56 protein-coding genes (2 of these 56 cut by a window edge) are annotated in these 56,089 nt (G+C 68.5%); 19 read left to right on the top strand and 37 right to left on the bottom strand.

Annotated features, from left to right (window positions below; translation table 11 throughout):
• From V3391_RS15775 to V3391_RS15765, 3 genes are all read left to right on the top strand, one after another.
• Positions 1–138: the 3' portion of a cold-shock protein gene (locus V3391_RS15775; protein ID WP_332079381.1), read on the top strand. The gene continues 72 nt to the left of window position 1, outside the view; the window shows 138 of its 210 coding nt (coding positions 73–210); its start codon lies off the left edge, out of view; the stop codon is at positions 136–138.
• A gap of 164 nt (positions 139–302) precedes the next feature.
• Positions 303–1,016 (top strand): pseudouridine synthase, encoded by a 714-nt coding sequence (locus tag V3391_RS15770; RefSeq protein ID WP_332079380.1) that lies wholly within the window; start codon positions 303–305, stop codon positions 1,014–1,016.
• Complete coding sequence (locus tag V3391_RS15765) at positions 1,016–1,267, top strand: hypothetical protein (protein WP_332079379.1); 252 nt, start codon at positions 1,016–1,018, stop codon at positions 1,265–1,267. Before V3391_RS15770 ends, V3391_RS15765 begins: the two co-directional genes overlap by 1 nt.
• Before the next feature lie 21 nt (positions 1,268–1,288).
• On the opposite strand, the gene V3391_RS15760 is transcribed toward V3391_RS15765, so the two are convergent.
• Entirely contained in the window at positions 1,289–2,296 is a 1,008-nt protein-coding gene (locus V3391_RS15760; protein ID WP_332079378.1) for a DUF2268 domain-containing putative Zn-dependent protease, read from the bottom strand.
• A 159-nt stretch (positions 2,297–2,455) separates the two neighbouring features.
• Between V3391_RS15760 and V3391_RS15755 the strand changes: the two genes are divergently transcribed.
• Positions 2,456–3,232, top strand: coding sequence for a DUF4440 domain-containing protein (locus V3391_RS15755; protein WP_332079377.1), 777 nt, complete (start codon positions 2,456–2,458; stop codon positions 3,230–3,232).
• A 20-nt stretch (positions 3,233–3,252) separates the two neighbouring features.
• On the opposite strand, the gene V3391_RS15750 is transcribed toward V3391_RS15755, so the two are convergent.
• The 7 genes from V3391_RS15750 to V3391_RS15720 form a co-directional block, all read right to left on the bottom strand.
• Positions 3,253–3,561, bottom strand: coding sequence for a hypothetical protein (locus V3391_RS15750; protein ID WP_332079376.1), 309 nt, complete (start codon positions 3,559–3,561; stop codon positions 3,253–3,255).
• 179 nt (positions 3,562–3,740) lie between these two features.
• A complete protein-coding gene (locus tag V3391_RS15745; protein ID WP_332079375.1) occupies positions 3,741–4,106 on the bottom strand; it encodes a hypothetical protein in 366 nt (121 codons plus the stop codon).
• Between the two features lie 77 nt (positions 4,107–4,183).
• Positions 4,184–5,188: a hypothetical protein gene (locus V3391_RS15740; protein WP_332079374.1), complete on the bottom strand. Its 1,005-nt coding sequence runs from the start codon at positions 5,186–5,188 to the stop codon at positions 4,184–4,186.
• A gap of 259 nt (positions 5,189–5,447) precedes the next feature.
• Positions 5,448–5,909: a BON domain-containing protein gene (locus V3391_RS15735; protein ID WP_332079373.1), complete on the bottom strand. Its 462-nt coding sequence runs from the start codon at positions 5,907–5,909 to the stop codon at positions 5,448–5,450.
• A 276-nt stretch (positions 5,910–6,185) separates the two neighbouring features.
• A complete protein-coding gene (locus V3391_RS15730) occupies positions 6,186–6,974 on the bottom strand; it encodes an alpha/beta fold hydrolase (protein WP_332079372.1) in 789 nt (262 codons plus the stop codon).
• Between the two features lie 183 nt (positions 6,975–7,157).
• On the bottom strand, positions 7,158–7,940 hold the full coding sequence (locus V3391_RS15725) for an SDR family oxidoreductase (protein WP_332079371.1): 783 nt from the start codon (positions 7,938–7,940) through the stop codon (positions 7,158–7,160).
• Complete coding sequence (locus V3391_RS15720; protein WP_332079370.1) at positions 7,937–8,266, bottom strand: nuclear transport factor 2 family protein; 330 nt, start codon at positions 8,264–8,266, stop codon at positions 7,937–7,939. The genes V3391_RS15725 and V3391_RS15720 overlap by 4 nt, the downstream gene beginning before the upstream one ends.
• A 97-nt stretch (positions 8,267–8,363) precedes the next feature.
• Between V3391_RS15720 and V3391_RS15715 the strand changes: the two genes are divergently transcribed.
• Positions 8,364–9,293, top strand: a complete 930-nt coding sequence (locus V3391_RS15715; protein WP_332079369.1) for a LysR family transcriptional regulator — start codon at positions 8,364–8,366, stop codon at positions 9,291–9,293.
• Positions 9,294–9,368: 75 nt separating this feature from the next.
• On the opposite strand, the gene V3391_RS15710 is transcribed toward V3391_RS15715, so the two are convergent.
• From V3391_RS15710 to V3391_RS15665, 10 genes are all read right to left on the bottom strand, one after another.
• The gene (locus V3391_RS15710; protein ID WP_332079368.1) at positions 9,369–9,803 is read right to left on the bottom strand and encodes a YybH family protein; all 435 of its coding nucleotides are present in this window, start codon (positions 9,801–9,803) and stop codon (positions 9,369–9,371) included.
• Between the two features lie 282 nt (positions 9,804–10,085).
• Positions 10,086–10,439: an FKBP-type peptidyl-prolyl cis-trans isomerase gene (locus tag V3391_RS15705; RefSeq protein ID WP_332079367.1), complete on the bottom strand. Its 354-nt coding sequence runs from the start codon at positions 10,437–10,439 to the stop codon at positions 10,086–10,088.
• 39 nt (positions 10,440–10,478) lie between these two features.
• On the bottom strand, positions 10,479–11,006 hold the full coding sequence (locus tag V3391_RS15700) for a hypothetical protein (protein WP_332079366.1): 528 nt from the start codon (positions 11,004–11,006) through the stop codon (positions 10,479–10,481).
• 162 nt (positions 11,007–11,168) lie between these two features.
• On the bottom strand, positions 11,169–11,843 hold the full coding sequence (locus V3391_RS15695) for a hypothetical protein (RefSeq protein WP_332079365.1): 675 nt from the start codon (positions 11,841–11,843) through the stop codon (positions 11,169–11,171).
• 64 nt (positions 11,844–11,907) lie between these two features.
• The gene (locus V3391_RS15690; protein ID WP_332079364.1) at positions 11,908–12,624 is read right to left on the bottom strand and encodes a hypothetical protein; all 717 of its coding nucleotides are present in this window, start codon (positions 12,622–12,624) and stop codon (positions 11,908–11,910) included.
• 145 nt (positions 12,625–12,769) lie between these two features.
• Entirely contained in the window at positions 12,770–13,063 is a 294-nt protein-coding gene (locus tag V3391_RS15685) for a hypothetical protein (RefSeq protein WP_332079363.1), read from the bottom strand.
• Complete coding sequence (locus tag V3391_RS15680; RefSeq protein ID WP_332079362.1) at positions 13,014–14,216, bottom strand: hypothetical protein; 1,203 nt, start codon at positions 14,214–14,216, stop codon at positions 13,014–13,016. The genes V3391_RS15685 and V3391_RS15680 overlap by 50 nt, the downstream gene beginning before the upstream one ends.
• 259 nt (positions 14,217–14,475) lie before the next feature.
• Positions 14,476–15,258, bottom strand: coding sequence for a TSCPD domain-containing protein (locus tag V3391_RS15675; RefSeq protein ID WP_332079361.1), 783 nt, complete (start codon positions 15,256–15,258; stop codon positions 14,476–14,478).
• 251 nt (positions 15,259–15,509) lie between these two features.
• Positions 15,510–16,205 (bottom strand): hypothetical protein, encoded by a 696-nt coding sequence (locus tag V3391_RS15670; protein WP_332079360.1) that lies wholly within the window; start codon positions 16,203–16,205, stop codon positions 15,510–15,512.
• Positions 16,206–16,372: 167 nt separating this feature from the next.
• Positions 16,373–18,523 carry an adenosylcobalamin-dependent ribonucleoside-diphosphate reductase gene (locus V3391_RS15665; protein WP_332079359.1) on the bottom strand — a complete coding sequence of 717 codons (2,151 nt, stop codon included), beginning with the start codon at positions 18,521–18,523 and terminating at the stop codon, positions 16,373–16,375.
• 535 nt (positions 18,524–19,058) lie between these two features.
• On the opposite strand from V3391_RS15665, the gene V3391_RS15660 reads away from it, so the two are divergent.
• Genes V3391_RS15660 through V3391_RS15640 form a run of 5 tightly spaced genes read left to right on the top strand, consistent with a single transcriptional unit; the run spans position 19,059 to position 23,176 of the window.
• Positions 19,059–20,486 carry a Do family serine endopeptidase gene (locus V3391_RS15660; RefSeq protein WP_332079358.1) on the top strand — a complete coding sequence of 476 codons (1,428 nt, stop codon included), beginning with the start codon at positions 19,059–19,061 and terminating at the stop codon, positions 20,484–20,486.
• Positions 20,487–20,545: 59 nt separating this feature from the next.
• Positions 20,546–20,902: a hypothetical protein gene (locus tag V3391_RS15655; RefSeq protein ID WP_232134162.1), complete on the top strand. Its 357-nt coding sequence runs from the start codon at positions 20,546–20,548 to the stop codon at positions 20,900–20,902.
• A gap of 24 nt (positions 20,903–20,926) precedes the next feature.
• The gene (locus V3391_RS15650; protein WP_425497299.1) at positions 20,927–21,442 is read left to right on the top strand and encodes a phage holin family protein; all 516 of its coding nucleotides are present in this window, start codon (positions 20,927–20,929) and stop codon (positions 21,440–21,442) included.
• Positions 21,439–22,032: a protein sip-5 gene (locus V3391_RS15645; RefSeq protein WP_332079357.1), complete on the top strand. Its 594-nt coding sequence runs from the start codon at positions 21,439–21,441 to the stop codon at positions 22,030–22,032. Before V3391_RS15650 ends, V3391_RS15645 begins: the two co-directional genes overlap by 4 nt.
• Positions 22,033–22,054: 22 nt before the next feature.
• The gene (locus tag V3391_RS15640) at positions 22,055–23,176 is read left to right on the top strand and encodes an AI-2E family transporter (RefSeq protein ID WP_332079356.1); all 1,122 of its coding nucleotides are present in this window, start codon (positions 22,055–22,057) and stop codon (positions 23,174–23,176) included.
• Positions 23,177–23,209: 33 nt separating this feature from the next.
• On the opposite strand, the gene V3391_RS15635 is transcribed toward V3391_RS15640, so the two are convergent.
• Entirely contained in the window at positions 23,210–26,377 is a 3,168-nt protein-coding gene (locus V3391_RS15635; protein ID WP_332079355.1) for a YadA-like family protein, read from the bottom strand.
• A gap of 157 nt (positions 26,378–26,534) precedes the next feature.
• On the bottom strand, positions 26,535–28,871 hold the full coding sequence (locus tag V3391_RS15630) for a winged helix-turn-helix domain-containing protein (RefSeq protein ID WP_332079354.1): 2,337 nt from the start codon (positions 28,869–28,871) through the stop codon (positions 26,535–26,537).
• 157 nt (positions 28,872–29,028) lie between these two features.
• Here V3391_RS15630 and V3391_RS15625 point away from each other — a divergent pair, with 157 nt between their 5' ends.
• Positions 29,029–29,742: an HAD family hydrolase gene (locus V3391_RS15625; RefSeq protein ID WP_332079353.1), complete on the top strand. Its 714-nt coding sequence runs from the start codon at positions 29,029–29,031 to the stop codon at positions 29,740–29,742.
• Positions 29,743–29,755: 13 nt separating this feature from the next.
• Positions 29,756–31,117, top strand: coding sequence for a leucyl aminopeptidase family protein (locus V3391_RS15620; protein WP_332079352.1), 1,362 nt, complete (start codon positions 29,756–29,758; stop codon positions 31,115–31,117).
• A gap of 7 nt (positions 31,118–31,124) precedes the next feature.
• Here the strand turns inward: V3391_RS15620 and V3391_RS15615 are convergent, their stop codons facing one another.
• Positions 31,125–31,550, bottom strand: a complete 426-nt coding sequence (locus tag V3391_RS15615) for a hypothetical protein (protein ID WP_332079350.1) — start codon at positions 31,548–31,550, stop codon at positions 31,125–31,127.
• A gap of 180 nt (positions 31,551–31,730) precedes the next feature.
• Here V3391_RS15615 and hglS point away from each other — a divergent pair, with 180 nt between their 5' ends.
• The gene (gene hglS, locus V3391_RS15610) at positions 31,731–33,098 is read left to right on the top strand and encodes a 2-oxoadipate dioxygenase/decarboxylase HglS (protein ID WP_332079349.1); all 1,368 of its coding nucleotides are present in this window, start codon (positions 31,731–31,733) and stop codon (positions 33,096–33,098) included.
• A gap of 149 nt (positions 33,099–33,247) precedes the next feature.
• On the opposite strand, the gene V3391_RS15605 is transcribed toward hglS, so the two are convergent.
• The 5 genes from V3391_RS15605 to V3391_RS15585 form a co-directional block, all read right to left on the bottom strand.
• Positions 33,248–33,868 (bottom strand): response regulator transcription factor, encoded by a 621-nt coding sequence (locus V3391_RS15605; RefSeq protein WP_232134750.1) that lies wholly within the window; start codon positions 33,866–33,868, stop codon positions 33,248–33,250.
• A 68-nt stretch (positions 33,869–33,936) separates the two neighbouring features.
• Positions 33,937–35,106: a sensor histidine kinase gene (locus V3391_RS15600; RefSeq protein WP_332079348.1), complete on the bottom strand. Its 1,170-nt coding sequence runs from the start codon at positions 35,104–35,106 to the stop codon at positions 33,937–33,939.
• A gap of 74 nt (positions 35,107–35,180) precedes the next feature.
• Positions 35,181–37,034, bottom strand: a complete 1,854-nt coding sequence (locus V3391_RS15595; protein WP_332079346.1) for a CIA30 family protein — start codon at positions 37,032–37,034, stop codon at positions 35,181–35,183.
• A 31-nt stretch (positions 37,035–37,065) separates the two neighbouring features.
• The gene (locus tag V3391_RS15590) at positions 37,066–37,836 is read right to left on the bottom strand and encodes an ABC transporter permease (protein WP_332079345.1); all 771 of its coding nucleotides are present in this window, start codon (positions 37,834–37,836) and stop codon (positions 37,066–37,068) included.
• Entirely contained in the window at positions 37,836–38,783 is a 948-nt protein-coding gene (locus tag V3391_RS15585) for an ABC transporter ATP-binding protein (protein WP_332079344.1), read from the bottom strand. The genes V3391_RS15590 and V3391_RS15585 overlap by 1 nt, the downstream gene beginning before the upstream one ends.
• A gap of 246 nt (positions 38,784–39,029) precedes the next feature.
• Between V3391_RS15585 and V3391_RS15580 the strand changes: the two genes are divergently transcribed.
• Genes V3391_RS15580 through V3391_RS15560 form a run of 5 tightly spaced genes read left to right on the top strand, consistent with a single transcriptional unit; the run spans position 39,030 to position 43,867 of the window.
• On the top strand, positions 39,030–40,277 hold the full coding sequence (locus V3391_RS15580) for an efflux RND transporter periplasmic adaptor subunit (RefSeq protein ID WP_332079343.1): 1,248 nt from the start codon (positions 39,030–39,032) through the stop codon (positions 40,275–40,277).
• Between the two features lie 44 nt (positions 40,278–40,321).
• Positions 40,322–41,014, top strand: a complete 693-nt coding sequence (locus V3391_RS15575; protein WP_332079342.1) for an ABC transporter ATP-binding protein — start codon at positions 40,322–40,324, stop codon at positions 41,012–41,014.
• A 25-nt stretch (positions 41,015–41,039) separates the two neighbouring features.
• Positions 41,040–42,197, top strand: coding sequence for an ABC transporter permease (locus V3391_RS15570; protein ID WP_332079341.1), 1,158 nt, complete (start codon positions 41,040–41,042; stop codon positions 42,195–42,197).
• 54 nt (positions 42,198–42,251) lie between these two features.
• Positions 42,252–43,562, top strand: coding sequence for an ABC transporter permease (locus V3391_RS15565; RefSeq protein WP_332079340.1), 1,311 nt, complete (start codon positions 42,252–42,254; stop codon positions 43,560–43,562).
• Positions 43,559–43,867: a hypothetical protein gene (locus V3391_RS15560; RefSeq protein ID WP_332079339.1), complete on the top strand. Its 309-nt coding sequence runs from the start codon at positions 43,559–43,561 to the stop codon at positions 43,865–43,867. Before V3391_RS15565 ends, V3391_RS15560 begins: the two co-directional genes overlap by 4 nt.
• A gap of 247 nt (positions 43,868–44,114) precedes the next feature.
• Here V3391_RS15560 and V3391_RS15555 read toward each other — a convergent pair whose 3' ends face one another.
• A complete protein-coding gene (locus V3391_RS15555; protein WP_332079338.1) occupies positions 44,115–44,732 on the bottom strand; it encodes a nucleotidyltransferase family protein in 618 nt (205 codons plus the stop codon).
• A gap of 176 nt (positions 44,733–44,908) precedes the next feature.
• On the opposite strand from V3391_RS15555, the gene V3391_RS15550 reads away from it, so the two are divergent.
• Positions 44,909–45,973, top strand: a complete 1,065-nt coding sequence (locus tag V3391_RS15550) for an alpha/beta fold hydrolase (RefSeq protein ID WP_332079337.1) — start codon at positions 44,909–44,911, stop codon at positions 45,971–45,973.
• A gap of 92 nt (positions 45,974–46,065) precedes the next feature.
• On the opposite strand, the gene rarD is transcribed toward V3391_RS15550, so the two are convergent.
• The 10 genes from rarD to mltB all read right to left on the bottom strand — a co-directional run.
• Entirely contained in the window at positions 46,066–46,977 is a 912-nt protein-coding gene (gene rarD / locus V3391_RS15545; protein WP_332079336.1) for an EamA family transporter RarD, read from the bottom strand.
• Positions 46,974–47,912 carry a drug/metabolite exporter YedA gene (gene yedA / locus V3391_RS15540; RefSeq protein ID WP_332079335.1) on the bottom strand — a complete coding sequence of 313 codons (939 nt, stop codon included), beginning with the start codon at positions 47,910–47,912 and terminating at the stop codon, positions 46,974–46,976. Before yedA ends, rarD begins: the two co-directional genes overlap by 4 nt.
• A 330-nt stretch (positions 47,913–48,242) precedes the next feature.
• Entirely contained in the window at positions 48,243–50,435 is a 2,193-nt protein-coding gene (locus V3391_RS15535; RefSeq protein ID WP_332079334.1) for a carboxy terminal-processing peptidase, read from the bottom strand.
• A 181-nt stretch (positions 50,436–50,616) separates the two neighbouring features.
• The gene (gene lipA, locus V3391_RS15530) at positions 50,617–51,624 is read right to left on the bottom strand and encodes a lipoyl synthase (RefSeq protein WP_332079333.1); all 1,008 of its coding nucleotides are present in this window, start codon (positions 51,622–51,624) and stop codon (positions 50,617–50,619) included.
• A gap of 80 nt (positions 51,625–51,704) precedes the next feature.
• Entirely contained in the window at positions 51,705–52,388 is a 684-nt protein-coding gene (lipB, locus tag V3391_RS15525) for a lipoyl(octanoyl) transferase LipB (protein WP_332079708.1), read from the bottom strand.
• Positions 52,358–52,825, bottom strand: coding sequence for a BLUF domain-containing protein (locus V3391_RS15520; protein ID WP_332079331.1), 468 nt, complete (start codon positions 52,823–52,825; stop codon positions 52,358–52,360). Before V3391_RS15520 ends, lipB begins: the two co-directional genes overlap by 31 nt.
• Positions 52,826–52,847: 22 nt before the next feature.
• Positions 52,848–53,126: a DUF493 family protein gene (locus tag V3391_RS15515; protein ID WP_332079330.1), complete on the bottom strand. Its 279-nt coding sequence runs from the start codon at positions 53,124–53,126 to the stop codon at positions 52,848–52,850.
• Between the two features lie 257 nt (positions 53,127–53,383).
• Positions 53,384–54,625 (bottom strand): D-alanyl-D-alanine carboxypeptidase family protein, encoded by a 1,242-nt coding sequence (locus V3391_RS15510; protein WP_425497275.1) that lies wholly within the window; start codon positions 54,623–54,625, stop codon positions 53,384–53,386.
• 55 nt (positions 54,626–54,680) lie between these two features.
• Positions 54,681–56,006, bottom strand: coding sequence for a septal ring lytic transglycosylase RlpA family protein (locus tag V3391_RS15505; RefSeq protein ID WP_332079329.1), 1,326 nt, complete (start codon positions 56,004–56,006; stop codon positions 54,681–54,683).
• On the bottom strand, positions 56,003–56,089 hold the 3' end of the coding sequence (gene mltB / locus V3391_RS15500) for a lytic murein transglycosylase B (RefSeq protein WP_332079328.1). Its footprint extends 1,044 nt past the window's final position; the window shows 87 of its 1,131 coding nt (coding positions 1,045–1,131); the start codon falls outside the window, past its right edge; the stop codon is at positions 56,003–56,005. The genes V3391_RS15505 and mltB overlap by 4 nt, the downstream gene beginning before the upstream one ends.

Raw genomic sequence — 56,089 nt, 5'->3', positions numbered from 1 at the left:
AGCGGCGACGACCTGTTCGTCCACTTCCGTTCGATCCAGGGCAGCGGCTTCAAGTCGCTCCAGGAAGGCCAGAAGGTCTCGTTCAAGGTCGCGCAGGGCCAGAAGGGCCTGCAGGCTGAAGAAGTCCAGGCCGAGTAAGTTCTACTCGACCTGTGCCGCGCAAGCGGCGCTGAAGAACCCGGGCGGAAACGTCCGGGTTTTTTTGTGGCCGCTCTCCGGCGCCGCGCGCCCACTTCGATGACCCCGCGCGCACGATCTGCCAGACTGCGTGCCCTTCGCGATCACCGGCACCGCACGCGTCCATGCGCCTGAACAAGCACATCAGCGATACCGGCGCCTGCTCGCGGCGCGAAGCCGACCGCCTCATCGGCGAAGGCCGGGTCTCGGTCAACGGCATGCGCGCACGCGTCGGCGCGGAAGTGGGCGAAGGCGACACCGTCATGATCGACGGCCAGGCGCTTCTGCAGCGGACCACCGCGCCGGGCAAGCGGCGACACGTGTACATCGCGCTGCACAAGCCGGTCGGCATCACCTGCACCACGGAAGCGTCGGTGAAGGGCAATATCGTCGACTTCGTCGACCATCGCGAACGCATCTTCCCGATCGGCCGGCTCGACAAGGATTCCGAGGGCCTGATCCTGCTGACCAGCAACGGCGACATCGTCAACGCGATCCTGCGCGCCGAGAACAAGCTGGAGAAGGAGTATCTGGTCACCGTGAACCATGCGGTGAGCCAGGAGGTGCTGCGCGGCATGTCGCGCGGGGTGCCGATCCACGGCCAGACCACCCTGCCCTGCCGCACCAGCCCGCTGGGCAAGTTCGGCTTCCGCATCATCTTGGTCCAGGGCCTCAACCGGCAGATCCGCCTGATGGCCGCGCACTTCAAGCTACGCGTGAAACAGCTGATCCGCGTGCGCATCGGCCCGGTCAAGCTGGCGCATCTCAAGCCTGGCCAGTGGCGCAACCTCACCGACGCCGAACTGCGCGGCCTGCTACCCGGCCAGGCGGAATTCTGATGCGCGACGACCTCACCATCGCCGTTGGCGAGCTCTACCAGGCCATCCGCCACGAACACTGGCAGGGCAAGACCTACCGCCAGTTCTGGACCTGGTTCAACGACCGCTGCATCGAGATCGTCGGCATGGCGGAGACGGCGGATCTCGACGCACTCGGCACCGCCCTGCTCGATGTGCGCGATGCGATCGAGGCCGGCGGCTACATGGTGGGTTCGGACCGGCTGGACGAGACGATCGACCCGGAGATGTGAGTCTGCTCGACGCGTCCTGCGTCAATCGCCGACCGGTGCATAGCCACTCGACTGCAGCACGCCATCCAGATCATCCAGACGCAGCATCGCGCGCAGGGCGAGATCGCGATCGGGTGCGCGCGTCACGTATCCGTGCCAGATGCGCTGACCGATCCAGTACCCCAGATCCTGCGGCCGGTCCGGCGTCGCCGCATTCCAGAACCAGCGCGTGCCGGCCGCCACGGCTTCGGCATCGGGCGCATCGCCTTGCCAGTGCGCGCGCATGACGGCGCGATCGTGATGGAAGGCGGCCATCAGGTCGGCCTCGCGCGCCATGGCCCAGGCGTCGTCCGCGCCCGAGGGGTCTTCGCCGCGCACCAGCGCACCGAGATAGTTCGCCGCGCCTTCGCGCAGCGCCCACGCCAGCAGATCGCGACGCAGAGGCGCATCGTCCGGCCATTCGGGCTGCGGTACATGCGCGAATTCGTGGGCGAGCAATGCACGAAAGCCCGGTCGCCAGTCCGGCGTCGCGCAGACCCGCTCCACCGCCACCGCGATCGTCGGTCCGGGCAGACGCATGCCGGACGAGCTGTCGGCGCCCGCCAGGACATGGATCGGTGGCACGACGAAATCGGGAAACACGTGGGCGTACGCAGCCGCGATGGCCTGCGCATCCAGCGCGGCCTCGCGTCGTGCCGCCTCGCTGCCGCAGCGCGCGAGCGCCATGCGCCAGCGTTGCGGCTGCGCGGCGACGGCGTCGGCCAGACGAGACGCGCCGCCGATCGCGTCCCTGTCGAACGCGTGCAAGGCCGGGCTGCCAGGATCCAGATAGCCACGCTGCAGCGCGGCGGCATCGGGCGCCGGATGCGATGCGTGCATCACTGCAGCGAACCGGTCGACGTCATCCATCGACAGCACGGTGTCCGGTGACGCGGGCGCGCTCGCGCAACCTGCGGTGATGAGGCCGCACAGCGCGAGCCACATGACGCGCGCACACCGGGCGCTCCATGTGTCGATGCAGTCGGATGCCGAGCCCATCTGCGTGGTCATGCCTGCGCCGCGCTATGTCGATCGTGCAACGGAGTGTGCGCGCGGGAGACCATCTGCGCGAGCGGACCGCGTTGCCATCCGTCAGGGTGTCTTCCGGACGACGCGGTGCGCGCGACTTCCCACTACCTTGCAATCTTTACGCACTGCAGGCGCATGTCCATGAGAACAGCTCGACGCGTGGCCCTCGCCGCATTGCTGACGGCGTGCGCCGCGGCGAGCGCGCAGACGCCGGATGCAGAGCGCGACGTGCGCGCTGCCGATACCGCGTTCTGGCGCGCGTACAACGCCTGCGACATGACGGCGATCGGCGCGCTGCTCACTGCCGACATCGAGTTCTATCACGACAGAACCGGCCTCACGACCACGCGCGCCGGCGTCGTCGACTCGCTGCGCAACGGTCCCTGCGCGACACCCGACATGCGACTGCGTCGCGAGGTCATCGAGGACAGTCTCGCGTTCCATCCACTGGCTGACGGCTACGCGATCCTGTCGGGGCAACATCGCTTCCACGTGCGCAACGGCGATGCACCCGAGCGTGTGGATGGACAGGCCGGTTTCACCACGCTCTGGCAGAGCCGCGACGGCCATTGGCGGATGCACCGCGTGTTGAGTTATGCGCACGGGCCGGTGGCGTATGAGCCGCCGTCGGCGATCCAGTTGCCGGCGGCGACGCTCGCCCGCTACGCCGGACGCTACAACTCGGCGCGCATCGGCGGGATTGCCGTCGTCGTCGAGGGCGACCACCTGAGGCTGACCGCCGGCGATTTCGTCGTGGCGTTGTATCCGGAGTCGGCGACGCGCTTCTTCGCAATGGAACGCGACCTGCGTTTCGAGTTCGACACCAGCGGGACGTCAACGCCGCGCGCGCTGGCCGTCTACGAGAACGGCGCGCTGACCGAGCGCGCCACGCGCGAGCGCGCCACGCGCGAGCGCTGAGCGCGTCGGACGCGACACGATCACACGATCGGCGGCGGCTCCACCGGCGGTCGCTCGCCCGGCAGCGGACGCAGGTTTTCGGCCTCGCTTTCGCGCTTGTCGATGATCTCGCTGGCCAGCTTGTCCGCGGCCACCCGGTGCTGCAGCGATTTGCACAGCGCGATGCCGGCGTGGGTCAGACGCACACCGTCTTCGTGCTCTTCGACGAGCGCGCCTTCGAGCAGGCGCCGGGTCATCTCGGTCTCGACCGGCGTCGGATCGTTCGCCTCGCTGATCTGCTGCAGGACGTCGAGAAGCGCGAGGTCTTCCAACGGAATCGGGTCGATCATGGACGTGTCCGTCGGCTCAGAGGCCGGCAGTATGCGCCCGCACGCCGGCGAGCGGACGCCCGTTGCCGATCTGCCCGGAACCTATTCAGCGCCTGGCCCGGTCCGGATGTCGCCACGCGCGCACGTCCGCGCACGCCTCCATGACGGCGATCCGATCCTGCAATCGCGCCAACCGCGCGCTACGGCGCCGGGCGTGTCGCGTTCCAGTTGAACAGGAAGTTGCGGTGCTCGGCCCAGGTCTGCCCGCTGGCGGTCGCGCCGGCCAGGCACACCGCCGTGTGGTACGGGCCGGCGCCGTCCGTCGTGCGGAAACTCGCGCACAGCCGGCCACGGTCCTGCTTCCAGCGCCCGGCTTCGATCGCGCTGCCGTAGAAGCTGCCGCTGACCGTGCCGTCGGCCGCGAGCGACAGCTGCATCGGCTGCGTATAGACCTCGCCGGGCTTGCTGGACAGGTCGACGACCCAGGCGCCGTCCAGACCGGTACCGGCGGCGGACGCCGGCACCGCAGTCAGGCTCACGAGTACGCACAACACGAATCGACGCATGACGGTGTCCTCGATGCGGAAGGCCGGCCCGGCTCGACGCGATCCACGCCCGGCGTTTCCGCGGATCCTACGCCTGCCTAGGCCGCGCGGGCGACTGCCCAGGCGTCCGGCTTCGGCGCCCAGTCGCCCTCGCCCAGCACCGCTTCGACTAGGTGTTCGAGCGGATACCCCAACGTGTCGACCGCGGCGGCGCTGCCGGCATCGTCGCTGTCGGCGATCGCGGCGAACGCGCGGAAGGCGGCGTCGTCTTCGCGCGCCGCGAGTGCTGTGATCGCGCGCGCAAGATCGTAGGCCAGCTCGACACCCTCGCCCGCGGTGTGGAATGCGGCGCCGGACCAGAACGCCTGGATCGTCGTCGCGTTCCACCAGTCCGCATGGCGCGCGGCCATTTCGTCGGGGCGATACAGCGCCAGACGCGGATCGGCGAGTCGCGGCAGCAGGGTGCGCTCCACGTTCACCGCGAAGCCCTCGTGCAACCAGTCCGGCATCGGCAGATGCGCCAGCAGCGCATGCGTGAGTTCGTGGACGACCACCGCCTCCAGTTCGTCCAGCCCGTCGTGCCAGCTGGCGAAATGTCCGTAGCCGGCATTGATGAAGACGCCGCTCGACATCGGCACCGTCTCGCCCTCGCCCTGGTATTGCGACAGATAGGCGTAGTAGTCGTCCTGGCTGGCGAACACCACGACGACGTGACGGCCGTAGCCGGTCTCACAGGCCAAAGGCCCGAGGCTGCTGCGGATCGCCCGCAAGGCCTGCGTGCAACTGCGCAGCACCAGCGCGGACGCGCGCGCCGACTGTGCCGACAGCAACAGGAAATCCGTCGTACCCGTCTGCCGATAGCCCGCGGGCAACGCCGTGGCGAGCACGTCGAGCCAGTGCGCCGCCGCGGCATCGTAGTAGCCGTGCAGCAGTGTCTCGTCCGCGTCCTCGGGCAGCGCGGCGTCCATCGCCTGCCAGTCCGGCACGGGCAGCGCCATGTCGGCGCGCCAGTGCATCTGCACCGGCATCCGCGCGTGCGCGTCGCGCGTGTCCGGCGCCTCGTGCGCCTCAGGTGTCTTCTTTCCGAACAGCCAAGCGAGCATCCTGCTCCTCCCCGATTCCGTTGCGCATCGTCGCATGACGCGACGTGCATCTGCATCGCGCCCCGGATCGGACGGACACGCCAGGCACCGCGGCCGATCCGGTCAGCCGGATGCGGCACGCGCCCCGGGCACCGCCGGTGAGAGTTGAGGCCCAAAAAAAAAATGCCGCACACCCGAAGGTGCGCGGCATTTCGATCCAGGCTTGAATCCGCGATGCGCTGCGCGTCGGGCGCGTGGCCCGATCCGCGGCGCTCGGGACTTACTGCGTCGTCACCAGATTGGTGGTCACGACGTCGGTCACGCCTTCGATCTCACGCGCAATGCGCGTCGCTTCGGTGACCTGCGAGGCCTGCTCGACCTGGCCCGTCAGCGTCACGACGCCATTGACGGTTTCCACGTCGATCTTCAGACCGGACACGTCGGAATCGGCCAGCAGCGAGGACTTCACCTTGGTGGTGATCCAGGTGTCGGAGCCCGGCTGGTCGGATTCCATGCCGGTGTTCATGCCGTTCGCCGAACCGTCCATCGGCGCGTCGGTGCGCGCAGCGCCCGTTGCGGCCGTGTCGGGCGTCGTTGCCGGCGGCGTGGTCTGCATCGCAGGATCGGTGGCAGGCGTCATGGCGGCATCGTCCGCAGTGCGGTCGTTCGAACAACCGACGGCGAGTGCAAGGACCGAGGACATCGCAATGGCGAGCGGAATACGGGTGATATTGGAAGTCATCTGAAGCTCCAGCGTCTGGGTGTGCCGGAGAGTGTCAACGGTGGGTGTCATCGGTCGCGTGACGGAATGACCCGGATTTCAGAATCCGGGTTTACGTTTGTGACACGCCCGCGAAGACGAGCCCGCAGCGCTGCGCAAACCAAAGCGCGCCGCATCGATGCGCTGATCGAACGTTAAAGCGAGGAGTTCCGGCGTGGCGTTCACTGCGCCGTGCAAACGGTCACTGGGCTGCGCACCACGATGGACCGGACGCGACCGGTCCATCGCAACGGGCGATCACTCGCCCTGACGCACGCCCTGCGCGGCGCGCTCGATCGCATCGGCGACCACGCCCGGCCGGGTGTAGAACAGCGCGTGGCTGGCCGACACGCGGGTGATGTCGGCGCCGATGCGTTCGGCCATGTGGACGAGCATGGCCTGGTCGAACGCCTTGTCCTCGGTCGCGATCACCGCCCAGCTGGGCTTGCTGCGCCACGCGGACTGCGTCAGCGGCGTGGCGAACGCGGCCATGTGGATCGGCACCTGCGAGTCGCGCAGGAACGCCGCGTCGGCGTCGGTGGTGTCGTGCGCGAAGCCGGCCTTGAACTGCGCGGGCTTCACGATGCCGAAGCCGTCGGCAGCGGTGTCGATGACGAATTCCGGCGTCGGCGCGAAACCGGCGTACTGCTGCGCGGTGGTCTCGCCGGCGTCGGGCGCCAGCGCGGAGACGTACACCAGCGCGGTCACCTTGTCGTGCACGCCGGCCTCGGTGATCACCGTGCCGCCCCAGGAGTGGCCGACGAGCACGGTCGGTCCATCCTGGCGATCGAGGACGCGGCGCGTGGCCGCGACGTCGTCTTCCAGCGAGGTCAGCGGGTTCTGCACGATCGACACGCGGTAGCCGCGTGCGGTGAGCAACTCGTACACCGGGCGCCAGCCCGAACCGTCGGCGAACGCGCCGTGCACCAGCACGACATTCTTCGCATGGGCCGGGGTGGTCGGCGTGGCCGCATCACTCGCGTGCGCGCCGGACACGGCGCTGGCGGTCAGGGCGGCAGCAAGCACGGCGGTCTTGAACATGGACATGGCAGGTCTCCGGTCGGAATGGGATGGCGGTCTGGGTGCGGCGGGATGTGTCGTTCGGCAGGGCTACTTTTCCACAACCGCTGGACTTTGGGGAATTTAAAGTCCACATAATTTGACAATTCGTACCGATCTGCTGGCGATCGCCCGCCGCCGCGGCTGACTGTCCGCGGCATCCGGCGCGGGTCAGGCGGTGGGGACCGTGCCGCCGTCGATCGTGATCTCGCTGCCCGACATCGCCGCCGCGCGTGGCGAGATCAGGAATGCGATCAGATCCGCGACCTCTGCGGGCATCGCCGGCCGCCCCAGCGGAATGCCGCCCAGCGCATCCATGACCATTTGCCGTGCGCCCGCGAGATCGGTGTCCGCGCCGGCGGCGATGGTGCCGAGGAAATCGGTCGCGGCTTCGGTCTCCACCCAGCCCGGCGAGACGCGCAGCACGCGCACGCCTTGCGGTGTCACCTCTTTCGACAGCGCCTTGCTGTAAGTCGACAGCGCGGCCTTCGCCGCGGCGTAGGCGATGGTGGAATCGTGCAGCGGCAAGCGGTGCTGGATCGAGGTCACGTGCACGATCACGCCCGCGCCGCGCTGAAGCATCTCCGGCAGCACCGCACGGTCCGTGCGCACGGCCGCCATCAGATTGAGATCCAGCGCCTTGGCCCATTCCGCATCGTCGAGTTTCGCAAAGCCGCCCGCGGGCGCCGACGATCCGCCGACGACATTGACCAGTGCATCCACACCGCCGAGATGGTCGCGCGCCCCGGCCACCGCGCGCGCGGCGCCTTCGGGCGTGGCGAGATCGACCGCGAGGTAGTGCACGCCGTCCACGGCCGTGTCGGGGATGGACCGGGCCGTCGCCACGACGCGGGCGCCCAGGCTGGCCAGCAATGCGGAGACCGCGGCGCCCACGCCCCGCGTGCCGCCCGTGATCAGCACGCGTGTGCCAGAGAGTCGGAGATCGAAGCTCATGACGCGATCTCCAGCGAGGCGATCCGGCCGCGGGCCAGGGTGAAGGTGTAGCGCAGGTCGATCGGGCTGCCCGGGAACGCGCCGGACACGTTGCAGGTCACGATGTACGCGCGACCGTCCTGGGCCACGGTGTGCGGCCGCGCGGTGAAGTCGTACTTCGCCTGCGTCGCCGACTTCCAGTCCGCGATCTGCGCGGGACCGCGATGGGTATGGCCTTCGTCGAGCACCACGCCGTCGTCGTCGAAGCAGCGTCCGACCGCCTGCGCGTTCTGGCGGTCGGCTTCGAAATAGGCGGCGATCGGTTCGGGGAGATCGAGGGTATGCATGACGCGCTCCTGTCGGGTGGAGGGGTCATGCTGCGCCGCGTGGATCGTGCCGTGAATCGCCTATTATCGAATCGGCTTATGTCCAAAACGGTGCACAGTGCGCGGATCCGAATTCGCTGAACTCCGGGCCTTCGCGGCCGTCGTCGACCGGTCCAGCTTCGCGCGGGCCGCCGATCATCTGGGCCTGTCCCGCTCGGTCCTGAGCCAGATCATCCGGCAGCTCGAGGAACGCCTCGGCGTGCGCCTGCTCAACCGCACCACGCGCAGCGTGTCGCCGACGGAAGCCGGCAGGCGCCTGCACACGCGCATCGCGCCGATGCTCCGCGACGTGGACGAGGCGGTGGCCGAGGCCATGGGGTCGAACGCACGCGCCGCCGGCACGCTGCGCATCAACACCTTCAGCATGGCGGCCGAGACCCTCATCGCGCCGCGTCTCGGGCGGTTCGGCCGGGCGCATCCGGACGTGGTGCTCGACATCGTCATCAGCGACGGGCTCAGCGACATCGCCGCCGAGGGCTTCGACGCCGGCATCCGCGTGGGCGGTCGACTGGAGAAGGATGTCGTCGCGGTGCGGCTGACGCCGGATGTGCAGCTGATGGCCGTCGCCAGCCCCGATTACCTGGCGCGTCACGGCACACCCGCCACCCCGTCGGACCTGCAGCGTCACGCATGCATCAGGTTCCGGTTTCCCGGCAGCGGCAGGATCGCCGGCTGGGAGTTCGCGAAGGCCGGAAAGCGGGTCGAGTTCCACGGCGACGGGCCGGTGATCGCGAACCACCAGAGCATCATTTCCGCCGCAGCCGTGGCGGGCCTCGGCATCCTCTACACCTACCACGACGACTGCGTCGCCCAGGCATTGCAGGACGGCCGGCTGACACGCGTACTCGCCGACTGGTCGCCGACGGTGCCGGGGCTGTATCTGTATTACGCCAACCGGCGGCACATGCGCCCCGCGCTGCGCGCCTTCATCGACTGTCTGCTGGATCGGGATCTCGAGCCCGCTGCGTCCCCGGCTGCTGTCGACTGACGATGCCGGATGCAGGACGCCAACCGACCTCTCGCGCGCTCCCGCACAGCGCATCGAACGGTGCTGGCACAGTCCTCAGGGCGTTGCCGGCGCCATCAGCAGCGACTCGTGCGCGAGTACGATCCGCCAGCCCTCGGGGAGCCGCTTCCAGATCGACGTGGCGAACACGCGCGCATCCGCTTTCGCGCCAGCCGGCGTCGTGCTGGTGACCTCCAGCGTCTGCAGCGTCGCCACCACGTCCGCATTGATCGGCGTGATCTGAGGCGGTGACGGCGCGCGGTACACCGCATCGGATTTGCCGTGGTCCCACCAGTCCAGCTGTGCGTCGCGAATGGCCTGCCAGCCGCGCAGCGTGATGTCGTCGAACACCAGCACGGTGTCCGGCTGTCTGGCGTACATCCGCATGAAGCGGTCCGTGTCGTGGGCATTGGCGGCCGCCAGCATCTCGTCGAGCAAGGGCAGAAGTTCAACCTGCACAGTCGTCGTGGACGGCGCCGACGGCGCGGCCACCGCCAGACTCGACCACGCACACAGGACGACGAGACACGTTGCCCCGGCCACCCGGCGCAAGGTCGACCGCAGGCCGTGCCGCGGCGCACCCGCCCGGCGCGATTCGCCCGCTTGGCTCACTCCGGACCCGACACCCATTTCCGACTCCTCACGCGCTGCGCGTCCTGAAAGACTTCAAGCGCTGCAAACATCGAAACGCTCTCGACTCCATACGTCAGCAGCGGCCTGATCCGGCCGCTACTGACGCGAAGGGCGCTCGACGCCGCACGTGCGCCGTCGGACTCAGGCGCCCAGCAGTTCCACGTCGAACTTCAGAGTGGCATTAGGCGGAATGACGCCACCGGCCCCGCGTGCGCCGTAGCCGAGGCTGGCCGGAATGATCAGCGTGCGCTGGCCGCCTTCCTTCATGCCCTGCACGCCTTCGTCCCAGCCCTTGATGACCATGCCGCCACCCAGCGGAAAGATGAAAGGCTCATCGCGATCCTTGCTCGAATCGAACTTCGCGCCCTGCACGCCGTTCTCGAACAGCCAGCCCGTGTAGTGCACGGTCACGTTGCGGCCGGGCTGCGCTTCTGCGCCCGTGCCGACGACGGTGTCTTCGTACTGCAGGCCGGACGGCGTGGTGATGGAGGTCATGGGGGGATCCTTGTCGAATGCGGAAACGGGGCGCGCAGTTTAGCGGGCGGGTCGGCGTCCGACACTCGGAGATGGATTCTCACCCGCATTCCGATCAGAACCTGACACCGGCACCTCCACTGCAGTAGCACCCATCAAACGCTCGATTTCCTCGCGTTCCGAAAGGGGACGCTGAAAGCCTGCCGGATACACAGGCTCAAAGCTGCCGCACTTCAGCAAGAAGATGCCCGTGGATCCTTGAGCAGCATTCGTGATAGCCCCCAGCTCGTAGTGCCACATCGTCCAAAGTGGCACGACAATGCGCGACGGAAGCGCCGCCCCCTTCGAGCGCAGCACGTCCTCGACCTCCAGATGGAACCGGATCTGGTTCTTCAAGCCCGGCCCGGTCCTGGCATTGCGATCCGCGACCGGTCGCCCCCGCGCGTTGACCATGCTCACTTGCTTCACCGTGGCCGCAACAATGCAGTCCGCTTCCTCCACCATCTCCGCCAGTGGCTTAGGTGGAACGGACGTGCCCGCAGCAGGGCCTGAGAGAATCAGGCAGATCAGAATGAGTAGATGTTTCACGAGCAGATTTCCATGGCAAAGCACTTCTGGCCTGAGTCGCGGTGGGAATAGCCAAAGTCAGATCGCCGCGAACCCAAAGAAAGTGAACTTGACACCGTTATCCCCGCCTGCGTCCACCGCTCTACCTCAGAAGTGAACTGCCCTCCTGATTCGAACTCGCGCTCAGGGCGGAGCAGCCGCTCCGGGCCACTCAGGTAGCGGCACCTCGCGGGCGCGCATCACGCCGTCGCGCACCATCCGATACACGTCCTCGATCAGGATGCCCTCGGAACACCAGACCTGACCGCGCGCGATGCGCAGATGTGGCAGCGTTCCGGCCTCGTACGAAACGCGCATGCTCGTCGGCAGGTCCGACTCACGCGCGATGGGCTGGAGAAATCGCAGCGCCTTGAGTTCCGGCGACGGCGGACCGTCCGGGTCGAATCGGATATCGCCACATGACGCCCACTGTTTGTCGGCAGTCCGATGCATCGGGATTGCCTGGTACTTGTGCAACCAGGGCGTGTCGCCCATCGCGACGAACAGCAGCGCGTAATGGAACCGGCCGAACGGCGGAAATCCGTAATGGTCGGCCACGGCGAACTCGAGCGTCGTGCCCGCTTGCGCGCCGACAACGTTCTGCACCACGCGATATCGGGCCTTGAACAGCTCATCCATCGTGATGCAGGTGAGTTCCCCGGTCTCGGATGCGGCCGCCCGGCATGGATCCGGCATCGGACGAATCGAAATGCGCTCTCCGACGAATACGGCGGTGTCGACGTCCCGCGCCGACACGTCGGGCGTGGCGGTGGAGCAGACGAAGGCGGTGAACAGCGTCAGAAGACACTTGGTTCGCACGGCGGAATCCCTCCTGATGTGCAGCGACGACCTTACCGTTTACCTGCACGCGCCCACACGCGCATCAGTTTTCAGGCACGCCGCTCGCGCGGTGTGCCGGCAGGCCCGCTGCCGCGCTTGGCTGCTCGCTCTGAACGATCAACGCTTCGTCGAGCAGGTAACCGTAAAACTGCAACCGCCTGCGGAACTCGGCGCCGGCCCAACCGATCACCCAAAGGATCGCGGCCATGATCGCGAAGAACGACATCCAGCCGGGCAAGGCCAGCAGGTCGCGCCAGTTGCGCAGCACGACGAACAGCGACAACAGCAGTGGCAGCAGCCCGAGCCGCTCGACACCACCGATCAGCATGATCAGCCGCGACCCCAGGCGTTCGTACGCCATCCGCGCAGCACGCGCCTGCGCGTCCAACTCGCCTTTGGGATAGGCGGCAAGCCGTGTCGCCAACGCACGGAACTCGCCGACATCGTGGTCGACTTGTGCGATCAGCCCCTGCCGATGCTTGCGGAACTCGCGCCACAGCACGAAGACGTTGCGCACGAAGCCGGGGGCGAATCCGATCACCATGACGATCAGCCCGGCCTTCGACATCCAGACCATCCATTGCGCCGGTGCGAACCACTCGATCAACAGCGAGGGCAGCAAGCCCAGCACGGCTCCCACAACGCCAATCAGCGTCCAAGGGCGAATCCACTGCGGCGTGTTGAGCGTCGCGACCGGCCCCTCGGGCATAGCCTCGATCTGGGCGTCCAGCAATGCGAATGTCAGGGGCGCCTGCTCCATGGCCTCGTCTCGCTCTTCAGTTAAAACAACCAAACTAAGGGAACTTTACCCCGTTATCCACGGTTATCTGCGCGCTACGGCCCAGATAACTCGAGGTAAGTGAACCTGACCCCACTGCCCGGTGGGCTCAGGGAGTGGCTGCCACCTAAGAAATGAGTGCCTTAAACTGCTGATACAGCAACGTCTCGCCGTATCCGTACATGAGCGCCGATCGCTGCTTGATCAACTCGGCAAGATCGGCGTCGTCTAGCACAAGAATGAAGCCACGCTGGTCGTTGGCAGTGTCCTTACAGCGCTTCAGCAGCAACGCTTTGTTCTCGACCGACCTGACTACAAGGATGCCGAGCTTTCCCCTGGAGGGTGAGAATCGACCAGCCAGTTGGTCAACTTCAGGATTCCCGATCTCCTTGCCGTAATTTTTTGCATTCAACAAAGACATGTGAGGCAGGATGACTTCTAGCAACCCAGCTGAAGAACCCATCCTTGGCATCGTTCACATACGTAATATCGATGCGCTTTCTGCCTTCATGGATCTTGTCCTGCTTTACCGGGAAGGCTAGTGCCGGATAGAGCAGCGCAGAGAGCAGCTTTTCGATGGCATTCTCGTAATTTGTCGCATCCTTCGCACCAGTGGCAAGTGAGGTAACGTCCTTCAGCAGGCCGTCGAGGTTAGGTGCTGGAACATTCTCAATCTCCGCGAGCGCGCTATGGTCAAGAGGCCGCGATGGCGTTGCGATTTTTGTCTCTCGGTAGTTCGTCAAAGCTTGGGGATGTTCGCCTGTTAGCTTGGCGGAAACCAACTTATCCGCTCCGTACAGGTCATAGAGATCGGTCTTGTATACCTTCTTGACGCCCTTGTTCTTTTTGCTTTGGAGAACGTGCACCAAAGACGAATTGATATCTTTGTGGTGCTGCTGAAGAACAGGCATCAAGAAGTGTCGGTAATACTCTTGGTGCCCGTAGGTCTGCCTCACACGCGCAATGATCTTCGGGATCAAGATAAGCGATCCATGCTTTGTAATTGGCAGATCAATTAGATGGCTTTCCCACTTCTCGTCGCGCGTGTTCCACACTGGGCCTGAATCAGCCCCCGAAGTAAGCGGAATCCCGTAATAAACGCAAGCTTGCTGCGTGTACTGAATCAATGGTCCACGAATGATATTGCAAACGGCATCTGACAACATGTCGGGACCTACGCCGTCCACGAACAAGATCGTGTCTTCGAGGTCGTGGAGCACGCCCGTCTCTGCTGCTCTGCTCTTGACTAGAGACTCCCAAATTTTCTCGGCGGATACCGCGCCTAATGCGCTTCCGCGAGACCTACCTTTTGAGTAGCCTATGTGGAACTCGTTCCTCTCGTTGAGACAAGCGAGTAGCTGTTTTGCCCGATCGTGATCACCCCTCCGGATTGCTGTCAGGACGGACTCAAAATAGCTTTGCAGAAGAGACACGCAGTGGTGTCCCCAGTCTGTCTGCAATGAACGCAATGCAGCCGGGTCAACAAAGACCGGAATATCCTTATCGATGTGGACATCGAGAAAATCGAGCGTTCCCTGATTTCGACCCAACTTGAAATATCGAGATACGAGCATTCCTTGTCCCCTAGTCGGCTCTAAATCTAATTAATTTAGTGGTAACAGTCTCGGCCCGTGCGGCTATTTATCGCGACGCTGCAAGTCATCCACACAGACTTCGACACATGCCACGCTGTCGAACAATCGCCCGTGACAACTTCGGATACCTGCAACTGAAACGCGACATCAGATGCGATGCGTGCGGTAAAAAAAGTGGGGCCAGGTTCACTTCTGAACGACTGACCCCATTGCTGATTCCACGTTGCTACGGGCTAACTCACCCGCACTTGCTGTACCCGCAGTTCAAACAAGTCGCACACCCATCCATCAGCACCAGCGCCTTCGTACTGCACTTGTGGCACATGGTTGCGGATGGCGGGAAGCTCGCGCCGTCGCCGGTGATTTCGATGTCTTCGGGGTGATCGTCGGAGCTGCTAGGCGCGCGCGGCGCGCCGCTCACGTCACTGTTTTTTTTTGAGCCTTCGCGCTGGGCGATCTGCTTGCGCTTCTCGGCGATCAGGGCTTTCTGCGCCTCACTCATTTCCGGGTCGTGCATCATCCCGATGGACTTCAGATGGTCCTCGACGATCATGCCGAGCTCGGCGACCAGCGACGGCATGTACACGCCACCGGCCTTGAAGTAGCCGCCCTTGGGATCGAACACGGCGCGCATTTCCTCGACCAGGAAGGTCACGTCGCCGCCCTTGCGGAACACGGCGGACATGATGCGCGTCAGCGCGACGATCCACTGGAAGTGGTCCATCGACTTGGAGTTGATGAAGATCTCGAACGGACGTCGCTGTTCGTGCTCGGAGCCGGCGTTGAGCACGATGTCGTTGATGGTCACGTACATGGCGTGTTCGACCAACGGCGACTTGATCTTGTAGGTGCTGCCGATCAGGACGTCCGGGCGCTCGATGCGCTCGTGCATGTGGATGACGTCAGCCTTGGGCAGTTCCGCCTCGACGATCTCGCGCGGGACGGACGTGCCTTCGACGGGTTTGTCTTCCGGTTTGACGACGGCGTATCCGGTGATCTTGCGGTCGATCTTGACGGCCATGGCGGGTGTCCTGGGTGGGGCGGTTGTCGGTGCGGCTTGGGACGCGTTTGGCGGCGATGGGTATCGGTCGCGACGGATGTTCTGGAGGATGGGTGGCGCCTGGTTCGGGATTGGGACGTCGTCGTTCCCTCACCCCAACCCCTATCCCTGGGGGAGAGGGGCTCTGAAACTGGGCGGGTGGAGATTGGGACGTCGTTCTTCCCTCACCCCAACCCCTCTCCCGGAGGGAGAGGGGCTTTGAAGCGGATGGATCAGGCCTTCTTCGACGCGCGCTTGGTGGCGCCCTTCTTGGCGGCGACCGAACGCTTGGCGGTCTTGACCGTCTTCTTCGCGACGCCCTTGCGGGCGGCGACGCTGCGCTTGGCGGTCGCGGTCTTGGCGGCGGCCTTCTTGGCGACCTTCTTCACCGCTTTCTTGACGGTCTTCTTGGTCGCGTTGACCTTGCGGGTGGTCGCGGCCTTCTTGGCGGCGGTCTTGCGGGTCGCCGACTTCTGGGTGGCGGCCTTCTTCGCCGGTGCCTTCTTGGCGACCGACTTCTTGGCGACTGCCTTCTTGGCCGGCGCCTTCTTCGCGGTGGCCTTCTTCGCCGTCGTCTTCTTGGCGGTCTTCTTGGTCGCCTTCTTCGCGGCGGTCTTGCCGGCGCCCTTGCGCTTGAGCGCGGCGATCTCGGACGAGGCGGCGCTCTTGGCGGCGGCGAGCTTCTTCTTCACCGCGGTCACGCGCTTGCTGACGGCCTTGCTCGCGGTTTCGGCGCGCTTGGTCGCGGCCTTGCGCACCTTGGTGACGCGCTTGGTGACGGTCTTCTCTGCATCCTGCGCGCTCTTCTTCGCGGATTTCGCGACGGCGTTCGCGCGTTTTTTGACCTCTGCGACGATTTCCTTCGCCTTCTCGGCGACGTCTTCGGCGGCGTGCGTCAGGGTATCGGCAACCCCGTTTCCGTTACTCATTATCGGTGTCCTCGTCAGTGAACTTTACGGAGCACTTCGTCCGCGGCGGAAATGTAGCGCGAAGCCGGTGCACAGGGGAGCAGCAATTGCGGAGACGACGGTGATGCCACTGCACAGCGTGTTGCCGTTTCCGCGCCGGCGTTGCCGCCGACGCGTCGGGGCAACACTCAGAACTTGCCGTAATACCCTTCTTTCAACGCGTCGAACAGATTGGCGGCGGTGTGCATTTCGCCGTCGTATTCGATCTGCTCGTTACCCGCGACTTCCAGCACCTCGCCGCCTTCCAGCTCGAAGCGGTAGGTGGTGTTGGCCAGATCCGCTTCCTTCACCAGCACGCCCTGGAACGCGGCGGGGTTGAAGCGGAACGTGGTGCAGCCCTTGAGGCCGCGCTGGTGCGCGTAGCGGTAGATGTCCTTGAAGTCCTCGTACGGGTAGTCCGTCGGGACGTTCGCGGTCTTGGAGATCGAGCTGTCCACCCAGATCTGCGCGGCGGCCTGCACGTCGACGTGCGCCTTGGGGGTGATGTCGTCGGCGGCGATGAAGTAGTCCGGCAGCTGCGCGTCGGCATCGTCCGAGTACGGCATGGCCTTCGGATTGACGAGTTCGCGATAGGCCAGCAGCTCGAACGAGAAGACGTCCACCTTTTCCTTGGACTTCTTGCCTTCGCGGATCACGTTGCGGCTGTAGTGATGCGCGAACGACGGCTCGATGCCGTTGGAGGCGTTGTTGGCCAGCGACAGCGAGATGGTGCCGGTGGGCGCGATCGAGCTGTGGTGGGTGAAGCGCGCGCCGGCTTCGGCCAGCTGCTCGACGAGATCGGGCGCCACCTCGGCGATCTTCTGCATGTAGCGCGAGTATTTCGCGTGCAGCACCTTGCCGGGAATCTCCTGGCCGAGCTTCCAGCCGTCCTGCGCCATTTCCGGGCGCTTGCGCAGCATGGCGGCGGTGACTTCGAAGCGCTCTTCCATGATCGGCGCGGGGCCTTTTTCCTGCGCCAGGGTCAGACCCGTTTCCCAGCCGGCGACGGCCATCTCGCGTGCGATGCGCTCGGTGAACTCGCAGGAATCAGGCTCGCCGTACTTCATCTGCAGCATGGTCAGCGTGCTGCCGAGACCGAGGAAGCCCATGCCGTGGCGGCGCTTGCGCAGGATCTCGTCGCGCTGCTTCTGCAGCGGCAGGCCGTTGACCTCGACCACGTTGTCGAGCATGCGGGTGAACACACGCACGACTTCCTTGTATTCCTCCCAGTCGAAACGCGCGCGCTCGGTGAAGGGCTCGCGCACGAACTTGGTGAGGTTGACCGAGCCGAGCAGGCAGGCGCCGTAGGGTGGCAGCGGCTGTTCGCCGCAGGGATTGGTCGCGCGGATCGTCTCGCACCACCAGTTGTTGTTCATCTCGTTGACGCGGTCGATGAGGATGAACCCCGGCTCGGCGTAGTCGTACGTCGAGACCATGATCATGTCCCACAGGTGCCGCGCGCGGACCTTGCCGTAGACCTTGCAGGCGACGAGGCCGTCGTCGCGGGACACGTAGCCCCTGGTCTGCGGCCATTCGCGCCAGATCACCTGCTCGGCGTCGGCGAGATCGAAGTCGCCGGTTTCCTTCTCGTTGATCGGAAACACCAGCGGCCAGTCGGCGTCGGTGTCGACGGCGTCCATGAACCCGTCGGTGATCAGCAGCGAGAGATTGAACTGGCGCAGGCGGCCGTCTTCGCGCTTGGCGCGGATGAAGTCGCGCACGTCGGGATGGCTGACGTCGAAGGTGCCCATCTGCGCGCCGCGGCGACCACCGGCGGACGAGACGGTGAAACACATCTTGTCGTAGATATCCATGAAGGACATCGGGCCGGAGGTGTACGCGCCGGCGCCGGCGACGAACGCGCCCTTGGGCCGCAGCGTCGAGAACTCGTAGCCGATGCCGCAACCGGCCTTCAGCGTGAGGCCGGCCTCATGGACCTTCTCGAGGATGCCGTCCATCGAATCGACGATCGTGCCCGACACGGTGCAGTTGATCGTGCTGGTCGCGGGCTTGTGTTCGAGTGCGCCGGCGTTGGAGGTGATGCGGCCGGCGGGAATCGCGCCGCGGCGCAGTGCCCACAGGAAGCGCTCGTGCCAGTGGCGCTGCTTCTCGACGGTGGTCTCGGCTTCGGCGAGCGCCTTCGCCACGCGCTGGTAGGTGCCGTCGATGTCGGCATCCACGGCCACGCCCTGCTTGGTCTTGAGGCGGTACTTCTTGTCCCAGATGTCGTCCGACGCGGGCTGCATCGGAATTTCCGGACCGGGATCGGACTTCACCGCCGCGAGGCGAACCGTGCTCATGCTGCTGTGCGCTCCTGGAATCGCGCCGGTGTGGACCGGTCGCCTGTCGTGTACGTGTTGCGGACGCGAGCGGACCGTCGGCGCATCAGGCGCCGTCGATCCGTGCGGAATTCAAAACAGTGGTGCGGGTGCAGGCGCAGTGCCGGTTGCGGCCGGGCGCCGTCGTCTCCCTGGCGTTCGAACCCATCGCGTGCATCCCCTTTGCTGCGAAGTGTCGCTGACCGTTGAAAGCCCCATGTGTTGGGAATTTCCAACGCCGACACCCAATATGTAGTGGCGGCAACGGGGGTCCACGCTACGCCCGGACTCCGATCGGTGTCAACCGGAAATCCGGGCGACCGGCGATTGTCGGCAGGACCTATGACAGATGTCGCCGCGGGTATTGCGGCGCATCATCTGAATGCGGCTTTCAACACCGATTCAAACGCTGCGGGCCACACTGCTGGCCCCGCAGACGGTGCTTCGAGACCGTCTTCGACCCGTTTTCCACGCTCCGGCGTCGATCATCCGACGCACTGCCGACAGGGGACGCTCCATGCGCGCCAAGACCACACTTCTCGCCCTGACCTGCGCCGCCGCGTTCGGCGGATTCGCCGCGACCGCGATCCGCGACGTGGTGCAGCAACCCGCGGGCGCCACACCGGCGACGGTTGCCGCAGTGCCGACGATGGCCGCCCTGCCGGCCGCGGTCGACGGCGCGCCGCTGCCGTCGCTGGCACCGATGCTCAAGACGGTGACGCCGTCGGTGGTGTCGGTGCATGCCAAGCAGCGCGTGCGCGTGAGTCCGTTCGGGAACGATCCCTTCTTCCGCCGCATGTTTCCCGAGCTCGACCAGGAGCGGATGAACGAGTCGCTGGGCTCGGGCGTGATCGTCGATGCGCAGCAGGGTTACGTGCTGACCAACCACCACGTGATCGAAGGCGCGGACGACGTGTCGGTGACGCTGTCCGACGGCCGCACGGTGGAAGCAGAATTCATCGGCTCCGACGTCGACACCGACGTGGCGCTGATGCGGATCAAGGCCGACAACCTCACCGCGATTCCGCTGGCGCAGGACGCGAACCTGCAGGTCGGCGATTTCGTCGTCGCGGTGGGCAATCCGTTCGGCTTCGGGCAGACGGTGACCTCGGGCATCATTTCGGCGGTGGGCCGCAGCAACGTGCCGGGCGTGGGGTTCCAGAACTTCATCCAGACCGATGCGTCGATCAATCCAGGCAATTCCGGCGGCGCGCTGGTGAACCTGCGCGGCCAGCTGGTCGGCATCAACACCGCGAGCTTCAACACGCGCGGCAGCATGGCCGGCAACATCGGCCTGGGCTTCGCGATTCCGATCGGCCTGGCCCGCAACGTGATGATGCAGCTGGCGACGACCGGCAGCGTGCAGCGCGGCACGCTGGGCATCGACACGCAGACGGTGGATGCGCGCATCGCGCAGGGCCTCGGTCTCGACACGCCACGCGGCGCGGTGATCACGCGCGTCTACGGCGGTTCGCCCGCAGCGCGCGCGGGCCTGCGCACCGGCGACGTGGTGGTGGCCGCGAACGGCGAGCGCATCGACAACAGCGAATCGCTGCGCAACTTCCAGGGCCTGCAGGCACTCGATACGCCGGTGACGCTGGACGTGTTGCGCGACGGCCGCACGGTGAAGATCGATACGCGTCTGACCGCACTGCCGCGCGATGGCGCGAGCGTGGATGCGCGTCTGGCCGGCGCGATGTTCGCCGACCTGCCCGAAGCCCTGCGTCGCCAGAACCAGCGCGCCGGCGGCGTGCTGGTGGAGGCGGTGGACGCCGGCAGCCGCGCGTTCCAGAGCGGCCTGCGCGAAGGCGATCTGATCCTCGCGGCGAACAGCGGCCAGTTCCGTGATCTCGCGGGTTTCCGCGACTCGCTGGCCGACCGTCCGTCCGATCTGGTGCTGCGCATTTCACGTCGCGGACGCATCGCCGACGTGATCATGCGCTGACCCAATCCCCCCGTGCCGCGCGCTCTGCGTGGCACCGTCCAACTGACAGGAGCACGACCATGAGCCCCACTTCGACCGACGCGGTGAAGACCCATCTTGGCGAGGCAGGTTCGCACCTTGCCCAGGCCGCCCGCGATGCAGGCGCCGCGGTCAAGAACGCCGCCAGCGTGGCCGGTGACGAGCTCAAGCTCGGCCGTGCGACCGTGAAGTCCGACCTCGCCGATTCCGCGATCGCCGGCGTCGCCGCGTTCGAGGAAGGTGGCACCGCCGCCAAGGAACAGTACGACGTGCTGCTCGACAAGGGCCGCGATCTGGTCGAGAGCGCTGCGGACCTGATCCGCGAGCGTCCGATCGCTGCGTTCGGCACCGCGTTCGCGGCCGGCTGGATCATCGCCAAGCTCGCGCGCAGCAAGTAAGCGCGGCGTTTCGTGACCGAGCGCGTGACCGGGGAAGACCCGCGCGAGGAACCCGCCGGCAGCGCACATCGTGCGCCCGGCGAAGCACCGCACCTCGACGAAAGCATCCGCCGCATCCGTGCGGCGGCCACTGAAACCTTCAGCTCCGGCCTCGACAGCGGCCGCGCCCTGCGCAAGCTGGTCGCGGCCGACATGGCGTTGTCGCGCAGTGCCCTCGGGCGTGCGCTGGCGTGGTCGGCTGTATCCGTCGTCTTCGGCGCATCGGCGTGGCTGCTCGCGATGGGCGCCGCGATTGCATTGCTGCAGTCGTGGGGTCTGTCGTGGCTGGCGTCGATCTCGATCGCCACGTTGATCAGTCTGGTCGTCACCGCGATCGCCGCGTGGCGCGTGTCGGTGTTCTTCGACTATGCCGGCATGCATGCGACGCGACGCCAGTTGTCGCGCCTGGGCATGTTCTCCGAAGCCGGACACGGCGATGACGACGACGAGGACGACACGTCCTTGCCCGCGCGTGCATCCGACAAGGCGAAGGCGTCATGAATTTCGAAGGCCTCAAGAACCGCGTCGAGCGCGCGGAATCACTGGTGGACGGCCGGGTGGTGCAGACCACCGACCGCTACCGCGCCCTGAGTTCGAGCTGGCGCGAAGCCTGGACGCCGCCGCGTATTCTCATCGCCGGTCTGGTGATGGGCTTCGCGACCGGTCATCTCGAGCCGCGACGCGCCTTGACCAAGCTCGGCAAGCTGGGCGGCCCGAAGTCGATCCAGTTGATCAGTGCCCTGTCGGGCCTGCTGACGTCGGTGCAGGCCACCGTGGCCGCGGCGACCGCGGAGAAAGCGGCCGAAACCGCGGACGACGCGGCGCAGACGGCCGACGCCGCTGCGGACAATGTCGCAGCCAAGACGGACGGCACGGCGGACACGCAGGCGGCCGCGGCTGCAGGCGCCGCCGCAGCGGCGCAGGTGGTGTCCGCGGGCGCCACGCAGACCCAGCGTGCAACGCCATCGGGTGCCACGCCCGAGGCGGGCACGTCGGCACCGCGCACGGATCGCGGACGTCCCGATCCGGTGCTGTCGGAGCAGCCGCGTCCCGCGGAAGCGGCGACCGAGTTGTCGGAATCCGGGCGCTGAGCGCCCGATTCCCGGACCGCCAATGAGCACACCCATCAGTCCCCCGCCGGAGGACGACGCGCCGTTGCCGGCGCCGACACCGGTCACCCCGCGCCCGCGTGCATCGACCGCCGTCATCGTGCTGACCACGCTTGCGGTGCTGGCGACGCTGTGGGCGGCGCAGACGGTGATCCTGCCGATCCTGCTGGCGGTGTTCTTCGCACTGGTCGGCAATCCGGTGCTGCGCGCGCTGCGCCGGCTGTGGATTCCGCGCTTCGTCGGTGCCCTGCTGGTGCTGACACTCGGCATCGCCGGCGCCGGCGCACTCGGGCTCCAGCTCTACGGACCGGCCAGCGAATGGGTGCAGCAGGCACCGAAAACCCTGCGCACGCTCGCGCCGCGCCTCAAGGCGATGACGCAGCCGGTGCACCAGGCCAGCCAGGCCGCCGAATCCTTCGCGCGCGCCACCGAGGACCGCCCGCAGCGCCGCGTGCAGCTCGTGCAGATCCAGGACAACAGTTCGTGGCGCACGATTGTCGCGACGCCGAAGATGCTGGCGTCGGTGCTCGCCGTCGTGCTGCTGACGTTCTTCTTCATGGTCTACGGCGAGAACCTGCAGCGGAACGCGATCGCGATGCTGCCCGATCGCCAGCGCCGCAAGCTGACCGTCGACATCATGCAGTCCATCGAACACGAGATCTCGCGTTACGTGTTGACGATCTCGATCATCAACACGCTGCTGGGCGCGGTGTTCGCCGGCGTGCTGTTCTGGATGCAGCTGCCGCTGCAGGACGCCCTGCTGTGGGGCACGGTGGTCGCACTGCTGAACTTCGCGCCCTATGTCGGCCCGCTGATCGGCGTGCTGCTGATGCTGCTGGTGGGCTTCGTCAGCTACGACGGCACCTGGCCGAACGCGGCCTGGGCGCCGGTGATTCCGGCGGCGGTGTATCTGTTGCTGCACACGATCGAAGGCCAGTTCGTGACCCCGATCGTGCTCGGCCGCCGCATGGCGATCTCGCCGCTGATGCTGATCCTTGCGCTGATGCTGTTCGGCTGGATGTGGGGCATCGTCGGCCTGCTGCTGGCCGTGCCGCTGATCGTCTGCGTGAAGCTGGTGCTGGCGCGCGTGGAAGGCTTCGAAGGCTGGGCGCGCCTGCTCGCCTGACCCGTGCCGGCGCTGCCGGCACGGGCCCGATCCTCACCAGCTGAAACCGGCGCCTGCCGACACGCTGCTCTCGCCGCCGGCGACGGCGCCGCCGAACGAGATGCTCGCGCGATTACCGATCGCACGCTGGTAACCGACGGCGATCGCCTGCTCGCCGCCCTGCCCGCCGACGCCGACGCCCACGCGGTTGCGTCCGGCGAGGCCTGCCGTGTTGAGCGCCATGCCTGCATACGCACCGCTCATCGCCCCCATGCGATCGATGCGGCGATCCTGGTGCCGCAGGCGCTCGTCGACCTCGCCGCGCAGCGCCGAGAAATTGTCTTCCCAGGCGGCGAAGCGACTGTCGGTGTAGGCGTTGGCGCTCTGCAGCGTGCGCGCATCGCCTGCGTTCACCTGCGCCACATTGGCCGCATCCGTATTGCGGACGCCCTCGGCGACGTTGGTCACGCGGCGCTTCTGATCCGCATTGCCGACCGACACCGTATTCGCCTCGTCGGCGACCGCGCCCTGGCCGAGAGCAACTGCGCCCGCGGCGCTCGCGCGCGCCCCCTGTCCCACCGCCGTCCCCGAGGCCGCCTCGACGCGCGCGTCGGCACCGACCGCGACTGCATTGGATGCATTGGCCGTGATCGAGGCGTTGCTGCCGACCGCGGTACTGCCCTCGGCCTCGACGATCGCGCCATGTCCGACCGCAGTGTCGTTGCCGTCGACCGCGACGCTGCCGTTGCCGACGGCCAGGCCGTCGCCGCGGCCGGATGGCGGCGCAGTGCCGCTGCCACCGCCGCCGGTTTCCAGCGCGCCGATGCGGCCGTCGAGTCCGGCGATGACACCGTCGAGCGCACCCAGTGCGTCGCCGACGTTGCCGTAGAAGCGGCCCTGGACGGTGAACACACTGCCGATCAGGCGGCCACCGGCATCGACGACGGTGCCGCCGCCGAACGCGGTCGCCACCGATTGCATCGCCGCGTGCACCTGCGCGCCGTTGACCGCATCGCGGCTCGACGCGTCGATCGCACCCGCAGCGACATTGCCCAGGCGCGTGCCGCCCTCGCCCGCCAGCGTGACGCTGTCACGCTGCGCGTCGTCGTAGGCCACCGCATTCGCGGCCACGCCTTCGATGTCGCCGATGCGGTCCTCGATGCCGTCGACGCGGCCTTCGACCACGCCCACGCGCTGGTTGGTCTCGAACAGCTGGTGGCCGGTCACCGCATCGGTGCTGTCGGCCGCGAGCTCGCCGTCGGCGAGGTTGGTCAGCAGCGTGCCCTGCGCGCCGGCGAACGTGACCCGGCCGCGGCTCGCATCGTCGTAACCGATCGCGCTGTCGGCGACTTCGCCCACGCGCGCGGCGACGGCGCTGAGCTGGTCGAAGTTGACCGCATCAGTGCCCTGCGTGCCGGCGGCGAGGTTGACCAGTTGCCGTTCCGCGCCGGCGGCGCCGATCGACACCGTGTTCGCACGATCGGCGAACGCGCCGGCGCCGAGCGCCACGCTGCCGAACGCGGTCGACCACGCGTCGACGCCCAGCGCCAGACTGCCTTCGCCATCGGCCTGGCTGCGGAAGCCCAGTGCCACGCTCTGCACGCCATACGCGCGTGCGACCTGGCCGAGCGCGGTGGCGCTGTCGGCGAACGCGCCGGCGCTGCCACCGACCGCCAGCGTGCGCAATGCACCGGCCGCCGCGCTGTGGCCGATCGCGGTCGAATGATCGGACGCCGCCGTCGCCATCACGCCGACCGCCGTCGTCGAATTTCCCTGCGCGCTGCCGGAGATCGACACCGATTCCTCGCCGCCGGCGTAGGCGCCTGCGCCGATCGCGGTCGACGCGTACTCCAGTGCACGCGCGCCGGCGCCCACCGCGGTGCTCTCGCGGCCGGAGGCGATGGTCGAGAACTCTTCCATCTCCCAGGTTTCGCCGTTCATCACGTAGTACTGGCCACCGATGGCGGTGGCGCTGTCGGCCGAGGCCTGCGCGCCGGCGCCGAATGCGCTGGCGTAGTCGGCCGACGCCGCGCTGTTGAAGCCGATCGCGGTCGTGTGCTTCTCGTATGCGAACGCGCCGCTGCCGAACGCGGACGCGCCGATCGACGCGGCGAGCGCACCGGACCCGGCGGCCGTACCGTAGTCGCCCATCACGGTCGCAGGCTGCTGGTTGTCCGGGCCGCCGGTCGCTTCGAAGAATTCGGCGTACCGCGTCGCATCGCGCAGCTGGCCGAGGTTCACCGCGTCGGTGTCCTCCGTGCCGGCAGCGACGTTGACCAGCTGGCGCTCCGCACCGCCGGCGCCGATGGAGACGGTGAAGTCGCGATCGGCGACGGCGTTGGCACCGAGCGCGACACTGCCGGTCGCGATCGAGAACGCATCGGCGCCGAGCGCCATGCCGCCCTCGCCGACCACCAGACTCCGGAAGCCCAGCGCCACGCTCTGCGTGCCATAGGCCTGGGCCACCTGGCCGAGCGCGGTGGCGCTGTCGCCGAACGCCGCACTGCTGCCGCCGACTGCCAGCGTGCGCATCGCACCGGTCGTGGCGCCCTTGCCGATCGCGGTCGAATGGTCGGCGCCCGCCGTCGCCATGACACCGACCGCGGTCGTCGAATCGCCGCGCGCACTGCCGCCGATCGACACCGACTCCTCGCCGGCGGCATAGGCGCCCGCGCCGATCGCCGTCGACTGGTACGCCAGCGCGCGTGCACCGGCGCCCACGGCCACGCTCTCGCGGCCCGATGCGATGGTCGCAAAGGCTTCCATTTCCCAGGTCTCGCCATTCATCACGTAGAGCTGGCCGCCGATGGCGGTCGCACTGTCGGCGGCGGCCTGCGCGCCAGCGCCGAACGCGCTGGCGTAGTCGGCCGATGCCGCGCTGTCGAAGCCGACCGCGGTCGTGTGCATCGCCTGCGCCACAGCGCCGCTGCCGAACGCCGATGCACCGGGTGCGTTCGCGATCGCGCCCGAGCCGGCGGCTGTCGCGAGTGCGCCGGTGGCGGAGGCACCGGGATCGCCGTCGGCCTGGAAATGCGGATCTACACCGGCTTGCGGGGCGTCGTCGGCCTCGGCGTCGGCGCTCGCCTCGTCGGGCTCGGACGGCGTCGCTGCAGCGGCAGGCAGTCGCGTCGCATCCGTTGCGGTCTCGGAAGTCTGCGCGCGCGCCTGCGGCAGGACGGCAACAAGTGCGGCAATGGCGAGCGCCAGGGTCGTACGGGTCATGAAGGGTCTTCTCTCGGAGGGACACGGTGGCGGCGGAACGGGCATTCCACCTGCGTCGCCGCGCTGTGCGGCACGCCCGATCCTTGGCGCACGGCGCCGGAGAAGACCATTCCTGACGCGTTACCGATCCATTACATCTCCATTTTTCCGTTTGCGTTCAAAGGTCTGCGGCGCCGCGTGGCGGCAGCGCGGGCGAAGTCTGCAACGCGGCCGGGATGGCCCGCTCGCCGGCCAGACGCTTCGCATCCTGCAGCGCGATCGACCAGGCATCGACCTGTCCGATCGCATGCAGCAGCCGGGTCTGCAGCAACGCCAGGTCGAAATCCTGGCGCGCCCAGGGCGCGATGCGGCCGACCAGCGCCGTCGCCTCGGCCCGGTCGTCGTGCGCCAGCAGCCAGGTCGTACCGGCGTAGACGGCCTGCGCGACCTCTTCGGGCACGCCGTCCTGCTCGGCGCGCGCCACCGCGACGCGGTAGGCGTGGCCGGCATCGGCATCGCGGTCCTGCGCCTGCGCGGTCATCGCCACCAGCAGCCAGTCCCAGGCATACCCGGTGTCGTCGGAAGCCGGACGCGGGGCGTCGTCGGCGCGCAGCGGGAGGTCGGCTTCCAGCGCCGCCTGGTGCCGCATCCAGCGCACCCGGAACAACCGTTCCGCCCGCGCCTCGGGATTCCACCGGGCCAGTACGCGGTCGGCGATCCGGACGGCCGCCGCGGGATCGCCGCGGCGCCAGGCCATCTCGATCCGCAGGGCATCGGCGCGATGCAGATCGCTGTTGAGCGTCGGGCCGGCCGCGTCGGCGCCCAGCATCGATTCGGCAGCGGCGAACGCGCCCTGCCGGACCATCGCCTCGGCGCGGCCCAGGGCGATGTTGGTCAGCTGGCTCGGATCGGAAATGCGCGCGCGCAGCGCCCAGGCCTGCTCGATGCTCGCGCGGGCGTCGTCGGGCTGCAGCAGCAACAGCTGCGTTTCGGCCAGTGCCACCGACATCGACACCAGTTCGTAGATCGCGCCGAAGCGGCGGAACTCGCCGAGCGTGCGGGCGATGTATTCCGCCGCCTGCGCCGGGCGGCCACGCACCTTTTCCAGAAACCCCAGGCTCGCATCGACCCGGGCGACGGCTAATGGATCGCCGGTGCGCACGGCCAGGATCCGCGCCTGGCCCAGATCCTCCAGCGCACCGTCGTAATGGCCGAGCAGCGAGCGGACCATGCCGCGGCCGTTGAGCGCATCGCCGCGGAGCACGATGTCGCCCGCAGGGCCGACCAGCGTCAGTACTTCGGTGTAGTCGCGCTCGGCGGCGACGCGATGATCGAGCCGGCGGTCGATCCCGGCCCGCAGCAGCAACACCTGGGCGCGGAACAGCGGCGTGTCGGCGGCCTCGATCCGCAGCAGCCGCTCGACCTCGTCGCGGACCTTCGGGTACAGACCGGCGCGAAAATCGACCTGCGCCAGACGCAACCGCAGGCCCGGATCGTTGCGCTGCGCGGGCGGCGCCTCGGCCAGGATGCGCCGGGCCGCGTCCAGCTCGTTGCTCAGCAACGCGGCCTGCGCGCGCTGCAACCGTTCGCTGAGGCCCGCATCGACGTCCGGCCCGGTGGCATCCCGGCCCAGCGCCGCCAGCAGGCGGCCGCAGGCCTGATCGGCCGCGCGCACCAGATCGGCGTGCTCGCCGTAGGCGTGCCGTGACGCATCGTCGCGACCTTCGGCGGTGATCTCGACCCGCCAGCCCGAGCCGCGCCGCATCGCCCGGCTGTGCACCACCCAGTCGCCGGCGACTTCGTCGCGCAGGCGCGCGGGTTCGATGCGTTCGCCGTCGTGCGCATGCATCAGCGACAGCACGCTTTCGCTGGCGGCCACCGGCAGACCGGCGCGGCGCAGGCGATCGCCGATGAAATCCATCAGGCCCAGTCGCGCCCAGGCGATGTCGGCGGTCTGGTCGAGTTCGGTGGGCAGCACGATGAACGCGCCGGCACCCGGCTGCGGCGCGGCATCCGGGCGCGGCCGGGCGGTCGTCCACCACCACGCCGCAGCCGCCAGCAGTGCCAGCGAGACCAGCACTGCGATAGCGGACAACAGGCGTCCGCGGCGCGCAGGCGCGGTCGGCACGGGCTCGCCGACCGGCGATGCAGGCGCCGCGACATCGGACGCCGGCGCGGGCGGCGCGACCTGCGCCACCGCCACCGGCGTCACCTCGGCCACCCAGCGGAACCCGAAACTCGGCACCGTGCGGATGACGCGCTGCTCCTGGCCGTCGTCGCCGACCGCGCGTCGCGCACGCAGGATGATCTGGCTCAGCTGCGCGTCGGAGACGTTGTCGCGGGCGAAGATCGCCATCGCCAGTTCGTCGCGCGAGACCGCGCGCTCGCGATGTTCGAGCAGATACTGCAGACAGGCGAACACACGCGCCGGCACCACGACCACGACGCCGTCACGGCGCAGTTCGCGTGCATCGAAGTCGAGCAGGGACTCGGAGAATCGGTAGGCGTTCGGCATCGGAATCGGAGATGGCGAGCCGCCCTTTGCCACCGCGGCCGGCCGGTGACGGCTTCAGCGCGTCCAGTATGACCCAAGGTGGTCGCCGTGCCCGCGGCGGCTTCGGTCCGTGAACCCGTGCCGGAGGCGCGTTGCGGCCACTCGTTACAATGGGCCCATGACGTTCCCCATCCGCGCCATCACCCTCGATCTCGACGACACCCTCTGGCCGTTCGCGCCGATCGGGGCGCGGGTCGAGCAGACGCTCGATGCGTTCCTGCGCACGCACAGCCCCGCGACCGCGGACATGTATCCGATCGAGAAGATGCGCGATCTGCGCGCGCGGGTGTTCGCCGAGAACGCGCATCTGATGCACGACCTGTCCGCGCTGCGGCAGCTGACCATCGAACACGCGCTGCGCGACAGCGGCGGCGATCTGGGCCTGCTGGATGCCGCGTACGAGGTGTTCTACGCCGAACGCAACAAGGTCGAGTACTACCCCGACAGCCTCGCTGCGCTCGAACGCATCGCCGCGCGGGTGCCGGTGGCGGCGGTGACGAACGGCAACGCGGATCTCGATCGCGTGGGCATCGGCCATCTGTTCGCCTTCACCCTCGGCTCGCGCGAGCACGGCGTCGCCAAGCCGGACGCGAGCATCTTCCACGCCGCCTGCGATCGACTGGGGTGCGCGCATGGCGACGTGCTGCACGTCGGCGACCACATCGAGATGGACGTCGCCGGCGCCGCGCGCGCGGGCCTGCGCACCTGCTGGATCAATCGCGAGGACCGGCGCTGGGAACATCCGACGCTGACGCCCGATCTCGAATTCGACACGCTCACCGCGCTCGCCGACTGGCTCGATGCCATGCCGACCACCGCCGACCGCACCTGACCCTGGCGTTCCCATGACCGACACCACGACCGACCTCTTCGCCACCGCTTCGCAGGACGCGCGCCCGCTGCACATCGTCGCGCGCGACGGCTACGCGGCCTGGCGCGACACGCAGCCGGCCCTCGTGCAGGCCTGGCTCGATGCGCAGGCCTTTGATGCGGCGCCCGGTACGTTGGCGCTGCTGCCGGGTGACGGCGGCCTCGACGGCGCGGTGATCGGCATCGGCGATGCGCGCGATCCGGACAGCTACGCGCATGCGGTCTACGGCCTGCCGGAAGGCGACTGGCGCGTGGCCGGTGCGCACGATGCGGCGACGCTGCAGCTGGGCTGGGGCCTCGGCGCGTACCGCTTCACCCGCTACAAGACGACCGCACGCAAGCCCGCGCGACTGGCCGTGGACGCGGCCGATGCCGAGACCGTCGACGTCATCGCCGCGACCACGCGCGTGCGCGATCTGGTCAATACGCCGACCGAGCACATGGGCCCGGAGCAGATGGAAGCGGTGGTGCGCGAGATCGCGCAGGCGCATGGCGCGACCTTCGACAGCATCGTCGGCGACGCACTGCTCGAGCAGAATTTTCCGGCGATCCACGCAGTCGGCCGCGCCTCGCATCGCGCGCCGCGCCTGCTGCATCTGAGCTGGGGCGACGCCGCGCATCCGCACATCGCGATCGTCGGCAAGGGCGTGTGTTTCGACACCGGCGGCCTCGACCTCAAGCCGGCCGACGGCATGCGCAACATGAAGAAGGACATGGGTGGCGCGGCGCACGCGATCGCGCTGGCCGAGCTGGTGATGGCGCGCAAGCTGCCGCTGCGCATCACCCTGCTGGTGCCGGCGGTCGAGAACGCGATCGGCCCGGATGCATTCCGACCCGGCGAAGTCATCGCCACGCGCAAGGGCATCAGCGTCGAGATCGACAACACCGATGCCGAAGGCCGCCTGGTGCTGTGCGATGCGCTGACCTTCGCCGGCGAGCAGTCGCCGGACACGATCCTCGATTTCGCCACGCTCACCGGCGCGGCGCGCATCGCGCTGGGCCCGGACCTGCCGGCGCTGTTCTCCAACAACGATGCGCTGGCGAACGCCTGGATCGCCGGCGGCGAGGCGACGCGCGATCCGGTGTGGCGCATGCCGTTGTGGCGGCCGTACCTGCGTTACCTCACCAGCGGCATCGCCGATCTCGCCAATGCCGGCTCACGCATGGCCGGCGCGGTCACCGCGGCGCTGTATCTCGAACGCTTCGTGCCGGCGGAGACGCCGTGGGCGCATCTCGATACCTACGCCTGGAACGACAGCAGCCGCGCGGGCCATCCGCAGGGCGGCGAGGCGCTGGGCCTGCGCGCAGCGTGGGCCTTGCTGAAGTCGCGCGTCTGAGGCTGCGTCAGCGCAGCCAGCCGCGACGCGCGGCGCCGCGGGCGAACAGCCACATCGACGCGACCACCAGGATCAGCAGCAGTGGCAGGCCCAGCCCGCGCAGGCCGGTCAGCGCCCAGACCGGGGTCAGCGCGTAGCTGGCGACCATCTGCACGACGATCGCAATGAACGACACCCGCAGCGCGGGTTCCGCCCAGCGACGCGCGAACAGCAGCGCGATCGAACCGGCCGTGCCGGCCAGCGTCGCCAGACCGAACACGCCGTAGATCCACATCGGCATCGCCGCGTTGATCTGCTGCTGGTCGAGCGGCAGCGCCGCGCGCTGTTCGGGCGACATCGACACCTGCAGCGCGAACACCAGCAGGCCGAACAGGTTCCACAGCAGCGCGGTCAGCGCGACCACGCGGGCGCCCAGCGGCATGGGGGTCTGCATCGGTCGGTCCTCGGTGTGCGCGGCGGTGGCATAGCGTAGCAGCGGCGGCGCATGCGCCTGCCGGCCGTCCGCCGCCTGAAGCGGACGCGCCGCGCGCGAGCGCGAGGTTCCCGCGGGCGTCGCCGACAGGCGAAAATGGCGGCTTCGCCGGGGAACGCCCGGTCCTTCGCCCGGTCCCCGATGAACGCTTCGACGCCGCTGTCCCCCGACGAGATCCGCAGCCTGTTCGCACAGGCGATGTCGCGCATGTATCGCGACGAGGTGCCGCTGTACGGCACGCTGATGGAACTGGTGTTGGAGGTGAACGCCGCGACGCTGGCGCGCGATCCGTCGCTGGCCGCGCGCCTGCAGCGCAGCGATGCGCTCGACCGGCTGGACGCGGAGCGCCACGGCGCGATCCGCGTCGGCACGCCGCGCGAGCTCGCGACGCTGCGTCGCCTGTTCGCGGTGATGGGCATGCTTCCGGTCGGCTACTACGACCTCGCCGTCGCCGGCGTGCCGGTGCACGCGACCGCGTTCCGTCCGGTCGACGCCGCGGCGCTCGCGCGCAATCCGTTCCGGGTGTTCACGTCCCTGCTGCGGCTCGAACTGATCGAGGATGCCGCGCTGCGCGACGACGCCGCCGCGATTCTCGAAGCGCGCGAGATCTTCACCCCGCGCGCGCTCGCGTTGATCGAACGCTTCGAGCAGGCCGGTGGCCTCACCGCCGACGAAGCCGCCGAGTTCGTTGCGCAAGCGCTGGAAACCTTCCGCTGGCACAGCGAAGCCACCGTGTCGCACGCGACCTACCAGGCGCTGCTGTCCGCGCATCGCCTGATCGCCGACGTGGTCTGCTTCCGCGGCCCGCACATCAACCATCTGACCCCGCGCACGCTCGACATCGACGCTGCGCAGGACGCGATGCAGGCACGCGGTATCGACGCCAAGGCGGTCATCGAAGGCCCGCCACGCCGTCGCTGCCCGATCCTGCTGCGCCAGACCAGCTTCAAGGCGCTGCGGGAGCCGGTGCTGTTCCCCGCCGGCGACAGCGCCGACGCCGGCACGCACACCGCGCGCTTCGGCGAGATCGAACAGCGTGGCCTCGCGCTGACGCCGAAGGGCCGCGCCCTGTACGACAGCCTGCTGGCGCGTGCACGCGAGGCAGGCGGCGCCGGCAGCACCGGCGACTACGGCACACGCCTGGCCGTGGCCTTCGGCGATTTCCCGGATGACGACGACACCCTGCGTCGCGAAGGCCTCGGCTATTACCGCTATGCGCTGACCGATGCGGGGCGTGCGGATCCGTCGGCTGTCGCGCGCGGCAGCGTCGATGATGCGATCAGTGCGGGACTCGTGACCGCAGACCCGGTGGTCTACGAGGACTTCCTGCCGGTCAGCGCGGCCGGTATCTTCCAGTCGAACCTCGGCGGCGGGGAACAGCGCGCGTTTGCGGCGCAGTCGAACCGCGATGCGTTCGAGGCGGCGCTCGGTGCGCAGGTGCACGACGAGTTCGAGATCTATGCGCGGATCGAGCGGGAGTCGCTGGTGGCGGTGGGGCTGGCCAGGTAATTCTCAGCCGTCGTTCCGGCGGAAGCGGAAGTACTCTCGAGCAGCCGGACGCTGCTCATCCAGCGTGTTGGACTTCGAAAAGATCGGAAAAGCCCCTGGATTCCGGCTTTCGCCGGAATGACGGCATGAAAGGTTCGTGGTGACGCCGCCTACAACCACCCCTTCTGCCGCGCCAGCCGGTACGCCTCGATCCGGTTGCCGACGCCCAGCTTCCCGATCGCTTCCGACAGGTAATTGCGCACGGTGCCGTGCGAGAGCTTCAGCTGCGCGGCGATCTCGCTGGCGCTCATGCCCTGCCCGGCGAGTCGCAGCGTCTGTCGTTCGCGCTCGCTCAACGGGTCGGGCTCGCTCCAGGCTTCCAGTGCGAGTTGGGGATCGATCGCGCGGCCGCCGTCGTGGACGCGGCGCAGGGCATCGGCGAGTTGTTCGGCCGGTGCGTCCTTCAGCAGATACCCGCCGACGCCGGCATCCAGCGCGCGGCGCAGGAAACCCGCGCGGGCGAAGGTGGTGACGATCACCACGCGGACCGGGAGTTCGTGGCGCTGGATGCGCTGCGCGAGTTCGAGACCGGTGAGGCCGGGCATCTCGATGTCGGTGACGAGGATGTCGGGCGACAGGCGCTGCAGTTCGCGCCAGGCCGATTCGCCGTCGCCGACGCTGCCGACCACCGACAGATCGTCTTCGAGATTCAGCAGCGCCGTCAGCGCGCCGCGCAGCATCGACTGGTCCTCGGCGATGAGGATGCGGAGCGGTGCTTCGGACGTGGGCATGCGCGACATGGCAGTGACGGTAGCAGCTGGACGACGGTCGAAAGGAACGGAGATGCGTGCGGTGTGGATCAGCCGGTCGCGCCGAGCGGAATGCGCGCATCGATCCGGGTGCCGTCGGCGCCGCTGTCGATGCGCAACTGCCCGCCCAGTGCCTCGATGCGCTCGCGCATACCCGACAGACCATTGCCGGGCACCATCGCGCCCCCACGGCCGTCGTCGCTGACCTGCAGCCGGATCGCGTCGCCTTCGCGCGAGAACTGCGCCTGCGCGGTGTGCGCATGCGCGTGCCGCTGCAGATTGGTCACCGATTCGCGCAACGTCATCGCCAGCGCCGTCTCCACGGCGGGCGACAGGCCGGCGCCGGCGACGTCGGCATCGAGGCTGTAGCCGAACGCCACGCCGTCGGTCTCGAGCAGCAGGCGCGCGGACGCGAGTTCGGCTGCGAGCCCCGCGGCGCGGATGCCGCTGACGGCCTGCCGCACCTGGGTCAGCGCATCGCGGGCGATGCCGCCGACCTCGCCGATCTCGCGCTGGGCGCCGGCGGGATCGCGTTCGACGAGCCGCGCGGCGAGATCGGCCTTCAGCGCGACCATCGACAGCGTGTGGCCGAGCAGATCGTGCAGATCACGGCCGATGCGTTCGCGCTCACCGACGGCAGCCAGCCGGCGCACTTCGTCGTGCGACAGGCGCAGCGCGGCGTCCTGCCGGTTCTTCAGCCGCTCCACGTGCACCAGCAGGCCGATCATCACCGTCGTCACCGGCATCCAGGCCAGCGCCGCCCATGGATAGCCGAGCACGCGCGCCCAGGTCATCAGTACCGCGTTGAACACGATCAGCGCGAGCACGTAACGCCACACCGACGTGCGCGACAACGCGCCGAGGAACACACAGCCGAATACGAAGTAGCTGAGACTCGACACGTACCAGGGCAACAGCGTGAAGCACAGCGCGATCATGCCGAGCGCGCACCACGGCGAACGGCGCGCCGGCAACAGCAGCGCACCCGCGTACAGGGCGATGAAGACCGGGTACGACAGCAGGGTGATCAGCAGCCAGCGCAGGTCGTAGCCCTGCGGCGAGAACATCGGCACGACGAACACCCACACCGACCACAGCACGTGGATGCCTTCGCTCCACGCCGGCCGTCCGTGACGCAGCGCGCAGCCGATGATCGAATCCGGCGCAGGGCGCAGGCCGGCGAAGGTGCGCAGCGGTGCCGGGCTCGGGAGCGTGTCCATGTCGCGCAGCCTAGTCATCTCGGGTGTCCGCCAGAAGGGGCGGCTGCGCTGCGCCGTGCCGACCCGCCTGCATCTCAGTGCAGCTCCACGTCGTCGAGTGCGAAGGCGAACGGGCCTTCGGGCTGACCGGCGGTCCATGCGATGCCGCGTACCTGCGACAGATCCGCGCCGGCGAATCCGTCGAGCGGCAGTCGCACTTCGGTCCAGCCGCTGCCGGCCTCGAAGCTCTGCATCGCCGGCATCGCGTTTGGCGATGCGCCGGAGAACAGCAGGGCGCTGTAGCGGCGCCCGTCGCCGCGCACGCGGAACACGAGTGTCTTGCGCGACGACAGATCCGCGGGCTGCATCGCCTGCGCGGCCGGGAAGAAGATCACGCCCGACCACGGAAACGCGAAGCCCGGTCTGATCTCGCCGGTGACCGACAGCGCGCCGGCCGAACCGTGCGCGCCGCCGTCGATGCGCGCGTGCGCAACGGTGGAGGCGCCACCTGCCATCTGGTCGGTAGTCGGCGCCCAGCTGCCGAAACGGGCGTCGAGTCCGATGTCGAAATCGCTGATGCGGGTGTCGTCCGGCACCGCGCCAGCGACCGCCGCAGCCGCAGGCCGCGTGCGTTCGACGCGCGCCCCGTTCTTCCACACGGTGTCGATGCGCCGCGTCGCGGTGATGTCCTTGAGCGGGTTGCCGTCGACCAGCACGAGATCGGCGCGTAGACCCGGCGCGATGCGACCGCGGTCGGCGATGCCGAAGCGCGCAGCCGGGGCGGACGTCGCCGCGACCAGTGCCTGCTGTGGCGTCAGCCCGGCCTGCACCAGCAATGCGAGTTCGCCGTGCAGGCTCGCGCCCTGGGCGGTGCCGGAATTGGGGGCATCGCTGCCGGCGAGGATCGTCACGCCCGCCGCGTGCAGGCGTCGCACGCTGTCGATCGCATCGGTGAGGCGCTCCAGCTTCGGTGCGGTGGACATGCGCGCGCCGAGGCTGTCGCGCTGCTCCGCTGTGAGCCACGGCGACAGGGCGGGATCGGCCGCGAGCTGACCGCCTGCATCGGTGCCCGCCACCGAGGCGATCACCACCAGGGTCGGCACGACGAACACGTCGCGACGCGCGACCTCGGCGACGAAGGCGTCGTCGACCACGCCATCGTCGGTGACGTGCACGAAGCCGTCGATGCCGGCATCCAGCACCGCGCGGGCACTGTCCTGCGTGGACACGTGGGCGACGGCGATGCGCGTGTGCGCATGCGCGGCATCGACGACGGCGCGCACCTGCGCGGCGGTCAGGGTAGGCAACCTGCGCGTGCCGCCGTAGCCGCTGAGATCCTCGACGATCAGCTTGATGAAGTCGTCGCCTTCGGCCACGCGGGCGGCGATGAAGGCCGGGATGTCTGTGTCCGCATCGACGGTCGGCACCGGGAATCCGAACTGCGTGCCGTGCCCGCCGGGCGCGGTGATCGCATAGCCCGCAGCCCACAGGTCGGCCTGCGTCGCCGGCGCGGTGGACTCACGTTGTGCGCGCAGCGCCGGCAGGCGCTCCGGCATGCCGTGCATGTCGAACGCGGTGGTGACGCCGAAGCGCAGCATGTCCTGCTGCGCGTTGCCCCAGGCGTGCACGTGGGCGTCGATGAGACCAGGCAACAGCGTCTTGCCGTCAGCATCCACCACGGCGACGCCGTCCGGCACTGCGACATCGGCGCCGACCGCTTCGATCAGTCCGTCGCGTACGAGTACCGTGCCGCGTTCGATGACGTCGACGCCATCGAAGATGCGGGCGTTGCGGATGGCGAGCCGGCCTTCCGTCACTGGCGCCGCGGTCGAATCCGTCCCCTGTTCGCGCCCGGCGACGGCCACGGCGGCGCCGAGCACCGCCACCAGTGCCACCACCGCCGCGACGCCGGGCCAGCGACGCTGGCCCTGTCGATCCGTCTGTGTCATTGCGTTCTCCCCGAAAGTGAAGCGGATGATCTCAGACCGCACGCGCCAGGCGGCGCAGCGCGAGCACGCAGCAGGCGACGGTCACGACGATCAGTACCAGCAGGTGCAGCCACAGCGGCGCCGTGCCTGCCTGGCCGGTCACGCCGAGCGCGATCTGCGCCAGGTGCCAGGCCGGCCACACCGGTGCGAGCGTCGCGAACACGCCGGGCAGCATCGACAGCGGCAGCCACAGGCCGGACAGGAAGGCCATCGGCAGGAACAGCAGGTTGACCCACGCCGGCGCCGCATTCGCGCTGGCGATACTGCCGAGCAGCAGGCCGATCGCGCAGAACGGCAGCGCCCCGAGCACGGTCACCGTCCACAGCAAGGCCCATTGCCCCGCCGTCATGGACACGCCACCGAACACCACCGCCAGCGCCGCGAGTTCCAGCACGATGACCAGGGCGAACAGCATCGCGATCAGCAGACGCGAGACCAGCCAGGCACTCGGCGGCGCCGGCAATGCCCGACGCAGGGCGAAGAAGCCGCGTTCGCGGTCGATCGCGAGCGTCACCGCGAAGCCGAACAGGCCTGCGCCCATCGCGCCGAACACGCCGTAGGTCGCGAGCAGATAGCGCGCCGCTTCGCCGCTGCCGCGCCCGCCGAGCAGCAGGCCGAACATCACGTAGAACAGCGCCGGGAACAGCAGCGTCGGAATGATGTACATCGGCTCGCGCAGCAGCCGCAGCAGTTCGCAGCGCGTGTCGAGCAGATAGCAGCGCCAGAGGTTGACGCGTGTGCCGGTGTCGAGTGTCGTATCCATCACGCGGCCTCCTGGTTCGCGGCGGACGTCTCGTCCGGCACCGTCATCGCGACGAAGGCCTCGGCGAGACCGGCGCGCTGGACTTCGAGATCACCGAGTTGCGGATCCGCATCCAGCAAGCGACGCAGCACGGATTCCGCCTGCTCGGCCATCACCACCAGCTGCCCGTCGACGACATCGGCCGAGCGCACGCCGGGCCACGTCGCGACGACATCGGCTGCCACGACGCTCGTGCAGCGGATGCGCCGCTGCGCGACCTGCGCACGCACCGCGCCGACGCTGCCGTCGGCGCGCACGCGGCCCGCATCGAGCACCACGACGCGATCGGCCAGCGCTTCGGCTTCTTCCAGATAATGCGTGGTCAGCAGAATGCCGACGCCGTCGGCGACCAGGCTGCGGATCGCGCGCCACACCTGCTGGCGCGCGCCGATGTCGAGCCCGGTGGTCGGTTCGTCGAGAAACAGCAGCTTCGGTCGCCCGCACAGCGCGAGCGCGAACTGCACGCGGCGTTGCTGCCCGCCCGACAGCCGGCCGTAGCGCCGGTCGAGCAAGCCGTCGAGCCCGCCCAGTGCGACGCAGTCGGCGACGCTGCGTGGTTGCGGATACCAGCTGCGCGTCAGCGCGAGCAGCTCATCGATCCGCAGGCGTTCGGGCAACTGCGCCTGCTGCAGCATCACGCCGATGTGGCGGCGCGCATCGAGATCGGACGGATGCCGGCCGAACAGCATGACCTCGCCTGCATCGGCCGGCTGCAGGCCGAGCAGGATTTCGATCGCGGTCGTTTTGCCGGCGCCGTTGACGCCCAGCAGCGCGGTCACCTGGCCGGCAGGCAACGCGAGGTCCACGCCGTCGAGCGCCTGCACCGTGCCGCGACGGCGACGCACGCCCCGCAGGCGGGCCAGCGGCGCCGCGGTGAAGGGGTCTGTACTGGACGGGACTGGACGCATCTCGGTTCCTCCGGATTGCAGCCAGTCTCACGGGATGCGCGCCCTGCGGTCAGTCGCAGGCGTCATCCACTGCAGATGACACTCGTCAGGTGACCGGCGCACCGGATGCGCGCAGACTCGGTCCGACCCGCCACCGCGGGTGCCCCGCCCGGCGCCCTGCCGGAAACTGACTTCCGGCAGGTTGGATCGCCCGACCCCCGCGGTCACACTCGCGCCTGTCGTCACGTCCTGCTTGCCATGGAACCCATGAATACCAAGGCCGACCTGCTCAACGAACTCCGCATCGACCGCAAGGCGCCGCCCGAGCCGCCGCGTCGTCGCGGCCTGTGGATCGCGATCGCGGTCGTCGTGCTGCTGCTCCTGCTGGTCGCCGGCTGGGCACTGTTCGGACGCGATGGCGGCGTCGAGGTGCGCACCGCGCCGGTGGTCGCGATCACCGCCGGCGGTGCGAATGCATCGGTACTCGACGCCACCGGCTACGTCGTCGCGCGTCGCACCGCGACCGTGTCGTCGAAGATCACCGGCCGCGTGCGCGAGGTGCTGATCGAGGAGGGCCAGCGCGTCGAGGCCGGCGACATCATGGCGACGCTCGATCCGATCGACGCCGACGCGCAACGCAATCTGTCGGCCTCGCAGCTCGCCGCCGCGCGCAGCCAGACCGGCAGCGTGCAGGCGCAACTGGCCCAGGCCGAGGCCGATGCGGCGCGTCTGCAGTCGCTGGTGGCGCAGCAGCTGGTCTCGCGCTCGCAGTTCGACCAGGCCGTCGCCCAGCGCGACGCGTTGCGCGCGCAGCTGGTCACCGCGCAGCGCAATGCGCAGGTCGCCTCCGATTCGCTGGCGATCGCCGATCTCGGCGTCGACAACACCGTCGTGCGCGCACCGTTCGGCGGTGTGGTCACTGCCAAGGCCGCGCAGCCGGGCGAGATCGTCTCGCCGCTGTCGGCCGGTGGCGGCTTCACCCGCACCGGCATCGGCACGATCGTCGACATGGATTCGCTCGAAGTCGAGGTCGACGTCGGCGAGGCCTTCATCGGTCGCGTGCAGCCGAAGATGCCGGTCGAGGCGACGCTCAATGCGTATCCCGACTGGAAGATTCCCGCCGAGGTCATCGCGATCATTCCGGCCGCCGACCGCGGCAAGGCGACGGTCAAGGTGCGCATCGCGATCAAGCAGAAGGACGCGCGCATCGTGCCGGACATGGGCGTGCGCGTGAGCTTCCTCGAGGCGCCGAAGGCCGCCGATGCGCAGCAGCCCAGCGGCGTGCGCGTGCCCGGTGCGGCGATCGTGCAGCGCGATGGCGCCGACGTCGCCTTCGTGCTCGGCGAGGACAACACGGTGACGCAGCAGGCGCTGAAGACCGGCATTGCACTCGGCGACGACCGCCAGGTGCTGTCGGGCGTCAACGCCGGCGACACCGTCGTGCTCGATCCGCCCGAAACGCTGGCCGACGGCGCGAAGGTGCGCATGGCCGCCAGCGACGCCGACACGCGCTGATCGCGCCCCACATCCAACGAGCAGCATCCAACCCGGAGTGCGCCATGTCGTCCCTCGTCAGCATCCGCAACCTGCACAAGACCTACCAGCGCGGCCCGGAGAAGGTCGACGTGCTGCACGGCATCGATCTTGACATTCCGCAGGGCGATTTCGTCGCGCTGATGGGCCCGTCGGGTTCGGGCAAGACCACGCTGCTGAATCTGATCGGTGGCCTGGACACGCCGACCTCGGGCGAGATCGAGATCGAAGGCGAGCGCATCGACCGCATGAGCGCGGGCCAGCTGTCGAACTGGCGCAGCCGCCACGTCGGCTTCGTGTTCCAGTTCTACAACCTGATGCCGATGCTCAACGCGCAGAAGAACGTGGAACTGCCGCTGCTGCTGACCGCGCTCGGCGCCGCGCAACGCAAGCGCAATGCGGAGATCGCGCTGACCCTGGTCGGCCTGGCGGAGCGCCGCACCCACAAGCCCAACGAACTGTCCGGCGGCCAGCAGCAGCGCGTGGCGATCGCCCGCGCGATCGTGTCCGACCCGACGTTCCTGATCTGCGACGAACCCACCGGCGATCTCGACCGGCAGAGCGCGGAAGAGATTCTCGGCCTGCTGCAGGAACTCAACCGCGAGCACGGCAAGACCATCGTCATGGTCACCCACGATCCGAAGGCCGCCGAGTACGCGACCCACACGATCCATCTCGACAAGGGCGAGCTGGTCGACACGCCCGTCGGCGCGCACTGACCCACGCTTCCCCGGAGACCACACGATGAAATACCTGTCGCTGGTGTGGGCCCAGCTGTTCCGCAGCAAGACGCGGACACTGCTGACGCTGCTGTCGGTGGTCGCGGCGTTCCTGCTGTTCGGCATGCTCGATTCGGTGCGCGTGGCCTTCAATGCCGGGGGCAGCGTCGACGGCGCGAACCGGCTGATCGTCGCCTCGCGGCTGTCGATCACGCAGTCGCTGCCGGTGCGCCTGCAGTCGCAGATCGAATCGATTCCCGGCGTGCGCAAGGTGACGTACGCCATGTGGTTCGGCGGCATCTACCAGGACCAGCGCAATTTCTTTCCGAACTTCTCCGTCGCGCCGAACTTCTTCGACGTCTACGGCGAATACGACGTGCCGCCCGACCAGCTGCAGGCGTTCCGCGACACGCGCACCGGCGCGGCCGTGGGCGAAGCGCTGGCCAACAAGTTCGGCTGGAAGATCGGCGACACGATTCCGATGCAGGCGACGATCTTTCCGCGCGGCGGCAGCAACGACTGGCCGCTGGAGCTCAAGGCGATCTTCCGCGCCAAGGACCGCAGCAATGTCGGCGCCGAAAACCAGTTGATGATGAACTGGAAGTACTTCGACGAATCCAACGACTACATCAAGAACCAGGTCAGCTGGTTCACCGTGCAGCTGTCCAACGCCGACCAGGCCTCGCGCGTGGCGCAGGCGATCGATGCGATCTCGGCGAACTCCGATCACGAAACAAAGTCGCAGACCGAATCGGCGTTCCAGCAGGCGTTCGCCAAGCAGTTCGCCGACATCGGCCTGATCGTCACCGCGATCATGGGCGCGGTGTTCTTCACCCTGCTGCTGCTGACCGGCAACACGATGGCGCAGGCCGTGCGCGAGCGCATTCCCGAACTCGCGACGCTGAAGACGCTCGGCTTCACCGACGGCACCGTGCTGGTACTGGTGATGGTGGAATCGGTGCTGCTGGTGGTGATCGGCGGACTCGTCGGTCTGGGCCTCGCCTCGGCGATCATGCCGGGCGTGAGCGCGGCGAGCGGCGGCGTGATCGCGCTGCCCACGGTCCCGGCGCAGACGTGGTTGATCGGGCTGGGCCTGATGATCGGCATCGGCATCATCGTCGGCGTGCTGCCGGCGCTGCGCGCGCAACGGCTGAAGATCGTCGACGCGCTGGCGGGGCGCTGACGTCATGGCCCATCGCTTTTCCTTCCGCTGCACGACGAACCGGATCGGACCGACATGAAAAGCCCGTGGCTCTGGAACCTGCTGTCGATCGTCGCGCTCGTCGTCGGGCTCGCGGTGTGGGTGCTGCTGCCGTGGTACGGCGTGCTGACGATCGCGGTCGCCATCGCGCTGTGGCTGGTGCTCACGCGCGGCGGCCGCTTGGCGTTGGCGGCGGCGCGCATCGGCATCAGCAGCCTGCCGCAGCGCTGGGGCGCCTCGTCGGTGATCGTGGTCGGCATCGCCGGCGTGGTCGGTGTGCTTGTGGCGATGCTGGCGATGGGCGAAGGCTTCAAGGCCACGCTCAACAGCACCGGCGACGAGACCTCGGCGATCGTGCTGCGCGGTGGTTCGCAGGCCGAAACCAATTCGGTGATCACGCGTGACCAGGTGCCGCTGATCGGCACGCTGGCCGGCATCGCGCGCGATGCGCAGGGCCGCCCGCTGCTGTCGCCCGAACTGTCGCAGGTGGTCAACCTGCCGTCGAAGGCCGACGGCACCGACGTCAATGCGCAGTTCCGCGGCGTCGGCGAACTCGCCTGGGCCGTGCACGACAAGGTGCAGGTGATCGAAGGCCGCAAGTTCGCGCCGGGCCTGCGTGAGATCGTCGTCGGCCAGGGCGCGCGCAGCCAGTTCCGCGGACTCGACGTCGGCAAGACGCTGAACCTCGGCAACCAGCAGTGGACCGTGGTCGGCGTGTTCGCCTCCGGCGATGCGCACGATTCGGAATTGTGGACCGACGGCGAAACGTTGGCGTCCACCTACAACCGCGGCGCCTACCAGTCGATCACCGTGCGCACCGACGGCACCGCCGGTTTCACCGCGTTCAAGGCCGCGATGGATGCCGACCAGCGCCTGAAACTCGACGTCTCCACGACGCGTGCCTACTACGGCAAGCAGTCCGGTCAGCTCGCCACGCTGATCAACGTGCTGGGCACGGTGATCGGCGCGATCATGGCGGTCGGCGCGGTGTTCGGCGCGCTCAACACGATGTATGCCGCCGTCGCCGGCCGCGCACGCGAGATCGCGACGATGCGCGCGATCGGCTTCCGCGGCCTGCCGGTGGTCGTCGCGGTGATGCTGGAGACGATGCTGCTGGCGTTGCTCGGCGGCCTGCTCGGCGGCCTGCTCGCGTGGAGCATCTTCAACGGCTACAGCGTCAGCACGCTGGGCAGCAACTTCAGCCAGGTGGTGTTCCAGTTCAAGGTGTCGCCGGAACTGCTGTGGAACGGGCTGAAGTGGGCGCTGGGCATCGGCCTCGTCGGCGGCCTGTTCCCGGCCCTGCGCGCGGCGCGCCTGCCGGTCACCGCGGCGCTGCGCGCGACATGAGTGCCGCATCGCCAGACACGTTGTCGAACGCCGACATCGCACGCGAGATCCAGTCGCTGCAGAAGCGCGCGTTCGAACGCTACGAGGACGCCGCACTGCGCGCCGAAGCCGATCCCGCACGCGCCGAGGTCATCTACGCCCAGGCCGAGCGCGACACCGCCCCTTGGATCGCACGCGCGACCGCACTCAACGACGAACGCGTCGCGCGCTATCAGCGCCGCGCGAAACGTTGGCGCACTGCGGCGCTGGTGATCGGTGTGGTCGGTGCGGTGTGCGTGGTGTGGATGATGTCGCGCGCGGGTTGATCAGAACGCACGCCAGACTCGATTAGCAACTTGCGCCCTCGTAATTTCAAGACACCATCAGTTCGCCACCCTTTCGATCCCGTTATTCCGGCGAAGGCCGGGTTTTCAACCGCCGCAGTGTGGGTCATCCAGTGACTTTCCGGCCGTAACGCCAACATCCAAGACACTGGATTCCCGCTTCCGCGGGAATGACGACAGTGAGATGAAAGCGCGCTTGAGCGTCGAAGACGCCGTTGAGTCGAGTGAGTTAGACCCCGCGATCCAGCAACCCGTCCGCGAGCGCCTGCGCCACGTCGTCCGCGGTGTCGATATCCTGCGCCAGCGACGGCGCCTGCAGCCGGAACAGGTCCTCTTCCGGCAACGCTGCCAGCAGCGACCCGAATCCCCGGTCGCCTTCCAGCGCATCCACCTGCGCGAACAGCGTATGCGACAGCACTGCCGGTGCGCCGGGGCGTTCTCCGTGCATCACCGCTGCGCAGCCCGAGCGCACGCTGCGTGCGCCGTCCAGCAGCGCGCGCAGATGCAGGGCATTGAGCGCAGGCTGATCGATGCCGGTCACCAGCACCGGGCCGCGATGTGCCTGCAGCGCGCACGATGCGGCGACGAGGCTCGCGGACAGGCCTTCGCGCCAGTCCGGCACCTCGTGCAGTTCGACGAAGCCGTGTGGCGACGGTGCGAGTTCGGCCGCCACCGCGTCGTGATACGCGCCGAGCATCACCACGAGCCGGCAGGGATGGGTTTCCGCGACCAGCCGCACAACGCGCGCGACCAGGCTTTCGCCGTCGCGGCGCAACAGCTGCTTGGGCCTGCCCAGGCGCGTGCTGCCGCCGGCGGCCAGCACGATTGCGGCATGCGCGGTGGTCACCGGAAACGTCCAGCGTGACAGATCGACATCGCCGCACTGTGCCAGAAGGCCGGTGCATCGGCCGGCTCACGCCGATGAACGGCGACCGTCTGTCATGCAGCTGTCATCGCAGTGCGATAGCGGCGCCTGGCGTCGCGTCGATAGTCTGCGCGGCCGCCTCGCCTCCGCCCGCTGCCATGCTCCGCCTCGCCGCCCTCCTCGTCGCCTGTCTGCTCGTCGCCGGCTTCTCGTCGTGGCCGGGCATGGCGAATTCGCTGGCGTCGAAGCTGGTCGCACCGCCCGGTGCATCACCCTTGCTGCAGACCGATCGCGTCGAGGCCGCATTCGCGCGATTGCCGAACCGCAGCGGACACGTCGCCACGAGCGCTGGTGTTTCGATGTTCTGGCGTGCGCTCGATCCCGGCGATTACGGCATGGACTACGCGTGGACGCGGCCGGCGGATGATCCGCACGGCGTCGACTTCTCGCTCGATTTCCACGCGCCGTCTGCGCCGTCCGCCCCACCGCGCGGCACCGTCGTGCTGCTGCACGGCTGGATGATGGATGGCGGTTCGCTGCTGCCGTGGTCGATCGCGCTGGCCGAAGCCGGCTATCGCACGATCACCTTGGACCTGCGCAACCACGGCCGCTCCGGCCATGCGCCATCGGGCTACGGCACGCGCGAGGCCGGCGACGTCGTCGATGCGGTCGCCGCATTACGCGCGCAAGGCGAGATCGCCGGCCCGCTGCACGTGTTCGGTGTGTCCTACGGCGCGGCGACCGCGCTGTTCGCGGCCGCCGATCCACGCCTGCAGGCCGAACGCGTGGTCGCGCTGGAGTCCTTCGACAACGCCGGCGCCGCGATCCGCGACATGGTCCCGCACATGCTCGACGAAGACGGCGGCAGCTGGCACGCGCAACTCACGCGCCGCTGGTTGCGCTGGCGCATCGATGCGTCCGTTCTGGACGCGGCGATCGCGCGCGCGGGCGACACGCTGTCATTGCCGCTCGACGGCGTCGACGTCGGCGCCGCCCTCGCCCACGCGCCGGGCTGCGTGCTGCTGGTGCACGGCGATGCGGATCGCCATGTGCCGGTCGCACATGGCCGCGCACTCGCGGCGGCCGTGCCCGGTGCACGCTATCTGGAACTCGCCGGCGAAGACCACCTCAGCCTGCCGATGCGGCTCGACCGCCTCGCGCCGACCGTCGTCGACTGGTTCGACGCACCGGCCTGTCCGCAGACCGCGCTCGCTGCACGCTAGAAAAACGGTGGGAGCGCGCTCGCGCGCGATGAGCCTTGCCGGCGACGTGCAATCACGCGCAAGCGCGCTCCCACACCAGCAGGTCGTCCCTGTTAGGCCTGCTGCGCGACGATCCGCCGACGCGATTGCAGATAGCCGTCGACCGCGAACACCACCAGCCCGACCCAGATGAAGCCGAAGCCGACCGCGCGGTCGATGCCGAAGGCTTCGCCGAAGAAGAACACGCCCAGCAGCAGCTGCAGCGTGGGACCGATGTACTGCAGCAGGCCGACCACGGTCAGCGGCACGCGGCGCACCGCATAGGCGAAACAGATCAGCGGGATCGCGGTCAGCGCGCCGCCGAGCACCAGCAGCACGTCGGTGAGTCCACCCCAGCGCAGCGAGAAGAAACCGCCGCCGCCCTGGGTCTCGAACCACACCAGTGCGAGCAGCGCAGGACCGAACACGAACAGGTTCTCGACGCCGAGTCCCTGCACCGCTTCGACCGCGGCGAACTTGCGGATCAGTCCATACAGCGCGAACGAGGTCGCCAGACACAGCGCGATCCACGGAAAACTGCCGTAGTTGAAGGTCAGCCACGCGACGCCGCCGCCGGCCAGCGCGACCGCGATCCACTGCGGCAGCGACAGCCGTTCGCGCAGGAACACCACGCCGATGACGACGTTGAGCAGCGGATTGATGAAGTAGCCCAGGCTCGCCTCGACCACGTGGCCGCTGTTGACGGCCCACACGTAGAGCGCCCAGTTGGCCGCGATCAGACAGCCCGACATCGCGAGCATGCCGGCGAGCTTCGGTTGCGCGAGGATTTCGCGCAGCCAGCCGCGGCCCTGGCGGATGGTCAGAAACGCGGCGACGAGAATCGCGCACCAGATCGAGCGGTGCAGCACGATCTGCAGCGACGGCACGTGACGCAGCAGATACCAGTACAGCGGCATCAGGCCCCAGATCACGAACGCCGCGACCGCGATCCACAATCCGCGACGGCTCTGCGCGGCGTCGATCATGGGTCTTCTCCGGCGACCGCTGCGGCCGGCGTCGGCACGACCTTCTTCGCACGCGCGCGACCGAGCGTGATCGCGACCACCGCGACCAGGATCACCGCCATCGCACCGAGATCGTTGACATGGAAGCGCTCCGACGCGAGCCAGGCGCCGAGCAGCACCGCGATCGCCGGATTGACGTAGGCATAGCTGCCGGCGAGCGTCGGGCGCACGTTGTGCAGCAGCCAGACGTAGGCGGTGAAGCCGATGATCGAACCGAAGGACGCGAGATACGCGACCGACAGCGTGCCCTTGAGCGTCGGCAGCTCATGGAAGCGTTCGCCGATCAGCAGGCCCACCGCGAGGATGATCACGCCGCCGGCGAGCATCTGCGCCGCCGCCGCCATGAACGGTGACGGCAGATCCCGGCCGCGGCTCCACACCGAACCGAAAGCCCAGGCCAGCGGCGCGATCAGCAAGGCGATCAGACCGGTCGGCGTCGCGGTCAGCGAACTGCCGGCGTTGAGCCACAGCACGCCGGCGAAGCCGACCGCGAGACCGGCCCATTCGATACGCGAGGGACGATCGCCGCGGATCGCCGCGAACAATGCGATCCAGATCGGCGCCGACGCGACCGCCACCGCGGCCAGACCCGACGACACGCTCTGTTCGGCGATGCAGACCATGCCGTTGCCCAGACCGAGCAGCAGCACGCCCATTGCGAGCAGGGTCTTCCACTGGTTGCGCGTCGGCGCCGGCACACCGCGCAGCCGCAGCGCGGCGTACATCAGGCCACCGGCGACGATGAAGCGCATGCCCGCCATCAACAGCGGCGGATAGCCGCCTTCGAGCGCGAACCGGATCGCCAGATAGGTCGACCCCCAGACGAGATAGACGGCCGCCAGCGCCAGCGCGATGGCCAGGACCGAGGCGGGACGCGACACCGGCGCGACGCTCATGGGGGTTCCGGAGACAGGAGGAGAAGCCGCGAATGCGGAGCGGAATTCTACGCCCGCGGCCCGTTGCACGGCTGGAATGATGGTGTTGCAGCGGTGCGGTGGCGCGAGAACGTAAGCGGATGCCGGGATTCCCAGCACCGTCGTTCCGGCGAACGCCGGAATCCAGTGACGTTGCCTCCGCCCAAGCGCCTGAAGTCGCTGGATTCCGGCGTTCGCCGGAATGACGGTATCGGGGTGCCGAAATCCGTGCGGACGCCCCGACAAAGACGCCCCGAAAAAAAAGCCGCCGCGGTCACCCGCGACGGCTTCGTTCGCACACCTGCCAGCGGCTCAGCGCGCCCAGCGGCCCGGCGCGGTGGACTCCGGCAGCACCGTCGCCGACAGATCGCGGTCGGCGTTGAGCAGGCGCACCGCATCGGCCAGGATCGCCGCCGATTCGCGCAGCAGCGGATCGGGACGCTCTTCGGCCGCCTTCTCCAGACGGTTCTGCTGGGCGATCGCACGCTCGTTGGCCTGCAGGCCGTCGTCGTCCGAATCCTCGGCCAGCGGATCGAGTTCCAGACCCAGCGCGCGACGTTCTTCCTGACGCACCTGACGCTTCTCGGTCTGGCGATCCCGCTCGGCGCGACGCTCGGCCTCGTTGAGCGACACGAACTTCTTCTCGCGCTCGGCGCGGAATTCAGCGATGTCCTCGGCCCACCAGACGAATTCCTTGTCCGTCGCCACACGCGTCTCGTGCAGCTGTTCGAGGCGCGGCAGCAGCGGCGCGAAATCGCCGTACTGGGTATGCGGCACGGCGGCGATGCGCGTCCACGGCAGGGCGTTGTCGTAGGTGCTCTCGCCGAACTCGGTCGCATCGACCGTCACCGGGAAATGGATGTCCGGCTCGACGCCCTTGTTCTGGGTGCTGCTGCCGCCGGGCAGGAAGAACTGCGCGATGGTCAGCTTCACCTGGCCGAAGCGCTTGGTCTCGTTCGCTGGCCAGCGGTCGAGGTCGACCAGATTCTGCACCGTGCCCTTGCCGAAGGTGGTCTCGCCGATGATCAGGCCGCGGCCGTAATCCTGGATCGCACCGGCGACGATCTCCGACGCCGACGCCGAACCGCGGTTGATCAGCACCGCCAGCGGACCGTCCCAGGCCACGCCCGGTTCGCGATCGCCCTGCACGCCGACGCGGCCGCCGGATTCGCGCACCTGCACCACCGGCCCCTGGTCGATGAAGAGACCGGTCAGCTCGACCGCCTCGTTGAGCGAACCGCCGCCGTTGTTGCGCAGGTCGAGCACCACACCGTCGACCTTCTGGGTCTTGAACGCTTCGAGCAGGCGCGCGACGTCGCGCGTCGCCGATGCGTACTCGCCATCGCGGTTCCGGCGACCTTCGAAGTCCTGGTAGAACGCCGGCAGCTTGATCACGCCGATCTGCTTCTCGCGGCCGCCTTCGGTATCGGCCGGCAACGTCAGCGTCTCGGCCTTGGCCGCCTGCTCTTCCAGACGCACGCGCGCACGGGTCAGCGTGATGCGCACCGGCTCGCTGTCGAGCGTGGCTTCGGCCGGAATGACGTCCAGGCGCACTTGGGTGTCCTTCGGGCCCTTGATCTTGTCGACCACGTCGTCGATGCGCCAGCCGATCACGTCTTCCATCGGGCCGTTGGTGCCCTGGCCGACGCCGACGATGCGATCGCCCGGCTTGAAGCGGTTGCTGATCGCGGCGGGACCGCCCGCGATGACCTCGCGGATCACCACCACGTCGTCCTGCTTCTGCAGCTGCGCGCCGATGCCTTCGAGCGACAGCGACATGCTCTGGTTGAACAGACGCGCCGCACGCGGGTTGAAGTAGTCGGTGTGCGGATCGATCGAGCCGGTGTAGGCGTTGAGGAAACTGCTGAAGGCGTCCTCGTTGTTGAGCGCGGCGACCGTGTTCGCGGTGTTGAGGTAGCGACGGTCGAGCGTCTTGCGGATCTCGTCGTCGGCCTTGCCGGCGAGCTTCAGGCGCAGCCAGTCGTTGCGCACCGACTGGCGCCACAGCGCGTCGAGCTCGGCCGAATCCGCGGCCCACGGCGCGTCCTCGCGGTCGTACTCCCAGCGGTCATTGCCGCTGAAATCGAAGATGTCCTGCTTGAGCAGTTCACGCGCGCCGGTGATGCGCTCGTTGACGCGCTGCTTGTACAGCGCGAAGACCTCGAGGGCCGGGGCCACGTCGCCGTCGCGGACGGCCGCGCCCATGCCCGCGCGCAGCGGCTCGAAGCGGGCGATGTCCTGCTGGGTGAAGAACAGCTTGCCGGCGTCGAGATTCTCGAAATAGCGGTCGAAGATCTCGCCCGACAGCGTGCCGTCGAGCGCGCGCGGCCGGTAGGCGTAGCGGCTGTCGGACAGCAATCCGTAGACCAGCTTCGACGCGGCCACCTGGTCGGCGTTCGGCGTCATCGGCACATCGGCGATGGCGTCAGGCCTGGCCATCAGCGCGAGCGGCACCGCCAGCGCGAGGGCGATCAGGGAGCCGGAAACGACGCGGGAAGCTTTCATGCAGGGTCCTGGATTGCGGATGCGGTCATCATGCGACATGCCTTCGAGCGTGTCGCGTGAACTGACGCGTCGACAGTGCCGAAAGTTGCACGTTGCATGCAATCGACTGTACGGAAACAGGATGAATCGACGCTGCGTTCATCGCGGCGTCAGTCGCGGGCGCCCGGCGCCCGCGCCGGGCTCAGGCGGCGACGCCGGCGTCCATCGCCTGCTGGTCGGCGTGATATGACGAGCGCACCAGCGGGCCGGAGGCGACGTGGCTGAAACCCAGCGCCATGCCGTAGTCCTCGAGCGCGCGGAACTCGTCCGGCGTCCAGTAACGCAGCACCGGGTGGTGGTGCGCGCTCGGCTGCAGGTACTGGCCGATGGTGACCATGTCGACATCGTGCGCGCGCAGGTCGCGCAGCGTGCCCTGCACCTGTTCCATGGTTTCGCCGAGGCCGAGCATGATGCCGGACTTGGTCGGCACGCCCGGATGCTGGGCCTTGAACTTCTTCAGCAGGTCGAGCGACCACTGGTAGTCCGCGCCCGGGCGCACGTTGCGGTAGAGATCGGGCACCGTCTCGACGTTGTGGTTGAACACGTCCGGCGGATCGGTCTTGAGGATCTCCAGCGCGCGCTCCATGCGGCCCTTGCCGCGGAAGTCGGGCGTCAGCACCTCGATACGGATGTGCGGCGACTGCTTGCGCACTTCGCGGATGCAGTCGACGAAATGCTGGGCACCGCCGTCGCGCAGGTCGTCGCGGTCGACCGACGTGATCACGACGTACTTCAGGCCCATGTCGGCGACGGTGTTCGCGAGGTTCAGCGGCTCGCTGGCATCCGGCGGCTTGGGCCGGCCGTGGGCGACGTCGCAGAACGAGCAGCGGCGGGTGCAGACCTCGCCGAGGATCATGAAGGTCGCGGTGCCGTGGCCGAAGCATTCGTGGATGTTCGGGCAGCTGGCTTCCTCGCAGACCGTGACCAGACGGTTCTCGCGCAGCTTCGACTTCAGCGCGGCGACCGCGCCGTTGGACGGAATGCGCACACGGATCCACGACGGCTTGCGCAGCACGGGCGCATCGGCGAACTGCACCGGCGAGCGCGCGATCTTGTCGCCCGCCACCTGCTTGACGCCGGTCTGCAGCGACGCCGGCGGCGGCGTGGACACCACCTGCAGCGGGATCGATTTGTCGACGGAAGAGGACATGGCGGCCAGGACTGCGGTCGGAGGGTCATTGTAGGCCCCTGCCCCGGCACTGTCTTGCCGGCTGCCGGGGACGCTGCGTGTCATTCAGCGGGCTGAAGCGCCGGCGGCGGGCCTTCGGACAGCGACAGCCCGAACTGCGCGGCCAGATTCTCGAGCAGCATCGGTGCCACGGCACCGGGCGAGGACGGACCGCCCAGATCGGCCAGCGACACCACCTGCAGGCCTGCATAGCCGCAGGGATTGATGCGCTGGAAGGGTTCCAGATCCATCGCGACGTTGAATGCGAGGCCGTGGAAGGTGCAGCCACGGCGCACGCGGATGCCGAGCGCGGCGATCTTGGCGTCGTTGACGTAAACGCCCGGCGCGCCGTCGCGGCGCACGGCCTCGATGTTCCAGTCGCCCAGCGTGTCGATGATCGACTGCTCGATCTTGCAGACGTACTCGCGCACGCCGATCTTGAGCCGCGGCAGGTTCAGCAGCGGATAGACCACCAGCTGGCCGGGACCGTGATAGGTCACCTGGCCGCCGCGATCGACCTGCACCACCGGGATGTCGCCGGCCGCGAGCACGTGTTCGGGCTTGCCGGCCTGGCCGAGCGTGAACACCGGAGCGTGTTCGACCACCCACAGCTCGTCGCCGCCCTCGGCGCCGCGCGCATCGGTGAAGCGCTGCATCGCGCGCCAGACCGGTTCGTAGGGCTGCCGGCCGAGCTGGCGGACGATCGCCGGGCTGCTCACAGCACGCGCTCCATGACCCGCGCGCAGCCGAGTCCACCCGCGGGCACCGGCGCGCCGTGCAGGAAATCGCGCATCGCTGCCGCAACGCGATCGCTGCGGGCGCCCTCCAGCAGGGCCAGCGCGGTGGCGTCGGTGTCGAGCCCGTCGAAGGCCGGCGCCTCGCCGTCCAGCGACGCCTCGCTCCAGGCCATGTGCCAGCCGGGCAACAGCGGGGCGGTGCGTTCGGCGCGGACCATCAGGCGTACCTCGCAATGGCGTGGATCGGCGGCGATGCGTGCGTACAGCGCATCCACCGCGGCGGCCGGGCCTTCGAGCAGCTGCATGAACAGCCCGTCCTGCCACAGCAGCATGCCGCCGATGCCGTGACGCGCGTTGTAGGCGCGGCTGCGCAGCAGCAGACGCACCATGTCCGGCACGGTGAATTCGTACAGCTGGCCGCTGCGATAGAGCAGCTGGCGGATCATGTGCGGCGTCCCGTTCGAAGCGTTACAGCGTCCACTTCACTTCGGGATGGTCGCGCAGGGCCGCGTGCGCGGCGTCGTACTGCGCGCGCGTCTCGGCGCGGAAGCTGAGCTTGATCGACACGTACTTGCCGCCGCTCGACTCGCGCGCGGTGACGGTTTCGTGGAGCACGGCGATACCGGCGGCGGCCAGCAGGCGCGGGATCTCGGCGTCGAGCCCGGCGTCCGCCGGTCCCATCGCGGTGATCTCGAACACGCCAGGAAACTGGAAGCCGTGGTCGGGGTTGTCGGAGGAGATATCCATCGCGGGATTATCGGGGCAGAGGTCGCCGAACCCAAGCGGTGGCGACCGTTCGACGACGCGAAGTCCTGCCCAGCATTGCGGGAAAGGGTTGGGTGGGGGCGAACAGTCAGGTCGGCGCTCGCGAGTCATCGCGCGACCGGCTCGTGAGGCACAGTTGTCCACTCAACCGGAACGTTCGGCCCCCATCCCGGCCGCCCCCCGCAAACGGGGGAAGGAGACACACACGCGGCTCCAATGAAGCCGCGAAGCACCCGCGCTTAGGCGTTCCACCACATCAGGAACTCGTGCCACAGGCGCTTGAAGAAGCCGGCTTCTTCCACCGCTTCCAGCGCGACCAGCGGACGCTCGGCGATGACCTTGCCGTCGAGCTCGACGCGCACGGTGCCGATGGCCTGGCCCTTTTCGATCGGGGCTTCCAGCGTCTGCGGGATGTCCATCGACGGCTTGAGCTGCGCGTACTTGCCGCGCGGCATCGAGACCAGCATCGGCTCGGCGACGCCCAGCTGCACTTCGTTGGTCTTGCCCTTCCAGACCTTCTGCGTGGCGACGGCCTTGCCGGCGTCGTAGACGGCGTGGGTTTCGAAGAACCGGAAGCCCCAGTTGAGCAGCGCCAGCGAATCGGTGGCGCGCTGCGCCTCGCTGGTCGAGCCCATCACCACCGAGACCAGACGCTGGTCGCCGCGCAGGGCCGACGCCATCAGGCAATAGCCGGCGCCGCTGTGGTGACCGGTCTTGATGCCGTCGACGCTGTCGTCGCGCCACAGCAGGCGGTTGCGGTTGTGCTGGGTGATCGGCCCGACGGTGAATTCCTTGATCTTGTTGTGCGCGTATTCCTCGGGGAAGTCGCGCACCATCGCGCGGCCGAGGATCGCCAGATCGCGCGCGGTCGAGTAGTGCTCCGGGCCGGACAGACCGGTCGCATTCTCGAAGTGGCTGTTCTTCATGCCGATGCGCGCGGCGTAGGCGTTCATCAGCTGGGCGAAGGCTTCCTCGCTGCCGGCGACGTGCTCGGCGAGTGCGATCGCGGCATCGTTGCCGGACTGCACGACCATGCCGATTTCCATGTCCAGCAGCGGCGCGGTCTGGTTGACCGGGAAGCCGCTGTAGCTGCCGTCGGTGCCGGCGCCGCCCTTGCGCCAGGCGTTCTCGCTCATCAGCACCTGGTCGTCGGGCTTGATCTTGCCGGCCGCGAGCTCGGCGGCGATCACGTAGCTGGTCATCACCTTGGTGATGCTGGCCGGCTCGACGCGCTGGTCTTCGTTCTCGCCCGCCAGGATCTGGCCGGTGGCGTAATCCATGACCACCCAGGCGGTGCCGGTGATGGTCGGCGGGGGCGGCGTCGGCAGGTCGTCGCTGAGCGCAGGCGCGGCGGCGGCAGGCGCGGCAGGCCGGGGCGCGGGCTGCGGCGTGGGCGCGGGATCCTGCGCGACGGCGATGCCCACCGTGGCGGTGGCCAGCGCGGCCAGCAACATGCGCGAAACGACTACGGACACTTTCATGTAATGCACAACTCCGGGGAACCGGCCGCGTCGACCGGCGGTTGATGGAAAGGATTCAATCGCGGACGACGGTGGGCGCGCCGAAGCCGAGGCCGGCGACGCGCGAGGACACTTCGGCGACCTGCGTGGCTTCGACCGGACCCACGCGCAGGCGCCAGACCGGCTTGCCGGCGGCGGTGCCGTCCTGCAGCTGGGCTGCGGCGATCCCGGCGCCACGCAACGTGGCGAGCGCGCGTTCGGCGTTGGCGCGGGCGCCGAAGGCGGCGACCTGCAGGGTCACGCCGCCCAGGGCGGCAGCGGCCGTGCGGACCGGCGCTGGCGTCGGCGTCGGCGCGGTCACCGCAGCCACGGCAACCGGGGCGGCGCCCGTGGCTGCCGGCGTGGCTGCAGGCTGCGGATGCAGCGGCACTTGGCGGCCGTTCTCGAGCTTGATCCCGCGCGAGGCGAGCCAGGCGTCGAAATCGTCGGCGGTCATGACCTTGCCGTTCTGGTACATGTTGAAGCGGCCGTTCGACGCATCGCCCTGCGGCGCGGGCGCGGGACGCTCGCCGGCCTGGGCGCTGGCGATCGGCAGCGCTTCGACGATGGCGTCCATCGCACTGCCGGCGGCCGAGGTCGTGGCGGCGGCGGCGGTGGCGCGGGGCACAGGTGCAGCCGTAGGAGGGGGCGCGCTGGCGACGGCATCGTAATCGTTGCGGGCGTTCTCGCCCGGGCTCAGCGCGCGCACTTCGACGCGGCCGGTGCCGGCGGGATGGATGCCGATCTTCACCGCGGCGGCGTAGCTCAGATCGACGACGCGACCTTCGTGAAACGGGCCGCGATCGTTGACACGCACGATCACCGACTTGCCGTTGTCGAGATTGGTCACCCGCGCGAAGCTCGGCAGCGGCAGCGACTTGTGCGCGGCGGTGAACGCGTACATGTCGTAGACCTCGCGGTTCGAGGTCAGGCGGCCGTGGAACTTGGCGCCGTAATAGGACGCGGTGCCGGTCTCGGCGAACTCGCTGTGATCGTCGAGCACGCGGTAGCTCTTGCCCAGCACCTGGTAGGGGCTGCGGTTGCCGACCGGCGAACGCGGCAGGTCGACGACCTCCGGTTCCGGAATCGCGTCGACGTTGGGCAGGTAGTCGGGGAGGCTGTCGGGCACGCCCGGGCGGTACAGGCCCCCGGCGGTGTAATGGCCACGCGTGTTCGGGTCTTCCTGCGCAGGCGCGTAGGGCGAGACACGGTTCTGGCCGGATGCCGGCCGGTGTGCGCTGCCGCCGTGCGCTGCCGGTGCCGACACCGTGCTGCCGGCGGCCGGTGTGGCGCCGCGCTTGGCGTTGCCCGCGCAGCCCGCGAGCAGGGCCACCGCCGCCAGCGGCAGCAGCCATCGGATCACGGACCGACCCCGGCCCGGATCGCCTGCGCGAGCTGGTGCACCGACAGCGAATACATCGGCGAGCGGTTGTAGCGGGTGATCAC

Origin of the sequence: Luteimonas flava (assembly GCF_036584485.1) — a bacterium.
Taxonomy (GTDB): Bacteria; Pseudomonadota; Gammaproteobacteria; order Xanthomonadales; family Xanthomonadaceae; genus Luteimonas; species Luteimonas flava.
Note: the sequence above shows the minus strand (reverse complement) of the source record. Positions and strands in the feature narration are given on the sequence as shown.

Excerpts from the sequence above, each read along its gene's own strand:
- V3391_RS15675 (WP_332079361.1), bottom strand. The coding sequence starts at position 15,258 with ATGGCCGTCAAGATCGACCGCAAGATCACCGGATACGCCGTCGTCAAA.
- V3391_RS15515 (WP_332079330.1), bottom strand. The coding sequence starts at position 53,126 with ATGGATATCTCCTCCGACAACCCCGACCACGGCTTCCAGTTTCCTGGC.
- V3391_RS15685 (WP_332079363.1), bottom strand. The coding sequence starts at position 13,063 with ATGTCTTTGTTGAATGCAAAAAATTACGGCAAGGAGATCGGGAATCCT.
- V3391_RS15755 (WP_332079377.1), top strand. The coding sequence starts at position 2,456 with ATGAGAACAGCTCGACGCGTGGCCCTCGCCGCATTGCTGACGGCGTGC.
- yedA (WP_332079335.1), bottom strand. The coding sequence starts at position 47,912 with ATGAGCGTCGCGCCGGTGTCGCGTCCCGCCTCGGTCCTGGCCATCGCG.
- V3391_RS15560 (WP_332079339.1), top strand. The coding sequence starts at position 43,559 with ATGAGTGCCGCATCGCCAGACACGTTGTCGAACGCCGACATCGCACGC.
- V3391_RS15735 (WP_332079373.1), bottom strand. The coding sequence starts at position 5,909 with ATGACTTCCAATATCACCCGTATTCCGCTCGCCATTGCGATGTCCTCG.
- V3391_RS15615 (WP_332079350.1), bottom strand. The coding sequence starts at position 31,550 with ATGCAGACCCCCATGCCGCTGGGCGCCCGCGTGGTCGCGCTGACCGCG.
- V3391_RS15765 (WP_332079379.1), top strand. The coding sequence starts at position 1,016 with ATGCGCGACGACCTCACCATCGCCGTTGGCGAGCTCTACCAGGCCATC.
- V3391_RS15535 (WP_332079334.1), bottom strand. The coding sequence starts at position 50,435 with ATGAAAGCTTCCCGCGTCGTTTCCGGCTCCCTGATCGCCCTCGCGCTG.
- V3391_RS15660 (WP_332079358.1), top strand. The coding sequence starts at position 19,059 with ATGCGCGCCAAGACCACACTTCTCGCCCTGACCTGCGCCGCCGCGTTC.
- V3391_RS15600 (WP_332079348.1), bottom strand. The coding sequence starts at position 35,106 with ATGGACACGCTCCCGAGCCCGGCACCGCTGCGCACCTTCGCCGGCCTG.
- V3391_RS15730 (WP_332079372.1), bottom strand. The coding sequence starts at position 6,974 with ATGTCCATGTTCAAGACCGCCGTGCTTGCTGCCGCCCTGACCGCCAGC.
- V3391_RS15550 (WP_332079337.1), top strand. The coding sequence starts at position 44,909 with ATGCTCCGCCTCGCCGCCCTCCTCGTCGCCTGTCTGCTCGTCGCCGGC.
- V3391_RS15575 (WP_332079342.1), top strand. The coding sequence starts at position 40,322 with ATGTCGTCCCTCGTCAGCATCCGCAACCTGCACAAGACCTACCAGCGC.
- V3391_RS15690 (WP_332079364.1), bottom strand. The coding sequence starts at position 12,624 with ATGGAGCAGGCGCCCCTGACATTCGCATTGCTGGACGCCCAGATCGAG.
- V3391_RS15720 (WP_332079370.1), bottom strand. The coding sequence starts at position 8,266 with ATGCATACCCTCGATCTCCCCGAACCGATCGCCGCCTATTTCGAAGCC.
- V3391_RS15645 (WP_332079357.1), top strand. The coding sequence starts at position 21,439 with ATGAATTTCGAAGGCCTCAAGAACCGCGTCGAGCGCGCGGAATCACTG.
- rarD (WP_332079336.1), bottom strand. The coding sequence starts at position 46,977 with ATGATCGACGCCGCGCAGAGCCGTCGCGGATTGTGGATCGCGGTCGCG.
- V3391_RS15590 (WP_332079345.1), bottom strand. The coding sequence starts at position 37,836 with ATGGATACGACACTCGACACCGGCACACGCGTCAACCTCTGGCGCTGC.
- V3391_RS15595 (WP_332079346.1), bottom strand. The coding sequence starts at position 37,034 with ATGACACAGACGGATCGACAGGGCCAGCGTCGCTGGCCCGGCGTCGCG.
- V3391_RS15705 (WP_332079367.1), bottom strand. The coding sequence starts at position 10,439 with ATGACCTCCATCACCACGCCGTCCGGCCTGCAGTACGAAGACACCGTC.
- V3391_RS15620 (WP_332079352.1), top strand. The coding sequence starts at position 29,756 with ATGACCGACACCACGACCGACCTCTTCGCCACCGCTTCGCAGGACGCG.
- V3391_RS15510 (WP_425497275.1), bottom strand. The coding sequence starts at position 54,625 with ATGAAAGTGTCCGTAGTCGTTTCGCGCATGTTGCTGGCCGCGCTGGCC.
- V3391_RS15635 (WP_332079355.1), bottom strand. The coding sequence starts at position 26,377 with ATGACCCGTACGACCCTGGCGCTCGCCATTGCCGCACTTGTTGCCGTC.
- V3391_RS15520 (WP_332079331.1), bottom strand. The coding sequence starts at position 52,825 with ATGATCCGCCAGCTGCTCTATCGCAGCGGCCAGCTGTACGAATTCACC.
- V3391_RS15770 (WP_332079380.1), top strand. The coding sequence starts at position 303 with ATGCGCCTGAACAAGCACATCAGCGATACCGGCGCCTGCTCGCGGCGC.
- V3391_RS15625 (WP_332079353.1), top strand. The coding sequence starts at position 29,029 with ATGACGTTCCCCATCCGCGCCATCACCCTCGATCTCGACGACACCCTC.
- V3391_RS15640 (WP_332079356.1), top strand. The coding sequence starts at position 22,055 with ATGAGCACACCCATCAGTCCCCCGCCGGAGGACGACGCGCCGTTGCCG.
- V3391_RS15670 (WP_332079360.1), bottom strand. The coding sequence starts at position 16,205 with ATGAGTAACGGAAACGGGGTTGCCGATACCCTGACGCACGCCGCCGAA.
- V3391_RS15570 (WP_332079341.1), top strand. The coding sequence starts at position 41,040 with ATGAAATACCTGTCGCTGGTGTGGGCCCAGCTGTTCCGCAGCAAGACG.
- V3391_RS15605 (WP_232134750.1), bottom strand. The coding sequence starts at position 33,868 with ATGCCCACGTCCGAAGCACCGCTCCGCATCCTCATCGCCGAGGACCAG.
- V3391_RS15665 (WP_332079359.1), bottom strand. The coding sequence starts at position 18,523 with ATGAGCACGGTTCGCCTCGCGGCGGTGAAGTCCGATCCCGGTCCGGAA.
- V3391_RS15760 (WP_332079378.1), bottom strand. The coding sequence starts at position 2,296 with ATGACCACGCAGATGGGCTCGGCATCCGACTGCATCGACACATGGAGC.
- V3391_RS15580 (WP_332079343.1), top strand. The coding sequence starts at position 39,030 with ATGAATACCAAGGCCGACCTGCTCAACGAACTCCGCATCGACCGCAAG.
- V3391_RS15585 (WP_332079344.1), bottom strand. The coding sequence starts at position 38,783 with ATGCGTCCAGTCCCGTCCAGTACAGACCCCTTCACCGCGGCGCCGCTG.
- V3391_RS15740 (WP_332079374.1), bottom strand. The coding sequence starts at position 5,188 with ATGCTCGCTTGGCTGTTCGGAAAGAAGACACCTGAGGCGCACGAGGCG.
- V3391_RS15750 (WP_332079376.1), bottom strand. The coding sequence starts at position 3,561 with ATGATCGACCCGATTCCGTTGGAAGACCTCGCGCTTCTCGACGTCCTG.
- V3391_RS15725 (WP_332079371.1), bottom strand. The coding sequence starts at position 7,940 with ATGAGCTTCGATCTCCGACTCTCTGGCACACGCGTGCTGATCACGGGC.
- V3391_RS15680 (WP_332079362.1), bottom strand. The coding sequence starts at position 14,216 with ATGCTCGTATCTCGATATTTCAAGTTGGGTCGAAATCAGGGAACGCTC.
- V3391_RS15565 (WP_332079340.1), top strand. The coding sequence starts at position 42,252 with ATGAAAAGCCCGTGGCTCTGGAACCTGCTGTCGATCGTCGCGCTCGTC.
- hglS (WP_332079349.1), top strand. The coding sequence starts at position 31,731 with ATGAACGCTTCGACGCCGCTGTCCCCCGACGAGATCCGCAGCCTGTTC.
- V3391_RS15655 (WP_232134162.1), top strand. The coding sequence starts at position 20,546 with ATGAGCCCCACTTCGACCGACGCGGTGAAGACCCATCTTGGCGAGGCA.
- lipA (WP_332079333.1), bottom strand. The coding sequence starts at position 51,624 with ATGTCCTCTTCCGTCGACAAATCGATCCCGCTGCAGGTGGTGTCCACG.
- V3391_RS15630 (WP_332079354.1), bottom strand. The coding sequence starts at position 28,871 with ATGCCGAACGCCTACCGATTCTCCGAGTCCCTGCTCGACTTCGATGCA.
- V3391_RS15745 (WP_332079375.1), bottom strand. The coding sequence starts at position 4,106 with ATGCGTCGATTCGTGTTGTGCGTACTCGTGAGCCTGACTGCGGTGCCG.